At 55.3% G+C, this 57,671-nt stretch carries 51 protein-coding genes (1 of these 51 running past the window's edge); 17 read left to right on the top strand and 34 right to left on the bottom strand.

From position 1 onward, the window contains the following. Together mnmE and QZH36_RS15040 are read left to right on the top strand one after the other, a co-directional pair. On the top strand, positions 1 to 646 hold the end of the coding sequence (mnmE, locus tag QZH36_RS15045; RefSeq protein ID WP_253456788.1) for a tRNA uridine-5-carboxymethylaminomethyl(34) synthesis GTPase MnmE. 719 nt of this gene lie to the left of the window's left edge; the window shows 646 of its 1,365 coding nt (coding positions 720–1,365); its start codon lies off the left edge, out of view; its stop codon occupies positions 644 to 646. 389 nt (positions 647 to 1,035) lie between these two features. Further along, positions 1,036 to 1,614: a hypothetical protein gene (locus QZH36_RS15040; RefSeq protein WP_253456791.1), complete on the top strand. Its 579-nt coding sequence runs from the start codon at positions 1,036 to 1,038 to the stop codon at positions 1,612 to 1,614. 47 nt (positions 1,615 to 1,661) lie between these two features. Here QZH36_RS15040 and QZH36_RS15035 read toward each other — a convergent pair whose 3' ends face one another. Both QZH36_RS15035 and QZH36_RS15030 read right to left on the bottom strand, forming a co-directional pair. Next, the gene (locus QZH36_RS15035; protein WP_301730564.1) at positions 1,662 to 3,758 is read right to left on the bottom strand and encodes a peptidase domain-containing ABC transporter; all 2,097 of its coding nucleotides are present in this window, start codon (positions 3,756 to 3,758) and stop codon (positions 1,662 to 1,664) included. After that, positions 3,739 to 5,037: an HlyD family secretion protein gene (locus QZH36_RS15030; protein ID WP_301251584.1), complete on the bottom strand. Its 1,299-nt coding sequence runs from the start codon at positions 5,035 to 5,037 to the stop codon at positions 3,739 to 3,741. Before QZH36_RS15030 ends, QZH36_RS15035 begins: the two co-directional genes overlap by 20 nt. A gap of 409 nt (positions 5,038 to 5,446) precedes the next feature. On the opposite strand from QZH36_RS15030, the gene QZH36_RS15025 reads away from it, so the two are divergent. Continuing rightward, complete coding sequence (locus tag QZH36_RS15025) at positions 5,447 to 6,178, top strand: 4'-phosphopantetheinyl transferase family protein (protein WP_301251585.1); 732 nt, start codon at positions 5,447 to 5,449, stop codon at positions 6,176 to 6,178. A 36-nt stretch (positions 6,179 to 6,214) separates the two neighbouring features. On the opposite strand, the gene QZH36_RS15020 is transcribed toward QZH36_RS15025, so the two are convergent. Then, positions 6,215 to 7,528, bottom strand: a complete 1,314-nt coding sequence (locus QZH36_RS15020; RefSeq protein WP_125289191.1) for an NCS2 family permease — start codon at positions 7,526 to 7,528, stop codon at positions 6,215 to 6,217. A 207-nt stretch (positions 7,529 to 7,735) separates the two neighbouring features. Here QZH36_RS15020 and yieH point away from each other — a divergent pair, with 207 nt between their 5' ends. Beyond that, a complete protein-coding gene (gene yieH / locus QZH36_RS15015; RefSeq protein WP_253456803.1) occupies positions 7,736 to 8,398 on the top strand; it encodes a 6-phosphogluconate phosphatase in 663 nt (220 codons plus the stop codon). A gap of 34 nt (positions 8,399 to 8,432) precedes the next feature. Here the strand turns inward: yieH and QZH36_RS15010 are convergent, their stop codons facing one another. The 6 genes from QZH36_RS15010 to pstS form a co-directional block, all read right to left on the bottom strand. Next, positions 8,433 to 9,659 carry an MFS transporter gene (locus QZH36_RS15010; protein ID WP_301251615.1) on the bottom strand — a complete coding sequence of 409 codons (1,227 nt, stop codon included), beginning with the start codon at positions 9,657 to 9,659 and terminating at the stop codon, positions 8,433 to 8,435. A gap of 91 nt (positions 9,660 to 9,750) precedes the next feature. Then, positions 9,751 to 10,482: a phosphate signaling complex protein PhoU gene (gene phoU, locus QZH36_RS15005; protein ID WP_253456809.1), complete on the bottom strand. Its 732-nt coding sequence runs from the start codon at positions 10,480 to 10,482 to the stop codon at positions 9,751 to 9,753. Between the two features lie 17 nt (positions 10,483 to 10,499). Beyond that, positions 10,500 to 11,270 carry a phosphate ABC transporter ATP-binding protein PstB gene (gene pstB, locus QZH36_RS15000; protein WP_125289188.1) on the bottom strand — a complete coding sequence of 257 codons (771 nt, stop codon included), beginning with the start codon at positions 11,268 to 11,270 and terminating at the stop codon, positions 10,500 to 10,502. 42 nt (positions 11,271 to 11,312) lie between these two features. Continuing rightward, positions 11,313 to 12,200 carry a phosphate ABC transporter permease PstA gene (pstA, locus tag QZH36_RS14995; protein WP_253456812.1) on the bottom strand — a complete coding sequence of 296 codons (888 nt, stop codon included), beginning with the start codon at positions 12,198 to 12,200 and terminating at the stop codon, positions 11,313 to 11,315. Then, the gene (gene pstC, locus QZH36_RS14990) at positions 12,197 to 13,159 is read right to left on the bottom strand and encodes a phosphate ABC transporter permease PstC (protein WP_253456815.1); all 963 of its coding nucleotides are present in this window, start codon (positions 13,157 to 13,159) and stop codon (positions 12,197 to 12,199) included. Before pstC ends, pstA begins: the two co-directional genes overlap by 4 nt. Positions 13,160 to 13,228: 69 nt before the next feature. Beyond that, a complete protein-coding gene (pstS, locus tag QZH36_RS14985; protein ID WP_253456818.1) occupies positions 13,229 to 14,269 on the bottom strand; it encodes a phosphate ABC transporter substrate-binding protein PstS in 1,041 nt (346 codons plus the stop codon). Between the two features lie 438 nt (positions 14,270 to 14,707). Here pstS and QZH36_RS14980 point away from each other — a divergent pair, with 438 nt between their 5' ends. Then, positions 14,708 to 15,115, top strand: a complete 408-nt coding sequence (locus QZH36_RS14980) for a PilN family protein (RefSeq protein ID WP_301730563.1) — start codon at positions 14,708 to 14,710, stop codon at positions 15,113 to 15,115. A gap of 45 nt (positions 15,116 to 15,160) precedes the next feature. On the opposite strand, the gene glmS is transcribed toward QZH36_RS14980, so the two are convergent. From glmS to QZH36_RS14955, 5 genes are all read right to left on the bottom strand, one after another. Then, positions 15,161 to 16,993: a glutamine--fructose-6-phosphate transaminase (isomerizing) gene (glmS, locus tag QZH36_RS14975; protein WP_253456829.1), complete on the bottom strand. Its 1,833-nt coding sequence runs from the start codon at positions 16,991 to 16,993 to the stop codon at positions 15,161 to 15,163. A gap of 161 nt (positions 16,994 to 17,154) precedes the next feature. After that, entirely contained in the window at positions 17,155 to 18,525 is a 1,371-nt protein-coding gene (glmU, locus tag QZH36_RS14970; protein ID WP_253456832.1) for a bifunctional UDP-N-acetylglucosamine diphosphorylase/glucosamine-1-phosphate N-acetyltransferase GlmU, read from the bottom strand. A gap of 203 nt (positions 18,526 to 18,728) precedes the next feature. After that, positions 18,729 to 19,040, bottom strand: coding sequence for a phage holin family protein (locus QZH36_RS14965; protein ID WP_253456834.1), 312 nt, complete (start codon positions 19,038 to 19,040; stop codon positions 18,729 to 18,731). A gap of 65 nt (positions 19,041 to 19,105) precedes the next feature. Further along, positions 19,106 to 19,573: a lysozyme gene (locus tag QZH36_RS14960; RefSeq protein WP_253456837.1), complete on the bottom strand. Its 468-nt coding sequence runs from the start codon at positions 19,571 to 19,573 to the stop codon at positions 19,106 to 19,108. A gap of 58 nt (positions 19,574 to 19,631) precedes the next feature. Next, entirely contained in the window at positions 19,632 to 21,761 is a 2,130-nt protein-coding gene (locus QZH36_RS14955; protein ID WP_301730562.1) for a glycoside hydrolase family 18 protein, read from the bottom strand. Between the two features lie 580 nt (positions 21,762 to 22,341). Here QZH36_RS14955 and QZH36_RS14950 point away from each other — a divergent pair. Next, positions 22,342 to 22,788, top strand: a complete 447-nt coding sequence (locus QZH36_RS14950) for a winged helix-turn-helix domain-containing protein (protein WP_253456843.1) — start codon at positions 22,342 to 22,344, stop codon at positions 22,786 to 22,788. Between the two features lie 142 nt (positions 22,789 to 22,930). Here QZH36_RS14950 and QZH36_RS14945 read toward each other — a convergent pair whose 3' ends face one another. From QZH36_RS14945 to ravA, 16 genes are all read right to left on the bottom strand, one after another. Then, entirely contained in the window at positions 22,931 to 23,350 is a 420-nt protein-coding gene (locus QZH36_RS14945) for a F0F1 ATP synthase subunit epsilon (protein ID WP_125289177.1), read from the bottom strand. A gap of 24 nt (positions 23,351 to 23,374) precedes the next feature. After that, complete coding sequence (gene atpD, locus QZH36_RS14940; protein WP_125289176.1) at positions 23,375 to 24,757, bottom strand: F0F1 ATP synthase subunit beta; 1,383 nt, start codon at positions 24,755 to 24,757, stop codon at positions 23,375 to 23,377. Between the two features lie 32 nt (positions 24,758 to 24,789). Next, positions 24,790 to 25,659 (bottom strand): F0F1 ATP synthase subunit gamma, encoded by an 870-nt coding sequence (atpG, locus tag QZH36_RS14935; RefSeq protein WP_253456849.1) that lies wholly within the window; start codon positions 25,657 to 25,659, stop codon positions 24,790 to 24,792. Between the two features lie 54 nt (positions 25,660 to 25,713). Further along, positions 25,714 to 27,255 (bottom strand): F0F1 ATP synthase subunit alpha, encoded by a 1,542-nt coding sequence (gene atpA / locus QZH36_RS14930; RefSeq protein WP_125289174.1) that lies wholly within the window; start codon positions 27,253 to 27,255, stop codon positions 25,714 to 25,716. Between the two features lie 14 nt (positions 27,256 to 27,269). Continuing rightward, positions 27,270 to 27,803: a F0F1 ATP synthase subunit delta gene (atpH, locus tag QZH36_RS14925; RefSeq protein ID WP_125289173.1), complete on the bottom strand. Its 534-nt coding sequence runs from the start codon at positions 27,801 to 27,803 to the stop codon at positions 27,270 to 27,272. A 14-nt stretch (positions 27,804 to 27,817) separates the two neighbouring features. Continuing rightward, positions 27,818 to 28,288 (bottom strand): F0F1 ATP synthase subunit B, encoded by a 471-nt coding sequence (gene atpF / locus QZH36_RS14920; protein ID WP_253456852.1) that lies wholly within the window; start codon positions 28,286 to 28,288, stop codon positions 27,818 to 27,820. Between the two features lie 97 nt (positions 28,289 to 28,385). After that, a complete protein-coding gene (gene atpE, locus QZH36_RS14915) occupies positions 28,386 to 28,625 on the bottom strand; it encodes a F0F1 ATP synthase subunit C (protein ID WP_003849523.1) in 240 nt (79 codons plus the stop codon). Positions 28,626 to 28,675: 50 nt separating this feature from the next. Then, positions 28,676 to 29,491, bottom strand: coding sequence for a F0F1 ATP synthase subunit A (atpB, locus tag QZH36_RS14910; RefSeq protein ID WP_125289171.1), 816 nt, complete (start codon positions 29,489 to 29,491; stop codon positions 28,676 to 28,678). Positions 29,492 to 29,499: 8 nt separating this feature from the next. Further along, complete coding sequence (gene atpI / locus QZH36_RS14905) at positions 29,500 to 29,880, bottom strand: F0F1 ATP synthase subunit I (RefSeq protein WP_125289170.1); 381 nt, start codon at positions 29,878 to 29,880, stop codon at positions 29,500 to 29,502. An 828-nt stretch (positions 29,881 to 30,708) separates the two neighbouring features. Further along, positions 30,709 to 31,350, bottom strand: a complete 642-nt coding sequence (gene rsmG / locus QZH36_RS14900) for a 16S rRNA (guanine(527)-N(7))-methyltransferase RsmG (RefSeq protein WP_301251599.1) — start codon at positions 31,348 to 31,350, stop codon at positions 30,709 to 30,711. 50 nt (positions 31,351 to 31,400) lie between these two features. Then, the gene (gene mnmG / locus QZH36_RS14895) at positions 31,401 to 33,290 is read right to left on the bottom strand and encodes a tRNA uridine-5-carboxymethylaminomethyl(34) synthesis enzyme MnmG (RefSeq protein WP_253456858.1); all 1,890 of its coding nucleotides are present in this window, start codon (positions 33,288 to 33,290) and stop codon (positions 31,401 to 31,403) included. 461 nt (positions 33,291 to 33,751) lie between these two features. Further along, a complete protein-coding gene (mioC, locus tag QZH36_RS14890; RefSeq protein ID WP_253456861.1) occupies positions 33,752 to 34,195 on the bottom strand; it encodes an FMN-binding protein MioC in 444 nt (147 codons plus the stop codon). A 244-nt stretch (positions 34,196 to 34,439) separates the two neighbouring features. Beyond that, a complete protein-coding gene (gene asnC / locus QZH36_RS14885) occupies positions 34,440 to 34,901 on the bottom strand; it encodes a transcriptional regulator AsnC (RefSeq protein ID WP_125289166.1) in 462 nt (153 codons plus the stop codon). Positions 34,902 to 35,048: 147 nt separating this feature from the next. Next, positions 35,049 to 37,187 (bottom strand): 5-histidylcysteine sulfoxide synthase, encoded by a 2,139-nt coding sequence (gene ovoA, locus QZH36_RS14880; protein WP_301251601.1) that lies wholly within the window; start codon positions 37,185 to 37,187, stop codon positions 35,049 to 35,051. An 85-nt stretch (positions 37,188 to 37,272) separates the two neighbouring features. After that, complete coding sequence (gene viaA, locus QZH36_RS14875; RefSeq protein ID WP_253456867.1) at positions 37,273 to 38,736, bottom strand: ATPase RavA stimulator ViaA; 1,464 nt, start codon at positions 38,734 to 38,736, stop codon at positions 37,273 to 37,275. After that, complete coding sequence (ravA, locus tag QZH36_RS14870; protein ID WP_253461173.1) at positions 38,733 to 40,229, bottom strand: ATPase RavA; 1,497 nt, start codon at positions 40,227 to 40,229, stop codon at positions 38,733 to 38,735. Before ravA ends, viaA begins: the two co-directional genes overlap by 4 nt. Before the next feature lie 253 nt (positions 40,230 to 40,482). On the opposite strand from ravA, the gene kup reads away from it, so the two are divergent. Next, positions 40,483 to 42,351, top strand: coding sequence for a low affinity potassium transporter Kup (gene kup / locus QZH36_RS14865; RefSeq protein WP_253456870.1), 1,869 nt, complete (start codon positions 40,483 to 40,485; stop codon positions 42,349 to 42,351). A 330-nt stretch (positions 42,352 to 42,681) separates the two neighbouring features. On the opposite strand, the gene qseC is transcribed toward kup, so the two are convergent. Together qseC and qseB are read right to left on the bottom strand one after the other, a co-directional pair. Next, a complete protein-coding gene (gene qseC, locus QZH36_RS14860) occupies positions 42,682 to 44,028 on the bottom strand; it encodes a quorum sensing histidine kinase QseC (protein WP_301730561.1) in 1,347 nt (448 codons plus the stop codon). Further along, positions 44,028 to 44,687 (bottom strand): quorum sensing response regulator transcription factor QseB, encoded by a 660-nt coding sequence (gene qseB / locus QZH36_RS14855; RefSeq protein WP_301730560.1) that lies wholly within the window; start codon positions 44,685 to 44,687, stop codon positions 44,028 to 44,030. The genes qseC and qseB overlap by 1 nt, the downstream gene beginning before the upstream one ends. A 217-nt stretch (positions 44,688 to 44,904) precedes the next feature. Between qseB and QZH36_RS14850 the strand changes: the two genes are divergently transcribed. After that, a complete protein-coding gene (locus QZH36_RS14850) occupies positions 44,905 to 45,306 on the top strand; it encodes a YgiW/YdeI family stress tolerance OB fold protein (protein WP_253456880.1) in 402 nt (133 codons plus the stop codon). A gap of 225 nt (positions 45,307 to 45,531) precedes the next feature. Here the strand turns inward: QZH36_RS14850 and QZH36_RS14845 are convergent, their stop codons facing one another. Then, the gene (locus QZH36_RS14845; protein WP_301730559.1) at positions 45,532 to 46,407 is read right to left on the bottom strand and encodes a LysR family transcriptional regulator; all 876 of its coding nucleotides are present in this window, start codon (positions 46,405 to 46,407) and stop codon (positions 45,532 to 45,534) included. Between the two features lie 105 nt (positions 46,408 to 46,512). Between QZH36_RS14845 and budA the strand changes: the two genes are divergently transcribed. From budA to rbsR, 9 genes are all read left to right on the top strand, one after another. Beyond that, positions 46,513 to 47,295 carry an acetolactate decarboxylase gene (gene budA, locus QZH36_RS14840; RefSeq protein ID WP_125289159.1) on the top strand — a complete coding sequence of 261 codons (783 nt, stop codon included), beginning with the start codon at positions 46,513 to 46,515 and terminating at the stop codon, positions 47,293 to 47,295. Positions 47,296 to 47,310: 15 nt separating this feature from the next. After that, complete coding sequence (alsS, locus tag QZH36_RS14835) at positions 47,311 to 48,990, top strand: acetolactate synthase AlsS (RefSeq protein WP_253456890.1); 1,680 nt, start codon at positions 47,311 to 47,313, stop codon at positions 48,988 to 48,990. Positions 48,991 to 49,006: 16 nt separating this feature from the next. Next, positions 49,007 to 49,780 (top strand): (S)-acetoin forming diacetyl reductase, encoded by a 774-nt coding sequence (locus QZH36_RS14830; RefSeq protein WP_253456895.1) that lies wholly within the window; start codon positions 49,007 to 49,009, stop codon positions 49,778 to 49,780. Between the two features lie 202 nt (positions 49,781 to 49,982). Then, positions 49,983 to 50,402 (top strand): D-ribose pyranase, encoded by a 420-nt coding sequence (gene rbsD / locus QZH36_RS14825; protein WP_253456898.1) that lies wholly within the window; start codon positions 49,983 to 49,985, stop codon positions 50,400 to 50,402. 7 nt (positions 50,403 to 50,409) lie between these two features. Continuing rightward, positions 50,410 to 51,921, top strand: coding sequence for a ribose ABC transporter ATP-binding protein RbsA (gene rbsA / locus QZH36_RS14820; RefSeq protein ID WP_253456901.1), 1,512 nt, complete (start codon positions 50,410 to 50,412; stop codon positions 51,919 to 51,921). Further along, positions 51,918 to 52,874: a ribose ABC transporter permease gene (rbsC, locus tag QZH36_RS14815; RefSeq protein ID WP_125289154.1), complete on the top strand. Its 957-nt coding sequence runs from the start codon at positions 51,918 to 51,920 to the stop codon at positions 52,872 to 52,874. The genes rbsA and rbsC overlap by 4 nt, the downstream gene beginning before the upstream one ends. A gap of 17 nt (positions 52,875 to 52,891) precedes the next feature. Then, entirely contained in the window at positions 52,892 to 53,773 is an 882-nt protein-coding gene (rbsB, locus tag QZH36_RS14810) for a ribose ABC transporter substrate-binding protein RbsB (RefSeq protein ID WP_253456904.1), read from the top strand. A 61-nt stretch (positions 53,774 to 53,834) separates the two neighbouring features. Next, positions 53,835 to 54,764 (top strand): ribokinase, encoded by a 930-nt coding sequence (rbsK, locus tag QZH36_RS14805; protein ID WP_253456907.1) that lies wholly within the window; start codon positions 53,835 to 53,837, stop codon positions 54,762 to 54,764. A 3-nt stretch (positions 54,765 to 54,767) separates the two neighbouring features. Continuing rightward, complete coding sequence (gene rbsR, locus QZH36_RS14800; RefSeq protein WP_367652776.1) at positions 54,768 to 55,769, top strand: ribose operon transcriptional repressor RbsR; 1,002 nt, start codon at positions 54,768 to 54,770, stop codon at positions 55,767 to 55,769. On the opposite strand, the gene mdtD is transcribed toward rbsR, so the two are convergent. Then, the gene (mdtD, locus tag QZH36_RS14795; protein ID WP_301730558.1) at positions 55,766 to 57,169 is read right to left on the bottom strand and encodes a multidrug transporter subunit MdtD; all 1,404 of its coding nucleotides are present in this window, start codon (positions 57,167 to 57,169) and stop codon (positions 55,766 to 55,768) included. The two genes, rbsR and mdtD, sit on opposite strands and share 4 nt — an antisense overlap. Positions 57,170 to 57,671 lie beyond the last annotated feature (502 nt).

The following is a 57,671-nucleotide window of genomic DNA, read 5'->3' as shown; positions in this document are numbered from 1 at the left end:
AGCGGCCATCGTTACCGACATTGCTGGTACCACGCGTGACGTGCTGCGTGAGCATATCCATATCGACGGGATGCCGCTGCATATTATCGATACCGCCGGGCTGCGCGAAGCCAGTGACGAGGTGGAAAGGATCGGTATTGAGCGCGCCTGGCATGAAATTGAGCAGGCCGACCGCGTGCTGTTTATGGTTGACGGCACCACCACCGGCGCGACCGAACCGGCGGAAATCTGGCCGGACTTTATCGCCCGTCTGCCGGCCAGCCTGCCGATTACCGTAGTACGCAACAAAGCGGATGTTACAGGCGAAACGCTGGGGCTGACGCAAGTAAACGATCACTCACTTATTCGTCTCTCCGCGCGTACGGGTGAAGGTGTTGAGGTGCTGCGCGAGCATCTGAAGGAAACGATGGGCTTTGCAGGCAATACCGAAGGCGGCTTCCTGGCGCGCCGTCGCCATCTTCAGGCGCTGGAGTTAGCGGCCGTTCACTTACTTCAGGGCAAAGAGCAGCTGCTGGGCGCCAAAGCGGGCGAGCTGCTGGCGGAAGAGCTGCGCGTCGCGCAGCAGGCGTTAAGCGAGATCACCGGCGAGTTCACCTCCGACGATCTGCTGGGACGGATTTTCTCCAGTTTTTGTATTGGTAAATAATCATTTAAAATGGTGCTCCTGCTGTGGGCACCGTTTTTATTTATATTTCACTCCCACATGAACTTATATCTTTTTACTTTCACTCATTAAGATAGAATAATTTTTTACCATTACTCAGACGAATGTCGCAATTTTTTAGCGTTAAAGTAATTATTATTGCATCAGCTTCACTTATGCATTCAGACCAGACAAAGCGGTGAGATACTGCCGGGATAATTTATTAATATAAAGAAAGAAATTAATATTTTTATTGTATTTATACAATAAAAACAATGAATTACATAGAAGATTCATAAAGAAAGGAGGCTGTATTTTATAGGGAAGAATAAGTTAAAAACACCTTACAAATAAAGATAAATTTTCCATATGATATATTAAGGACAATCCTCATGAAAAAAACCTTCATTAATGGCTTGGCCGCACTATTTTTTTGCTCTGTTACTATGACGGCCTGTGCAGCTGATGACACGACGCTAAATTGTAAAAATTCGAGTACGATAACAGCGCTTAATTTAAAAACATTAGGCTTGAAATTATCGGCAGATACGCCTGTCGACACCGTAATCTATAGCGGAAAAATGGACGTAAAATTTAATTGTGCGTTAGATCAGCTTAAGCAGTATGGGCAAGACGCGGAAGTCTACTTCAAACGTAATGCTGCAGGCGAGTTGGGGTATGGGCTGACCATTTATGTTGGCTACGGCGATACCGAGCCGGGAGCAGCCCCCGTTAATATCCCTACGGGGAAAAAAGTTTCTACCTATGCCTATACCAGCGGCGGCACAGTGGGTACCTATACGGAGGTTGAACTTTCCGTTCCCTTTAAAATTGTCAGAACCGCTATGTCAACAGCGCCCTATTCGGCGTTGAGAAACTATGTTAATCCGTTTGCTGTCGGGTCTAAAATCCCCGGCACAGATTTGCAGTTTCAGGTCAATAACATCAAAAAAGCGATTACCTTAGAATAAGGGCAACATAGAAAACGCCTGTAATTACAGGCGTTTTTTGCTAAAGCTTACAGCTCAATCACCCTGTCCGCGCTGGCGATAGTCGAAGGCCGGTGCGCGATAAAGATTCGGGTGATTTTCAGCGCCGCCACGGAAGCATTGATATGCGCCTCGTTAGCCAGATCCAGATGGCTGGTCGCCTCATCCAGAAACAGGATGTTGGGCCGTCGATATAAAGCTCTGGCAATCAGCAAGCGCTGCTTCTGGCCGCCCGACAGGCTGCCGCCCAGCTCGCTAATCAGCGTCTCGTAGCCCATCGGCATCGCGCTAATTTCCTCATGAATATTGCAGTCCATGGCGCAGCGGATAATACGCTCCATATCCTTCTCGCCGTCAAAGCTGGCGATGTTCTCAGCGATGGATCCGGCAAACAGCTTGTCTTCCTGCAATACGCAGGCGATACATTCCCGATAGTTATTCAGCCCGATATTGTTGATATTCAGGCCGTTGATCAGGATTTCGCCCTCGGCAGGCGCCAGCAGGCCGGACATGACCTTCATCAGCGTGGTTTTGCCAATGCCGGAAGGCCCGACAATCGCCACGCTCTCGCCGGCCTCGACGATGATATTCAGCCCGCTGAAAATCGGTTTCGACAGTTTGTCATACTGATAGGTGACGCCGCGCGCCTCAAAGCTGGCCGGTTCGCCCGAGGCGACCAGCGCCCGGCCCGGCTGGCTTTCTTCCGCGTCGGTAAAGACGATGTCCGCTACCCTGTCGCTGTGCAGCGTCAGCATTTTCAGCTGTAGCACCATATTGATCAGGCTGGCGGCCCGGTCGGAAAACTGGCCGCGATAGGCGTTAAAGGCGACAAACATACCCAGCGTCATTTGACCATCGATCACCATTGAGGCGCCAAGCCACAGGATCACAACCTGGTCGATGGTGCTGATAAACGTGTTTACGCCGCCAAACAGCAGATCGAGTCGGGTCAGGCGAATATTAGCGTTGGTGGTGTCGATATTCAGATTCAGCCAGAACTGCGCTCGCTTGGCGGTTATGCCCAGCGCTTTTAACGTGCCGATGCCGTAAAGGCTTTCCATAAAATGCGAGCTGGCCCGCGCGCCTTTCACAATCTGCTCTTCCTGCGCCTGCCGATAGCGCTGCCAGGTCGCCAGGCGCAGCAGCATATACAGCGCCGTAAAGCCCAGCACGACCCATACCAGCCAGCCGCCGTACAGGAACATCATGATAAACACGCCAATCGACATCAGCGAGTCGATAATGCCGTTCACCAGGCTGCTGGTTAACGTGTTGCGGATCACGTCCAGCGAGCCAAAGCGGGACTGAATATCGCCAAGCTTGCGCTTCTCAAAATAGTTGAGCGGCAGATTAAGCAAATGATCGAACATGCCCGCTTTCCACTGTACGTCGATCAGCGATCCCATCACCAGCGATGTCCAGGCGCGCAGCATACTGACGAAGGCGCGGAACAGGATAAAGCCCAGTAGCCCGATACAGATCAGCGACAGCAAATCGTGGTCTTCCGCGATAATCACATGATCCATCACCAGCTGCGTTCCTACCGGCATCAGCAGGTTAACCGCTTCTATCACCAGCGAAAGGCAGAAGATTTTGGCCAGGAAGCCCGGCAGCCCGCTGACGTTTTTCATCATCGTGGTAAAGCTCAGGCTGCTGCGTTGTTTAATGCGGGAGAACTCGCTGTCTGGCCAAACTTCCAGCGCCACGCCGGAAAAGTGCTGGGACATTTCCGCCAGCCCGACAACACGCCGGCCAAAGGCCGGATCGTGCAGGATAAAGCGCGAGCCTTTAACGGCAACCAGCACCACGAAGTGGCTCATATCCCAGTGCAGCAGACAGGGCGTTTTCAGCTGTTTCAGCTCGTCCAGATCCAGCGCCAGCGGTCGCGTTTTCAGCTTCAGCTGCCTGCCGATGTCGATCAGCACGGCCAGCGTAGCGCCATGTGAAGAGATGCCAAATCGGCTGCGCAAATTAAACAGGTCAATATCCATGCCGTGATAGCGGCAGGCCATGACCAGACAGGCCAGGCCGCATTCTGCCGCTTCGGTTTGCAACACGACCGGCACTTTGCGCCGAAAGCTGAAATTCAGCCGACGCAGGAGAGTGTCAAACAGAGGATCGTTCATTTACAGGCCCGCTAATGCTTTTTTTGAGGTCATAGTAAGGCGACAGCATCCACTGCCAGAGAGGCCGTTTTTCCAGAAACAGCGTGGCCTGCGCTTTCATGCCGCTGGAGAGCGCCAGGGGCTTGCCCTGATAGCTGAAGCGGCTCTCTTCAAGCGACACGATTACCTTGTAATAGGGTTCGATGACGCCGTCGGTGCGCGGAAGCGTGTTGTACTTGCCCATTTCCTGATAGGAAGCCGGCACGTTGGAAATGGACAGGATGCGGCCCGGAAACTGGCCATATTTCTCGAAGGGGAACGCTTCATAACGCAGGTTGATGGCGTCGCCAGGATGGACATAGGGCATGCTGGTGTTGGGCAGCCACAGCATCAGGTAATAACGGTTGCTGCTGGCGGGCGTCAGCTGGGCCAGGCTGTCGCCAGGGCTGACCATTTGCCCTTCCGTCACGCTCATATTTTCAATTTTGCCGTCGCTCGGCGCGGTAATAAACAGCGTGCCGCTGGCGTCCACCTCCGCCAGCTGGCGCATCAGATCGCTGCGCTGCGCCTGATATTGCGAAATCTGGTTGTCATATTCGATCCCCCTGGTCAGCAGCTCGCTCTCCAGGCTGCTAATCTGCAAAGCTTCCTGAATAACCTGCGTATTCAGGCTCTGCCAGGCATTCTGCTGCTGATAAAAAAGATAGCGCTGATTGGCAAACTGCTCTTTGTTAATCAAACCCTTACGTAAGTAATCACCGTAACTCGTCATGCTTTTCCGCATTTCGCTCAGGCCGTTTCCGGCTTCAAAAATCAGCGTCTGCGATTTTTGATGCGCCGCCTGGTACTGCGCCAGCTGATGCTGCAAATTCTTCAGCGTGGCCGCTTTGTTTTTCTGAAGCCGGGCGATAATCGTTTCCGATAGCGCAATCTGTTGATTAATCGCAGCGATCGAACGGACGCTGACGTTGCCGGTCAAGGTAATCCGGCTGACGTCGATTTGATAAAGCCGATCGCCCTTTTTTACGCGCTGCCCGGTTTCAGCCCAGGTTTTGGTAATAAACCCCTGCTGTGGTGCAAGGATGGTGATGGCGTGCGGCAACGAGATCACCTCGCCGTTGACGTTAATTCGGCGGGTAAAGGTGCCGTAAAGAATAAACATCAGCAGCAAAATAAAGAACAGCATTGACGCCAGAGCGACGGCCCAGGCGGGATAGCCGGAGGTTAACAACGCCTTACCCAGCCATTTCGTCTTCAGATGCTGCACCGCTTCCATGCGAAATAAAGGTTTATTTTCCATAACATTCTTAGCGTTTGATTATAAAAGATTTATTAGCACTTACTGATGAAGTGAATAAAATCCGGCCTTCCGTGCCTGGCAGAGGAAAGTACACTATTTCCCGTACGACAATCAACTTCAATTTAAAATTGAAAATAACAACAATATTTAATTCTACTACACTAATTTATTGGAATTCTTCTGCACTCCCTTTAGCAATTATATATTGGCATTACAGGAAATTATTAAACTTAAATAAGACAATGAAGATATTAAAAAGCCATGTAAAAAGAATATTGACGATGAGAACCACACGCGCATTCGTTAATATTAATCCTAATTTAGAGGTAAAACGGGAAAGTTACGTGTCACGCGCTAAGAAAATTCTTACAATAATAACGCGTTTTCACCCATTTTCACGGAGCGACAGATGGCCAGCCATTTCGCACGCTGGATCCTGACGGATACCCGCGTCCCGGTACACCAACTTTCTCAACAGATAACAGAAAGCGCCAGTAACCTACCGGAAAGACGGCGGACGCGCTTTCTGGTGGCCCGTATGCTGCTGGCGGAAATGCTGCTGCGCCTTTATGGCATTTCGCCGCTGCCTGAAATCCGGCTCTCACCAAACGGACGTCCCCACTTTGCCGATCCGCAGCTGCCCGATTTCAGCATCGCCTACGCAGGCAATATCGTTGGCGTACTGCTGGCCGGAGAAGACGGCAGCGTCGGGCTGGATATGGAAATCGTCCGCGCCCACAGCCGCCAGACGCTGGAGCGATATTCACGTGAAATTTCTCCGGCCGAAAAAGCCTGGATACTGGCCCAGACCGATCCCGATGAGGCGGCCACCCAGCTCTGGACGATGCGGCAAAGCATACTAAAGCTGTCCGATAACCCGGAAAAAGATTCGCTGAGACTGCATCCCGCGTCCGGGCGCCTACGCTCGCTGTTGCAGCCGCAAACAGAAGCCTTTTCCGACGTTGAGCCGCTGATTATCTGGTCTTGCGCCCATTCATCGGGCTGTGAGCGGCTCTCGCTGTGGGAAGTGGACAACGCGCGCTGGAAAGGCCTGCAGGATATTCCAGCCACGGGACAGAAGATGGGGCCGCGCGCGCTGCGGCTGGTGAGCCTGCCGCCGGAAAAAGCAATCGCGCTTTAGCGCGGCCAAAAAAAACGGGCCAGCGGCCCGTTCAGATTAGTGCGCGTCGATAAAGACAATTTTTAACACAAACAGGATCGCCACGACGATGACGCACGGCGAAATTTCACGCCAGCGGCCCGTGCCCAGTTTCATCACGCAGTAAGAAATAAAGCCCAGCGCAATCCCTTCGGTAATAGAAAAACTGAACGGCATCATCACGGTGGTGACAAAGGCCGGAACCGCTTCGGTCAGGTCATCCCACTTGACGCGCGCCAGGCTGGAGGTCATCAGCACGCCCACGTAGATCAGCGCGCCTGCGGCAGCGTAAGCCGGCACCATGCCCGCCAGCGGCGACAGGAACATCACCAGCAGGAACAGCACGCCCGTCACCACGGCCACCAGGCCCGTGCGTCCGCCAATAGAAACGCCGGAGGAGCTTTCGATATAGGCGGTAACGGAAGAAGTACCGATGTAAGCGCCCGCTACCGAACTGATGCTGTCGACGTAAAGCGCCTGCTTCATGCGCGGAAACGTGCCTTTTTCATCGGTCAGGCCCGCTTTATCCGTTACGCCAATCAGCGTGCCAGAAGAGTCAAACAGGTTTACCAACATAAAGGAGAAGATGATCCCCGCCATGCCGACGTTCAGCGACCCTTTCAGATCGACTTCGCCCAGAATGGACGTAATGCCCGTAGGCATAGAGAACACGCCGCCATACTTCACGTCGCCCAGCGCCAGGCCGATCAGCGTAGTCACCACAATGGAAACCAGCACTGCAATATGAATATTGCGGGAAGCCAGCACGGCAATAATAAAGAAGCCCAGCGCGCCCAGCAGGACGCTGTGGGAGGTCAGATCGCCTACCGCCACCAGCGTTTCTTTATTGGGCACCACGATCCCGGCGTTTTTCAGGCCGATCATCGCGATAAACAGGCCAATACCGGCAGTAATACCCACGCGCAGGCTGACCGGGATATTGGAAATCATCCAGTAGCGAATGCGGAAAAGGGTCAGCAACAGCAGCCCTACGGCGCCCCAGAAGATGGCGCCCATGCCGGTCTGCCAGGAGACGCCCATTGCGCCGACGACCACGAAAGCAAAAAAGGCGTTCAGGCCCATTGCGGGCGCAAGCGCTACCGGCAGGTTGGCGACCAGCCCCATCAGAATACTGCCTCCGGCGGCGATCAGGCAGGTCGTCACGAATACCGCCTGGGTATTCATGCCCGCCACGCCGAGGATCTGCGGATTCACGAACACGATATAGACCATGGTCAGGAAGGTGGTAAAACCGGCAATCACTTCCGTACGCACCGTCGTGCCGTGTTCCTGTAGTTTGAAGATCCGCTGCAGTAGACCTGAGTTGTTCATATAAGATTCCAAAACGGAGAAAAGTTATCGTCGGCTATCCTAAACGATAAATTTTAATTTGCCAGACGGCGCCGGAGTTTTTTCGCAACCGATTGCGCCTTGTTAGCCCTGACTTCAGCGCCGTTAACGTAAAATTCATCTTTTCCGGTCGCGTTTTACCTTTCCACGCGTAAAGTAAAAGCACGCCCCTTCGTTAAGGATGAACCGATGTCTGTTAGCTGTATCTTTTTTGATTGCGACGGCACGCTGGTGGACAGCGAGCTGCTTTGTACCCAGGCCTATGTCAATACGTTTGCGCGCTACGGCGTCGAGCTGTCGCTGCAGGAGATGTTTGAAAAATATAAGGGCGTAAAGCTCTATGACATTATTGCCGACGTGACTGCTGAACATCATCTCAGCGCCGATGTCACGGAGCTGGAGCCGGCTTACCGTCAGGAAGTGGCGCGCCTTTTTGAGCAACAGCTACAGCCGATTGCGGGCGCGAAAGCCCTGCTGGCGCAGATTAGCGTGCCGATGTGCGTGGTATCGAACGGCACCGTGCCGAAAATGCAGCATTCGCTGGGATTAACCGGGATGCTCGACTATTTTGATGACCGGTTGTACAGCGGCTATACGATTTCACGCTGGAAGCCCGATCCCGCGCTGATGGCATACGCGGCGGAACAGATGGCGATCCCGCTGGCGCAGTGCATCCTGGTGGATGATTCCGAAGCGGGCGCCAAAGCAGGCATCGCGGCGGGTATCCCGGTGTTCTATTACTGCGCGGACGCCCACAACAGGCCGCTGGATCATCCGCTGGTGACGCCTTTTGACGATATGGCGCAGCTGCCGGAGCTGTGGCGGCAAAAAGGCTGGCAACTGACGCGCTGAGCAGGCACTCCGCGCCAGGCGGCGCGGACACCGTTTAGCCGATCGCGCCCAGCGTATCTTCGCTGCCCTGCTTTTTCGGCAGTAAAAACAGCGTGGCGAAGATATCCAGCAGGTAAATCAGCGCCAGCAGCGTAATCGCTGCCGTAAAGGAGAACTGCATCGCCAGCAGTCCGATAACCAGCGGGCCAAAACCGCCGACGCCGCGGCCCAGGTTAAATAAGACGTTTTGCGCCGTAGCTCTGACCTGCACGGGATAGGTGTCTGAGATCAGCGCGCCGTAGCCGCCGATCATGCCGTTGACGAACATCCCCATCACGGCGCCCGCAAACAGCATCATCATCGGATCGCGTAGCTGGGCGTATGCCACCACCATCACGACCGCACCAGCCTGATAAAGCAGGAAAATCTTCCAGCGGGCAAAGCGATCGGCCAGCATGCCGAACAGCCAGATACCCAACGTCATGCCCACGACCGTGACCGCCGTCCACAGCCCCGATTTGGTCAGCGAGAAGCCAAAGCGGCTGGAAAGGTAAGCCGGCATCCAAATCATCAAGCCGTAGTAGCCAAAGTTCTGTACCGAGCACAGGATAAAAATCCCCAGGCTGGCCTTAGTCGTGGCGGCATCTTTACACAGCAGCTTCAGCCTGGCGGCGAACGATAAGCCCTGATGGACATCCACATGCCGCGTAAAGCCTTCCGGCTCGCCCAGGCCGCGCCGGATAAAAAACGATGCGGCGGCAGGCAGCAGCCCGACCAGGAACATGCCGCGCCAGCCGATGTAGGTTAACAGCAGCGGGGTAATAAAAGCGGCCAGCAGCACGCCAAGCTGCCAGCCGATGCCGACCCAGGCGGAAGCACGGTTACGCTTGTTGGCGGGCCAGGCTTCGGCAATCAGCGCCATGCCGATGCCAAACTCGCCGCCCAGCCCCACGCCCGCCAGCGTGCGGTACGCCAGCAGATCCCAGTAGCCCTGCGCAAAGGCGCAAAGCCCGGTAAACACGGAAAACATCAGGATGGTAAAGGTCAGCACGCGGATCCGGCCCAGCTTGTCGCTGAGATGGCCGAACACGACGCCGCCGATCACCGCGCCAATCAACGTCCAGGTGACCAGCGAGCCTGCCTGCGAGGGATCGAGCGCCAGAGAAAGGCTGATGGCGGGCAGCATAAACCCGAGGATCAGCAGATCGAAGCCGTCCATTGCGTAGCCGCTGATCGCCGCCAGCATCGCTTTGCCTGGCGTTACGCCTTTTTTTTGTTGCATCACGGGAGTTCCTTGCCGGTGTGAAGTGCGGCAAGTATAAATTACGAGCGCCGCCAGACCAACTTAAAGCGTCAGGCCGGAAGCGCGATGGTCAAACTGGCTTGTCGTCGCTTTCGCCGGTGAGCAGCTCGTCCAGCTTGTCGCCGCCAACGTGACGGAAATCCTGACCTTTCACGAAATAGAAGATGATTTCACAGATATTCTGGCAGCGATCGCCAATACGCTCGATAGCGCGCGCGCAGAACAGCGCGGTCAGCACGCTGGGAATGGTGCGCGGATCTTCCATCATATAGGTCATCAGCTGACGCACGATGCCCTCATATTCCTGGTCGACCTTTTTATCTTCCCGATAGATTTCAATAGCCGCATTGAGATCCATGCGCGCAAAAGCATCCAGCACGTCGTGCAGCATCTGGATGGTGTGATAGCCCAGCGATTCCAGATTTACCAGCAGCGACTGGTGCTGCTGGCCAAATTTTTCCAGCGCCGTGCGGCTGATTTTTTCCGCCACGTCGCCAATGCGCTCCAGCTCGGAAATGGTTTTGATGATCGCCATCACCAGACGCAGGTCGCTGGCGGTCGGCTGGCGCTTGGCGATAATGCGCACGCACGCCTCGTCAATCGACACCTCCATCATGTTGACCTTCTGATCGCCATCGATCACCCGCTGCGCCAGCTCGGCATCCTGGTTGTGCATCGCGACGATGGCGTCCGTCAGCTGTTTTTCCACCATGCCGCCCATCGTCATCACCTGGGTGCGGATGTGCTCCAGCTCGGCGTTGAACTGCCCGGAGATATGTTTATTCAGATTGAGATTATCCATGCGTTTCTCCAGTCAACTTAACCATAGCGGCCAGTGATATAGTCTTCGGTTTGTTTTTGGTGCGGTTTGGTAAACAGCGTATCCGTATCGCTGAACTCAATCAGCTCGCCCAGATACATAAAGGCCGTATGGTCGGAACAGCGCGCGGCCTGCTGCATGTTATGCGTGACGATCACCACGGTGTAATCCTGCTTCAGCTCGGTGATCAGCTCTTCGATACGGCCAGTGGAAATAGGATCCAGCGCGGAGCACGGCTCGTCCAGCAGCAGCACCTCCGGGCGAATGGCAATGCCGCGAGCAATGCAGAGGCGCTGCTGCTGGCCGCCGGAAAGGCTGTAGCCGCTCTGCTGCAGCTTGTCTTTGGTTTCCGTCCACAGCGCTGCTTTGGTCAGCGCCCATTGTACGCGCTCATCCATTTCGGCACGGGAAAGTTTTTCGAACAGGCGCACGCCGAAAGCGATGTTATCGTAAATCGACATCGGGAACGGCGTCGGTTTCTGGAACACCATGCCGACGCGCGCGCGCAGCAGGGCGATATCCTGGCTGGCGGTCAGGATGTTTTCGCCATCCAGCAGGATCTCGCCTTCCGCGCGCTGTTCCGGATAGAGCGAAAACATCTTGTTAAACGTGCGCAGCAGCGTCGATTTACCGCAGCCCGACGGGCCGATAAAAGCGGTGACCTGGTTTTTAGCAATATCCAGATTGATATTCTTCAGCGCATGAAATTTTCCATAGTAAAAGTTCAAATCACGAACCTGGATCATATTGCCGGAAGTGTTGTCAGCCATTCTTTTTCTCGCTTATACGCGCCGCCGCAGCCGCGCGTTAGATCAGTGTTTGCTTTTGGCAAAAATCACGCGCGCCAGAATATTTAAAATCAGCACGCAGACGGTAATCAGCAGCACGCCTGCCCAGGCCAGGCTTTGCCATTCGGCAAACGGGCTCATGGCGAATTTAAAAATCGTCACCGGCAGGTTAGCCAGCGGCTGCAGCATATCGGTGCTCCAGAACTGGTTGGAGAGCGAGGTAAACAGCAGCGGCGCCGTTTCCCCGGCGATACGCGCTATCGCCAGCAGGATGCCGGTAAGAATGCCCGATATCGAAGCCTTCAGCGTAATGGCCGAAATCATTTTCCATTTCGGCGTACCCAGCGCGTATGCCGCTTCGCGCAGGCTGTCCGGCACCAGCTTCAGCATATTTTCCGTGGTGCGAATAACCACGGGGATCTGCAACAGCGCCAGCGCCACCGCGCCCGCCAGGCCCGAAAAGTGCTGCATCTGCGCTACCACCAGCGTGTAGACGAACAGGCCGACCACGATGGAGGGAGCAGAAAGCAGGATATCGTTGATAAAGCGGATCGTTTCCGCCAGCCAGCCTTTACGGCCATATTCCGCCAGATAGATACCGGCCATGATGCCCAGCGGCGTCCCCACGATGGTCGACCAGAAAATCAGCAGGCCGCTGCCCATAATGGCGTTAGCCAGACCGCCGCCTGCCGTATTGGGCGGCGGCGTGTTTTCCGTAAACAGCGCCAGCGTCATGCCGTCCACGCCGCGCGCGATAGTCGCCCAAAGGATCCAAATCAGCCAGAACAGGCCAAACGCCATCGTCAGCAGGGAAAGGGTCAACGCGATGCGGTTTTTCATCCGCCGCCACGCCTGCATTTTACGGCGGGAGGCTTCCAGCTCCGCGCGGGACTGCATGGCTATCATGCTCATGAGCGCGCTCCTTCACTTTTCGCCAGGCGGATAATCATCAGCTTTGAACAGGCCAGCACGATAAAGGTGATCACAAACAGGATCAGCCCCAGCTCCATCAACGCGGCGGTATGCACGCCCGATTCCGCTTCGGCGAATTCGTTTGCCAGCGCGGAGGTGATGCTGTTGCCCGGCATAAACAGCGAAGCGCTGTCCAGCTGGTAGGTATTACCGATAATAAAGGTCACCGCCATGGTTTCGCCCAGCGCGCGCCCCAGCCCCAGCATAATGCCGCCGATCACGCCGTTTTTGGTAAACGGCAGCACGATGCGCCAGATCACTTCCCAGGTGGTGCAGCCGATGCCGTAAGCGGACTCTTTCATCATCACCGGGGTCTGCTCGAAAACGTCACGCATCACCGAGGCGATATAAGGAATGATCATGATCGCCAGGATAATCCCGGCAGCCAGAATGCCGATGCCAAAAGCCGGGCCGGAGAACAGCGAGCCGACAATAGGCACGTTGGCCATCAGCTCGCCCAGCGGCGTCTGAAAATAAGTGGCAAACAGCGGAGCGAAGATAAACAGCCCCCACATGCCGTAAACAATGCTGGGGATGGCGGCCAGCAGCTCGATCGCCACGCCTAAAGGACGACGCAGCCAGTTTGGTGCCAGTTCGGTGAGAAACAGCGCGATGCCAAAGCTGACCGGCACGGCGATAACCAGCGCGATAGCAGAGGTCACCAGCGTGCCGTAAATCGGCACCAGCGCGCCGAACTGTTCATTAGGCGCATCCCAGGTTTTGGTCCACAGAAAGGAGAGGCCAAATTTCTGAATGCTGGGCCAGGAAGAGACGATGAGCGAGACAATAATGCCGCCGAGCAGCAGTAAGACAATCAGCGCGGCCAGCTTGACCAGCGCGCCAAAAATGAGGTCACCCTGCTTGCCGGGAGCCTTGAATGTCGGCCTGGATGTAGCCATAAAATTCCCGATAGTGAACGTTTTTGGGCGGCACAGCGGCCGCCCGAAACTTATAGCCGTTTAGTCAGCTTAGTACAGCGCTTTGCCCGAGCTGTCTTTAATATTGGTTTTCCATGCGGCGCGGATCTGCTCTACGACGGAGTCCGGCAGCGCGGCATAGTCCAGGCTGGTGGTGACCTGGGCGCCATTTTTATAGGCCCAGTCAAAGAACTTCAGCACGGCTGCGCCCTTCTCCGCGTTGGCCTGATCTTTCTGCATCAAAATAAAAGTGGTGGAGGTGATTGGCCAGGCGTTATCGCCTTTCTGGTAGGTCAGATCCTGCGCGAAGGATTTGCTCCAGTCCGCGCCTTTCGCCGCGTCGCTGAAGCTCTGTTCGCCTGGCGCAACGGCTTTGCCGTCGGCATCCAGCAGTTTGGTATAGGCCAGGTTGTTTTGTTTGGCGTAGGCGTATTCCACATAGCCAATCGAGCCAGGCAGACGCTGCACGAAAGCGGCTACGCCGTCGTTGCCTTTGCCGCCCAGGCCGGTTGGCCAGTTAACGGTGTTGCCTTTGCCAACTTTGCTGTTCCAGTCGCTGTTCACCTTCGCCAGATAGCTGGTGAATACAAAGGAGGTACCGGAACCGTCAGCGCGGCGCACCACGTTGATATTGGCATCCGGCAGCTTGACGCCAGGGTTCAGCTTAGTGATGGCCGGGTCGTTCCATTTCTTTACGTTACCGAGATAGATATCGCCAACGGTTTTGCCATCCAGCGTCAGTTCGCCGGATTTTACGCCGGGAATGTTCACCGCCAGCACCACGCCGCCAATCACGGTTGGAAACTGGAACAGGCCGTTTTTCTGCAAATCTTCTTCTTTCATCGGCGCGTCGGACGCGCCGAAGTCGACGGTCTTAGCAATAATCTGTTTTACGCCGCCGGAAGAACCGATCCCCTGGTAGTTAATCTGCGCGCCTGTTGCTTTGTTGTACTCGGCCGCCCATTTGTTATAGACCGGCGCCGGGAAAGTCCCGCCCGCGCCCGTCAGGTTGTCGGCGGCAAAAGCGGAAACCGCGCTCAGCGACAGCGTAACAGCCACCAAACGAGCCAGGTTTTTTTGCATCAGTGTCATATTCCCTCCAGGGGATAAAGTCAGTCTTTATACTGTTTTAGTATGATTAATGATTGCTGCTGGAGGCAAAATAGGACAGTTTGATGACAGTAAAATGTACACAATATGACAGTTTTGTGACGAACATCTTTTATACAGACATCCCAGAAAAGAGTGGATCGCCTTTGCAATCGCCCTGTTGTTACTTCGCTACGCCAGCAACGCGCGCGGCAGTTGCGTGACCCGGCTTCCGAATCGACGTCGTGTATCTTCCGGAAGCGCCGTTCAGTCGTTGCGCTGACTTTTCTCTGCATAAAATTCATTTTTTATCCAATATTTAGTGGCCCTGAGTGGGCTAATATCAAAGCCGAAAACGCGATGGAGGACGATTAATTTTCGCTCTCGTTTATGGAATGAAATACGTTATTAAGGGAAATTTTTATGAAATACACAGCAAAAGTGATTATTGGCAGCCTGCTGCTGGCCGCCACAGCTGGGCTGGCGCAGGCAAATGAGCAACCACCATTATTATCAGGCGATGGTTACCTGTCAGACAGAGATAACCTGGTTGCCTATTCCGATTACAGTAAAGGTTTTTCCCGCTCTTTTCAGATTGGAGACATAAAAGCTCTTATTGACGCTAACAAGACGTTGCAGGAGAAGGTAACGCAGCAGCAGGAGAGGCTTGAAAAGCTTGAGCAGCAGGAAGAAACGAAGAAACTGGATAAACAGCTCCAGGAGCTGAAAAAAAGCGTAGAGGAAAAAGACCGGGCAAACAGGGAAACGCAAGCCACCGTGCAGAGCCTTAAGGATCAAATCAGCGATCTGAAAAGGACGCTGGATGAGGTTAACAACAAAGTGAAATAGCTTTAAAAACGCGCCGATCCTCTGCAGGATCGACGCGTTAGTCGGTTACTCTACCGTGACCGATTTCGCCAGATTGCGCGGCTGGTCAACGTCGGTGCCTTTAATCAGCGCGACGTGGTAAGAGAGCAGCTGTAGCGGCACGGTGTAGAAGATTGGCGCGATAATCTCTTCCACGTGCGGCAGCGGGATAATACGCATCCCTTCGCTGTCGGCAAAACCCGCATCCCGATCGGCGAACACGTACAGCAGGCCGCCGCGCGCGCGCACCTCTTCGATGTTCGACTTCAGTTTTTCCAGCAGCTCGTTGTTTGGCGCCACCACAATCACCGGCATATCGGCATCGATCAGCGCCAGCGGCCCGTGCTTCAGCTCGCCCGCCGCATAGGCTTCGGCGTGGATATAGGAGATCTCCTTCAGCTTCAGCGCGCCTTCCATCGCTATTGGATACTGGTCGCCACGGCCCAGGAACAGCGCGTGATGCTTATCGGAGAACTCTTCCGCCAGCGCTTCAATCTGCTTGTCCTGCGACAGCATCTGTTCGATACGGCTCGGCAGCGCCTGCAAACCGTGCACGATATCGTGCTCGATCTGCGCGTCCATGCCCTTCAGCCGGCCGATTTTCGCCACCAGCATCAGCAGCACGGTCAGCTGCGTGGTGAAGGCTTTGGTCGAGGCCACGCCGATTTCCGTCCCGGCTTTGGTCATCAGCGCCAGATCGGATTCACGCACCAGCGAAGAGCCGGCCACGTTGCAGATCGCCAGCGAGCCGAGATAGCCCAGCTCTTTCGACAGGCGCAGCGCCGCCAGCGTGTCCGCCGTTTCACCGGACTGCGACAGCGTGATCATCAGGCTGTTTTTGCGCACCGCCGATTTGCGATAGCGGAATTCAGAGGCGATTTCCACGTCGCACGGCACGTTAGCCAGTGCTTCAAACCAGTAGCGGGACACCATGCCGGAGTTGTACGAGGTGCCGCAGGCCACGATCTGAATATGCTCAACCTGCGCCAGCAGCGCGTTGGCGTTTGGCCCCAGCTCGGAGAGATCCACTTCGCCATGGCTGAAACGCCCGGTCAGGGTATTTTTGATCGCCATCGGCTGTTCGTAAATCTCTTTCTGCATATAGTGACGATACAGGCCTTTGTCGCCCGCGTCGTACTGCACGTTGGATTCGATTTCGGCACGCTCCACGCGCTCGCCCAGGCGATCGAAGATAACCACGTCGCGACGGCTAACCTCTGCGATATCGCCTTCTTCCAGGTACATAAAGCGACGCGTCACCGGCAGCAGCGCCAGCTGATCGGAAGCGATAAAGTTTTCACCCACGCCACGGCCAATCACCAGCGGGCTGCCGGAACGGGCGGCCACCAGCACGGACGGATCGCGGCTGTCCATAATGACCATGCCGTAAGCGCCGCGCAGCTGCGGGATCACGCGCTGTACCACTTCACGCAGCGTGCCGCCGCTCTGCTTCTGCTCCCAGTGCACCAGGTGCGCGACCACTTCCGTATCCGTTTCGGACGCAAAGCGATAGCCCAGCTCTTTTAACCGCTCACGCAGCGGCTCGTGGTTTTCGATAATGCCGTTATGCACGATAACGATATGTTCTGAGATATGAGGATGCGCATTGGCCTCCGACGGCTCGCCGTGGGTTGCCCAGCGCGTGTGCGCGATACCGGTGCCGCCAGCCAGCGGCGTGGTTTCCGCCGCTTCCGCCAGTTTTTGCACCTTGCCTAAACGACGAAGGCGCGTGATCTGCCCTTCGGCGGTAACGACGGCCAGACCCGCGGAGTCATAGCCCCGATATTCCAGGCGGCGTAACCCTTCTAACAGGATTTCTGCGATATCACGTTGCGCTACTGCACCAACAATTCCACACATAGTAGTTTTCCTGACGTCATGGCGTTTGCCATTAACTTTGTCTTCTGCCTGTTTGTTCCGGTATGTTCCGGTTCCCCGAGCCTTGTAGAGAGTGGGGATTAGAGTTATATGGGTGCCATGCACCCCTTACTGCAATCGGGCGATCTTCGCCGCCCGTAAAATTATTTTTTCTTCGCCGGACGCTGCCAGTCGGTTTTCAGATTCTGTTCTTTACGATTGTAGGCCAAACCTGGCGCGGAGATATCTTTCATCACCGTGGTGCCTGCGGCGATGGTCGTGCCCGCCGCTACCGATACCGGCGCCACCAGCTGGGTATCGGAGCCGACAAAGACATCGTCGCCGATGATCGTCAGCGATTTGTTCACGCCATCGTAATTACAGGTAATGGTGCCCGCGCCGATATTGACGTTAGCGCCGATCGAAGCATCGCCCAGGTAGCTCAGGTGACCGGCTTTAGAGCCTTTGCCCAGCGTCGCCTTTTTCATTTCGACAAAGTTGCCGACGTGCGCGCCAGCGGCAAGCGAGCTGCCGGGACGAAGCCGGGCGAACGGGCCGACGGTGCAGTCTGCCGCCAGCTCGGCGTTTTCCAGCACGCTGTAAGGACTGATTTCGCAGTCGTCGCCAATCACGCAGTTTTTCAGCACGCAGCCGCTGCCGATTTTCACGCGGTTACCGAGCTGCACCTTACCTTCGATAATCACGTTGGTGTCTATTTCTACGTCGCGGCCATGTTTAAGCTCGCCCCGCAGGTCGAAACGCGCCGGATCTTTCAGCATCACGCCCGCCAGCAGCAGTTTTTCCGCCTGCTGTGCCTGCCAGACGCGTTCCAGCGTTGCCAGCTGTAGCCGGTTGTTAACGCCGTCGGTTTCCGAACTGTGCAAAGGCTGCGTCGTTTCCGTCACCCGGCCTTCCTGATGAGCCAGCGCGATAATATCCGTGATGTAATATTCGCCCTGAGCGTTGTCATTGGTGAGCTTGCTCAGCCAGCGCTTCAGGTCGCCGCCGTTGGCCAGCAGAATACCGGTATTGATTTCGCGGATCGCCAGCTGTTCCGGCGTGGCGTCTTTCTGCTCTACAATGCCCACGACCTGGCCCTGCTCACGGAGGATGCGACCATAGCCGGTGGGATTATCAAGGATGACCGTTAGCAGCGCGATGCCGCCCTGCGGTTTTGCCTGGCGCAGTCGCTGTAGCGTTTCGGTAGAAATCAACGGCACGTCGCCGTACAGCATCAGGATATCTTCGTCATCGGCAAACCAGGGCGCGGCCTGCTGCATAGCGTGACCGGTGCCCAGCTGCTCGGCCTGCAATACCCAGTTCAGCGAGGGATCCTGCAAGGTCGACTGTAAGCGTTCGCCGCCGTGTCCGTAAACCAGATGGACTTTATCAGCGCCCACGCCCTGCGCGGCGTCAATGACGTGTTGTACCATTGGCTTACCGGCCAAAAGATGAAGAACTTTGGGAAGATCGGAGTACATACGGGTTCCCTTGCCTGCGGCAAGGATCACCACGCTCAGCGCGCTGTTTGACATAGACATCCTGCTTGATGTTGAAATCGCTTTCCTGGCGAAAAGTAAAGCTGGATTGCGGGAAAAACACTACTTCTTTTACCCTTCAAAAATACTTTCCGCCGGGCCGAACAAGGGCACCACGCCGGGAAAAGCCGGTATGCGTCCCTCAGCCGGAGCATGATACCACCAAAATAGAGTCGTCTATGACTTTCCACCGCTGTCGATCAAACGGTTTTGCTCTTTAACCATTCAGAGATTTTTTGCTGCAGCACAACCACGACTTCGCTGCCGCTGGTGCCGGCGATAGCAGAGAAAAGAAGCGTTTGGGACGTAGTCATGTTGAAATCAATACAGAGTAAGCCAACCACAAAGCCAGTAAACATTGAAATAAATATGTGTTTCAGGAAAAAGCTCAGTTTCCCTTTATTTTCTTTTATCAGCTCGCCGTGGATAAAGTAATTAACCACTCCTCCGGCGCTGGCAACTATCATGGCATCCAAAAGATGATGTTCACTTAAAAACTTCATCAGCAACATAGTTTCATCATTATATAACACGGTAATACCTCAGAAAGATAAATAGCGATCGGCAAAGACCATGGCTATTTATGGCGAAGAAAAAGATTTTTTTCGCGTTCCCTGCGAGTAATTAACGTTTTAACCACGCCATTTCCGGCGTAAATCCACGAGCCGAACTGTTCGGCGGCGGCGGCATAGCAGCCCTGGTTTAAAAACATCAGCAGCGTGGAAGGCTGACCGCTTTTTAGCTCGATCAGGCCAGCTTTTACGCCCTGCTGCCCGGCGCCGACGCTGTGCAGAATGGAGCAGAGCGCGTCAAACTGATCCTGCGTGACGGGCACTTCAACTTTCTGCCGCAAGAGTTCGGCGCATTTGTTCAGGTCGCTGACAAGCAGCACCTCCGCCTGTTCAGGCGTAACGCTGTCGCCTTCACGGACGCTTTCCGCATGGCCATAGCCCAGCGTCCAGATGCCCGCGTCATTCTTCTCTGCGGTTAAACGAAGTTTTTCCTGAGCCTTGATAAAATCAATGCCCCTCTCTGAAATATTCATTTTTTTCACTCTGGCAGACGGGAAATAATGCTCCCGAAGGAGCATTATCTATTTCAAATTAACGAAGGTAATCCCATGGTTTACCGAACTGGCCGGTAGTTTCTTCCAGACCAGGTTCAGAGCCCTGTGACCAGAATTTACCGATAAAGTTAACGCCTTTATGCGTCACTTTACTGCCTTCCACGTAGACTGCGGTTGCACTCCACAGGGGATATTCAGCAGGCACATCCGGCACCACTGGCTCATCCGGAGTAACTTCGGATGCAGGCACGATAACCACTTTGTAAGAGGCCATATCGGTTTTGCTATTGGCCGCGGTGACGGTCAGCAGCAGCTCTACCACCTTTTCAGAGGTAACAGCCGGCAGCGCAACTTTCGTTTCGCTGGCCTGCGGAGAAACGATCTGCACGTTACCGCTGCCTGACCATTTGTAGCTGGCGGCTTTAACGGATTTATCCGCAGAGAAGACCAGCGTGCTGCCGCCCAGCGCTTTCATAGTGATAACAGCAGTTGGCGCGGTGTTATCTTCCGGGTCAACGGGATCGATTGGGTCAACCGGGTCAATTGGGTCAACTGGATCGATTGGGTCTACCGGGTCTACCGGGTCAATTGGGTCTACAGGGTCTACAGGGTCTACCGGGTTAATCGGGTTTTCACCGTTGATATTGATCCCTTTAAAGTAGAAAGGTGACATATCGATGTTCTGCTGCACAATCGGGCAGCCCATACCTTCACGACCGGCGTTAACCAGCAGGCCGTTATCGTTATCGATAGTCCAGGTGAACAGACCGCCCAGGCCTTTTTCGATCACATAACGCGCTTTTTCACGTACGGTACGTGGCGTATCGATAGAGTGGAAAACTTTAGACGTCGGGCTGTACAGATAATCTGCGCAGGCTTCGTCATCGGTATACACGTTGTAACCGTTACGGCCAGACTGGTTTTCCAGATCCAGGTAGTTGTTGATAATGTCATAGTATTCAACACAGCCGGACTCAAAAGTCCCCACGGTAGTACCGCTACCATCGTAAGAACCCTTCAGCGGAGAGAAGGATTCAATGTTGCCGCCCTTGGCGCTACGTGAATAGCCTGCATAACCGATGTTGATGGCTTCAGGATCCACACCCAGGTTCAGCAGATACTCAACCGCTTCTTCCAGACTGTAGGTGCTGTTTTTGGTTTTATACAGGTTGGCGTGATGGGCCAGGCCGTCCGCCCACGGCGTACCGAAGAAGTCATAGGTCATCAGGTTGATGCCGTACAAACCCACTTCCAGCAGGCCTTTGATATTAGAATGCTGCAACACATCCACGTTAGCGGAAGACGCGATACTGATTTTCACGTGTTTCATGCTGTTAGCATCAAGCGCCTTACGCAGGCTGGAGATCAGCGCCACGTAGTTCTCACCATCTTCCGGGCCGTGTGGGTTACCCGCGCCTGCAGCATTTGGATATTCCCAGTCGATATCGATTTCAGAAAACATCGGGAAGCGGTCGAAGAACCAGATAATGCTGGCTACCAGCGTATCAATCGCGCTCTGGCTTTTTGCCAGCTCGTGGAAGGCTTCGCTCATTGTCCAGCCGCCGAGGCTGAAAGAGAGCGCCAGGTCGTGACCCTGAGCTTTCGCATCTATCTGCAACTTACGCATCGCGCCCAGCACGCCCTGCAGGTTAGGGTGATCCTGATAGAAGCAATCGCCTTCGCCATCAGACGGATAGGTAGTGCCCGGGCCAAAACCAAATGCTTTCCAGCCGCTGAAGCCGCAGTTGATATAAGACTGACAATCGGCCCACGGATCCAGGATGGTCATTTCGTTGGTTTTCTTGCCGGTCCAGGCCGCAGCCTGATCGATTTTTTCTTTATTAGCGCCTTTATCACCGACGATACCGGTAAAACCAAAAATGATTTTATCGTAGGCGGTTGGGTCTAACTTAGTGATATCAATCCCACGGCCGCGATTGGCTTTAAGAATGTTGCCATTATTATCAACCTGACGCTGATCGTAATGCGCCCAGTCAGTGTAATAGCCAAAGATTTTAGGTTTATTGGCGGTGTTATATTTGTTGTATACACGTTTTGCTACGCGACCTGAAGTGTAACTAAATTCTGAAGTGTTCGTTACCGGGTTAAATCCATCTGCGGCATAAGACTGTTCTGTAAGAATGTCTTGTTGAATCAACTTGCTCATTGCAAATCCTTATATGATAAAAGTTAGTGTACTCAGCGCCATCGATTAAGCTGGCCGACAAACTTTTACCCGATACGGAAAAGCATACCAGTTACAAATAAAGAATAATTATCAGCTCACTCCTGCCCGCCCCGAAATAACATTAATAAGCCAGCTATCGGCCAGACTGCGTGCGTGAGTCTGGGGACAGGCAGGATAAATAACCCCGGACCGGATAAACGACCTTCGAATAACAAGACTCTGTTCTCTTTTATCAATGACGGATAAACAATAATTAGAACCTCGCTTAACATTGCGCGCAGCAAAACCGCTACAGGCCCTTTACCGGCGCGGATTGCCGCCTTCTGGCATGCACTTTCTGCAATGCCTCTGCTAATAATTACAACCCGTCTTTATCTTTTCTGCTGGTATATTCCTGCCACCAACAGAGCGAAGCAGTTAAGCAGAGCGATATCTGCTAAAAAATAAAAAGAATATTGAAGCAAACATTAATAAGGATTTGCAGAGGCTATACAAAGCCTTTTACCATCGCTGTTTTTTTTAATCTATTACTGGTTTCCCCACTTAACAGGTCACAGTCATGAACGAAGAAATTTATCTTGGTAACAATATTTATCTCTCAGAGGAGAGAAATCATCTGATCAATGGCAACATTACATTAACCATCAGCGAAAAAGAGAAACGATTGCTGAGCTATTTCCTTCGCAACCCGGAAAAAGAGCTGACAAAAAGCCATTTGATTACGGCAATCTGGGAAAGCCGGGCTGCGACTATCGATGACGCCAACCTGACTCAGCTGGTTTATAAAATACGCCGCGATTTAGCTGCGGTGAACCTCAGAAACTGTATTAAAACGATACCGGGCAAAGGCTATATCTATATTCCGGAGAAAAAGAAAGCAGTGCAGGAACCTGTGATGGCGGACGCTGGCAGCAGCAAGACGGAATGCCTTATCTGTTCAGCGCTTACTATCATCGCCACCGTTATGGCGTTGTGCACGCTTTGCTTTTTCTTCTGGCGTAGCTGAACGTTTAACGCTCAGTTTAATTACAACATTAAATATAGTGTTTTATCCGATCGGGATTTCCTGCAGCGCGCCCTGTGCCGCCCCTTCGACAATAAAAAAAGGCCAGGCAGTTTCCTGTCTGGCCTTTCTGCTTAAACCTGAATTACATCGCTTTTTTGGTCAACTCGATCACGCGCAGTTTGGCGATCGCTTTAGCCAGTTCAGCCGACGCGGCAGCAAAGTCCACATCGCCGTGAGAGCCACTCATGTGCTCCTCGGCTTTGCGTTTCGCTTCCATCGCGCGGGCCTCGTCGAGGTCGGTGCCGCGGATCGCCGTATCAGCCAGCACGGTAGCCGCGCCTGGCTGTACTTCCAACATGCCGCCGGAGAGATAGATATACTCTTCGTCGCCCTGTTCTTTAACGATGCGAACCATACCAGGTTTAATGGCGGTCAGCAGCGGGGCGTGGCCAGGATGGATCCCCAGCTCGCCTTCGCTACCTGACACCTGAATACGCTGCACAGTGCCGGAGAACATCTGCTGTTCTGCACTGACCACGTCCAGGTGAAAAGTCATAGCCATAATTAACCTCCCGGGAAACCGTTATTACAGTTTCTTCGCTTTTTCCACGGCTTCTTCGATGGAACCAACCATGTAGAAAGCCTGCTCTGGCAGATGGTCGAATTCACCGTCCATGATGCCTTTAAAGCCACGGATGGTATCTTTCAGCGACACATACTTGCCCGGAGAACCGGTGAAGACTTCTGCCACGAAGAACGGCTGAGACAGGAAGCGCTGCATCTTACGAGAGCGAGCAACAACCAGCTTGTCGTCTTCAGACAGCTCATCCATCCCGAGGATAGCGATGATGTCTTTCAGTTCCTGGTAACGCTGCAGCAGAGACTGCACGCCACGAGCCACGTCGTAGTGTTCCTGACCAACAACCAGCGGATCCAGCTGACGGCTGGTAGAATCCAGTGGATCAACCGCCGGGTAGATACCCAGAGACGCGATCTGACGGCTCAGTACCACGGTTGCGTCTAAGTGAGCAAAGGTGGTGGCTGGCGATGGGTCAGTCAAGTCATCCGCAGGCACGTAAACGGCCTGTACGGAGGTGATAGAACCGGTTTTGGTTGAGGTGATACGTTCCTGCAGAACGCCCATCTCTTCCGCCAGCGTTGGCTGGTAGCCTACCGCTGATGGCATACGACCCAGCAGCGCGGACACTTCGGTACCGGCCAGGGTGTAACGGTAGATGTTATCGATGAACAGCAGTACGTCACGACCTTCATCACGGAATTTTTCCGCCATGGTCAGGCCAGTCAGGGCAACGCGCAGGCGGTTTCCTGGTGGCTCGTTCATCTGGCCGTAGACCAGAGATACTTTGTCGATAACGTTGGAGTCGGTCATCTCGTGATAGAAGTCGTTACCCTCACGGGTACGCTCGCCCACGCCGGCAAATACGGAGAAACCTGAGTGCTCAGCCGCAATGTTACGGATCAGCTCCATCATGTTTACGGTTTTACCTACACCCGCGCCGCCGAACAGACCAACTTTACCGCCCTTCGCGAACGGACACATCAGGTCGATTACCTTGATACCGGTTTCCAGCAGCTCCTGAGAGTTGGACTGGTCTTCGTATGAAGGTGCAGAACGGTGGATCGCCCAACGCTCTTCTTCGCCGATGTCGCCTTTCATGTCGATTGGCTCGCCCAGCACGTTCATGATACGGCCAAGCGTTGCGGTACCTACCGGTACTTCGATTGGGTGCGCAAGGTCAGCGACTTCCAGACCGCGCTTCAGGCCGTCGGAAGAACCCATTGCGATGGCGCGAACCACGCCACCACCCAGCTGCTGCTGTACTTCCAGCACCAGACGGGCATCACCATTTTTAGTCTCAAGCGCGCTGTACACTTGTGGTACTGCGTCCTGAGGAAATTCGACGTCAACAACGGCGCCGATTACCTGGACAATTTTTCCAGTAGCCATCTTGAATCCTCTACCTAATTCATTAAACCTGGTTAAACCGCGGAGGCTCCACCGACAATCTCGGTAAGTTCCTGGGTGATGCTGGCCTGACGAGCTTTGTTGTATACCAACTGCAGCTCTTTGATCAGGTTTCCGCCGTTGTCGGTCGCAGCTTTCATCGCCACCATACGCGCGGCCTGCTCGCTGGCCAGGTTTTCTACAACACCCTGGTAAACCTGAGACTCGACGTAGCGACGCAGTAACGTGTCCAGCAGCGCTTTCGGATCCGGTTCATACAGATAATCCCAGGTACTCTTCTTCACTACGCCTTCTTCCGGATCTGCTGGCGGTAACGGCAGCAGCTGGATGATTTGCGGTGACTGGGACATGGTGTTGATAAATTTGTTGCTGACAACATAGAGCTTGTCGATACGACCTTCGTCGTAAGCCTGCAGCATGACTTTTACCGGGCCGATCAGATCGGACAGGGAAGGCTTGTCGCCCATGCCCGTCACCTGAGCAACCACGTTGCCGCCGACAGCGCCGAAAAATGAAACACCTTTAGAGCCGATAATCGCCAGATCGCTCTCGACGCCTTTATCCGCCCAGCCTTTCATATCAGCCAGCACTCTTTTGAACAGGTTAATGTTCAAACCACCACAAAGCCCGCGGTCGGTAGACACGACCAGGTAGCCGACGCGCTTAACGTCGCGCTCCTCCAGGTAAGGGTGCTTGTATTCCAGATTGCCTAACGCAATGTGACCAATCACTTTGCGCATGGTCTCTGCATAAGGACGGCTGGCCGCCATGCGTTCCTGCGATTTACGCATTTTGGAGGCGGCGACCATTTCCATCGCTTTGGTGATCTTTTGCGTATTTTGAACGCTTCCGATCTTACTACGTATCTCTTTTGCGCCGGCCATAAGCTTCTCCTCAAAGCCTTGCGGCCTGCCCCGGAAGGGACAAGCCGCCAGACATTACCAGGACTGGGTTTTCTTGAACGTTTCGAGCAGAGCTTTCAGCTTCGCTTCGATATCGTTGTTGTAGTTACCAGCCTGGTTGATTTCCGCCATCAGCTCGCTGTGGTCGCGATCTGCATAGGCCAGAAGCGCTGCTTCGAAGCTGCCGATTTTCGCCAGCTCAACGTCGTTCAGGAAGCCACGCTCGGCGGCAAACAGCACCAGACCCTGCTGCGCTACGGACATCGGCGCATACTGTTTCTGTTTCAGCAGCTCGGTCACTTTCTGACCGTGGCTCAGCTGTTTGCGGGTTGCTTCGTCCAGATCGGAAGCGAACTGAGAGAACGCTGCCAGTTCACGATACTGCGCCAGCGCGGTACGAATACCACCGGACAGTTTCTTGATGATCTTGGTCTGCGCAGCGCCACCCACACGGGATACGGAGATCCCTGGGTTAACTGCCGGACGAATACCGGAGTTGAACAGGTTAGTTTCCAGGAAGATCTGACCATCGGTAATCGAGATTACGTTGGTCGGAACGAACGCGGAAACGTCGCCAGCCTGAGTTTCGATGATCGGCAGCGCGGTCAGAGAACCGGTTTTACCTTTTACTGCACCGTTAGTGAAGCGCTCAACGTAGTCGGCGCTCACGCGGGAAGCACGTTCCAGCAGACGGGAGTGGAGGTAGAACACGTCGCCAGGGAAAGCTTCACGACCTGGTGGACGGCGCAGCAGCAGAGAAACCTGACGGTATGCAACGGCCTGCTTGGACAGGTCATCATATACGATCAGCGCGTCTTCACCGCGGTCACGGAAGTATTCGCCCATGGCGCAACCTGCATACGGTGCCAGGTACTGCAGCGCAGCAGACTCGGAAGCGGTAGCCACAACCACGATGGTGTTAGCCAGCGCGTTGTGTTCTTCCAGCTTACGTACCACGTTAGCGATGGTAGAAGCCTTCTGGCCGATAGCCACGTACACGCACTTGATGCCGGAATCGCGCTGGTTGATGATCGCATCGATCGCCATCGCGGTTTTACCGGTCTGACGGTCGCCGATGATCAGCTCACGCTGGCCACGGCCGATTGGGATCATCGCATCTACAGACTTATAACCAGTCTGTACAGGCTGGTCGACCGACTGACGGTCGATAACGCCTGGCGCAATCACTTCGATTGGCGAGAAGCCGTCGTTATCAATGGCGCCTTTGCCATCGATAGGTGCACCCAGGGTGTTCACCACACGACCCAGCAGGCCACGGCCTACCGGAACTTCCAGGATACGACCGGTACACTTAACCTTCATGCCTTCGGCGAGGTCAGCGTATGGGCCCATCACTACGGCACCTACGGAGTCGCGCTCCAGGTTCAGTGCGATAGCGAAGCGGTTGCCCGGCAGTGCGATCATCTCACCCTGCATAACATCGGCCAGGCCGTTTACGCGGATGATGCCGTCGCTGACGGAAACGATAGTACCTTCATTGTGAGCTTCGCTCACGACATTGAACTGAGCAATGCGCTGCTTGATCAGTTCGCTGATTTCGGTGGAATTCAGTTGCATATGCTCCAGTCCCCTTAAGACTGCAAGTCGTCTGCAAGGCGCTCAAGACGGCCGCGTACGCTGCCATCAATGACCATATCACCCGCACGGATGATTACACCTGCCATTACAGACTTATCAATTTTGCAATTCAGCTTAACTTTGCGTGACAGACGTTTTTCCATAGCGGCGCTGATTTTGGTCAGCTGTTCGTCACTCAGTGTAGTGGAAGAGATCACCTCAACGTCCGCGGTCGCATCGTATGCGGCGCGTAGCTGGATAAACTGAGCCAGTACATCGGGAAGCGCTGGTAAACGTTTGTTCTCAGCCATGACCTTAATCAGGTTCTGGCCGGCTTCATCGAGTTGATCACCACAGATAGCGATGAACCGTGCAGACAACGCTTCCGGCGCTAATGCGCCGGAAAGGAGTTCTGCCACTTGTTCATTGCTGGCTACTTCGGTAGCGAACGCCAGCATCTGCTGCCAGCGATCGACATTCTGATGCTCAACAGCAAAGTCAAAAGCTGCTTTGGCGTAGGGGCGAGCTACAGTAGTAAATTCAGACATCAGCCCCTTCCTCCTTACAGTTCAGCGACCAGTTTATCAACGATGTCGCTGTTAGCAGCTTCATCCACGGAACGTTCAATGATTTTCTCGGCGCCGGCGATAGCCAGCATCGCGACCTGCTTACGCAACTCTTCACGTGCACGTTTGCGTTCGGCGTCAATTTCAGCCTGCGCCTGGGTGACGATCTTGTTACGTTCCTGCTCAGCTTCGGCTTTCGCTTCGTCCAGGATCTGCGAACGACGTTTGTTAGCCTGTTCGATGATAACCTGAGCTTCTTCTTTCGCTTTTTTCAGCTGGTCGGACGCATCAGCCTGCGCGAGATCCAAATCTTTTTTGGCACGTTCTGCGGAAGCAAGGCCGTCAGCAACTTCTTTCTGGCGCTTTTCGATAGCAGCCATCAGCGGCGGCCATACGTACTTCATGCAGAACACTACAAACAGGATGAACGCGATGGCCTGGCCGAGGATTGTTGCGTTTAAGTTCACTGCACAATGCCTCTTGTTAAGTTAACTTTTTTCTCCGGTCTGACGACCGGCAGAAGCCGTTCATCGTCGAACTCGCGTCCAACGATGAACATCAGGGTTAGGCGACGGCGAACATCACATACAGACCCAGACCAACAGCGATCATTGGGATTGCATCCACCAGACCCATTACAACAAAGAACTGCGTACGCAGCAGAGGGATCAGATCCGGTTGACGCGCGGCGCCTTCCAGGAATTTACCTCCGAGGATGCCGATACCGATCGCAGCACCGATTGCCGCTAAGCCCATCATCACAGCGGCAGCCATGTACAGCAGATCCATATTCAGGTTTTCCATGACAGTCTCCAGTTTGTTTCAGTTAAAACGCAGTAGTGTTGATAAAAAAATCAGTGTTCTTCAGATGCCATCGACAGATAGACAATCGTCAGTACCATGAAAATGAAAGCCTGTAACGAAATGATCAGGATGTGGAAAATGGCCCATGGCACACTCAGAACCCACTGTGACCACCACGGCAACAGGCCGGCAATCAGGATAAAAATCAATTCACCCGCATACATGTTGCCGAACAGTCGCAGACCGAGAGAAACCGGTTTGGACAGCAGGCTCACGCCTTCAAGGATCAGGTTGATCGGAATGAAGACAGGATGATTGAAGGGTTGCAATGTCAGCTCTTTAGTAAAGCCCCCAATGCCTTTCATCTTGACGCTGTAGAACAGAATCAAAATAAATACGCCCAGCGCCATAGACAGCGTGATGTTCACGTCGGCTGAAGGCACAACACGCAACGCTGGCAGACCCAGAACGTGCTCGCCGATATACGGCAGCAGATCGATAGGCAGCAGGTCCATGAAGTTCATCAGGAAGACCCAGACGAAAATCGTCAGAGCCAGCGGTGCGATTACTTTGCTTTTACCGTGGTACATGTCGCGGACGTTGTTGTCGACGAAGCCAACAACCAGTTCAATCGCCGCCTGCAGTTTTCCCGGAACGCCGCTGGTGGCTGATTTCGCAACTTTGCGAAACAGCACCAGGAATACCAGTCCCAGCACCACAGAGAAAAACATGGAGTCAATATTTAATACCCAGAACGACGGTGCGTCGTGCGGATTCACTAGCTCGAAGGTACGCAGGTCCAGCTGAAGGTTATTCAGGTGGTGACCTATGTATTCCTGCGGCGTAGAGATTTCTCCTGCAGCCATGATGCCTCTTACCCTTTGTTGTTAATTACAGCCGGTGCGACGATTTGCACAATCAGCACCGATAACCAGGTCAGTCCGAGCGGCGTAAATGCCGCCCCAAACACCGCCAGCGCCACGACAAGCAGAAGAATGGTTGCCAGAACCTTCAGCACTTCACCCAGAGCGAAGCTCCAGGCCACGCGTCCTTTAACCGGGTCTCCTGCCTGATGACGCCAGGCAAAAATCATAAACAATACGTTCGGTAGCCAGGCCGCCAGTCCACCCGCAAGCGCGGACAGGCCCCAGGTCAACTCTTTCAGGGCGAACAGCGCGCCGATTATGACAAAAATCACCAGCTGAAGAAGCAGCACGGTTCGGGCAAATTTCACTCTGTAAAGGGACACTGACATGACGCTGAAACTCTCCTGCCCCGTCGGGGGTATGTCGCGTGTCGTATAAAACTGCCTTTGCCGCTTTGAGTCAAGCAGCAAAAAACGAGCAAATTATACGGCGCGCCCCTGCGATTTCAATGGATAAGTAGCGAAATGGTGAACAATTATTTAAATTTCTTTCGCGGGCGCGCTTTTTCAAAACTGTCAGGAATGGCCGACAGGCGGAAAATGCATACGATAAAGGCCAAATATCGCTCATAAAGCGTGCGGAAGATCACAATTCAGTAATATTTTATCCGCATTCCGTTAAGGAATATTCTTAATATCGCTCAGAAAAATATAATTATATCAATAACATTCAACTACTTACTATTTTTTACCGTAAAACCAGCCTGCCAGCCGGATTAAAAGTGTTAATTGACAGTCATTGCAGCCAAAATTTCAGGCTAATCCGCCAGGCAAGCAAAATAAATATCACCACATTATTTTTCACTTCGCGCTGAAAAAGGCGGATCTCGTCCCGACGAGGTAATATCCTTGATAACACTTTGTGAAATTAACGTTAAATGTAACCAGGTGTGAACGATAATTTCTGCGCGTCATTTTAACCTTACTGAAACATTCACACTTGAAAAAAAATCACCGCGTATCGCCCGAAAGGCTAAATTTTCGTCGGGCTTTTTAGCCTTTCGCGTTACCTGCGCCTTCCTCTCCCCTGCCCTGCCGGGCTGACTTAACTAAAATCGGGTTTGGTAAGCCTGTGCCGTTCAGCCGCTTTGCTGAATAATCAGGCGATAATACGGTAAAAAATTCGGCTTTTCAGCGTTATTTTCAGGCAAATCACGTTCAATCAGCGCTGCTTGCTGCCAGATTTTGCGGATTAATTACCACCAGGTGACGTTCGCCTTCCAGTTCAGGAACGAGAAGCTTCACCGTCTTGTGATGGGTAAAACCTGCCGGCAGCGCGTCGATCTCATCCTGCGGCACGACGCCTTTCAGCGCATAAAATCGCCCTTTTTCGCCAGGCAGATGATGGCACCAGCTCAGCATATCGTTCAGAGAGGCGAAGGCCCGACTGATCACGCCATCAAAAGGCGGCTCGGCAGGAAACACCTCTACCCTGCTCTGTACCGGATCGATATTTTCCAGTTTCAGTTCATGCTGTACCTGCTTAAGAAAGCGTATGCGCTTGCCCAGGCTGTCCAGCAGCGTGAAGTGCGCTTCAGGACGGACGATAGCGAGCGGTACGCCCGGCAGCCCTGGTCCCGTGCCCACATCGATAAAACGGCTTCCTTCCAGATAAGGCTCAACCACGATACTGTCCATGATATGCCGTACCAGCATCTGCTGCGGGTCACGCACCGACGTCAGGTTATAAGCCTTGTTCCATTTATGCAGCAGCTCAACATAGCCTGTCAGCTGCTCTTTTTGTCGATCGGTCAGGGAAATATTGGCGGCTTTCAGCAGCGCGGAAAGTTTATTAATCACGATTACATCCAAATCAGTTAAAGGGGCGACCGTAGCCGCCCCGCGAAGCATCAGGCGCTTTTGCGCAGCAGCCCCTGCTTTTTCAGGTAGATCAGAAGAATGGAAATAGCCGCAGGCGTGATCCCTGAAATACGCGAAGCCTGACCTATCGATCCCGGCTTGTGATCGTTCAGCTTGGCGATCGCCTCGTTAGAAAGGCCGCTGACCTGACGGTAATCCAGCTCCACCGGCAGCAGCGTGTTCTCGTTGCGCAGCTGGCGATCGATCTCTTCCTGCTGGCGGGCGATATAGCCTTCGTATTTCACCTGAATTTCAACCTGCTCGGCGGCCTGAGCGTCGCTTAAGGCGGGCGCAAAGGTGCTGAGCGTCATCAGCTGCTGATAGGTCATCTCTGGACGACGCAGCAGATCTTCGCCGTTGGCTTCTTTGGTCAGCGCGGCGCTCAGTACGCCATTCACTTCATCCACGGCTTCAGATTTAGGATGCACCCAGATGTCGCGCAGACGCTGACGCTCCTGCTCAATGCTCTCCAGCTTCTCGTTAAAGCGCGCCCAGCGGGCATCGTCTACCAGACCCAGCTCGCGGCCTTCGGCGGTCAGACGCAGATCGGCGTTGTCTTCACGCAGCATCAGACGGTATTCCGCCCTGGAGGTGAACATGCGGTACGGCTCTTTGGTGCCCAGCGTGCAGAGATCGTCAACCAGCACGCCCAGATAGGCCTGATCGCGACGCGGCGCCCAGGTCTCTTTGTCCGCAGAGAGGCGACCGGCATTCAGCCCAGCCAGCAAACCTTGCGCCGCGGCTTCTTCATAGCCTGTCGTGCCGTTGATCTGACCGGCAAAGAACAGACCTTCGATAAATTTGCTTTCCAGCGTTGGCTTCAGATCGCGCGGATCGAAGAAGTCATATTCGATGGCATAGCCCGGACGGACGATCTTCGCGTTTTCCAGGCCCTGCATAGAGCGAACAATCTGCATCTGGACATCAAACGGCAGGCTGGTGGAGATGCCGTTTGGATAAATTTCATTGCTGGTCAGCCCTTCCGGCTCCAGGAAGATCTGGTGCGCGTTGCGATCGGCAAAGCGCATCACCTTGTCTTCGATGGAAGGACAGTAGCGTGGGCCAACGCCTTCGATCACGCCAGCGTACATTGGGCTGCGATCCAGGTTGCTGCGGATGACGTCGTGCGTTTTCTCGTTGGTATAGGTGATGTAGCAAGGCACCTGCTGTGGGTGCTGCGCCACGTTGCCCATAAACGAGAAGACCGGCAGCGGCGTATCGCCATGCTGCGGAGCCAGCACGCTGAAATCAATCGTGCGCGCATCGATACGCGGTGGCGTACCGGTTTTCAGACGGCTGACGCGCAAAGGCAGTTCACGCAGGCGACGAGCCAGCGGGATCGAAGGCGGATCGCCAGCACGGCCGCCGCTGTAGTTATCCAGCCCGATGTGGATCTTACCGTCCAGGAAGGTGCCTACGGTCAGCACAACCGCTTTGGCGCGGAATTTGAGCCCCATCTGGGTCACAGCGCCAACGACGCGATCGTTTTCCACAATCAGATCATCAACCGCCTGCTGGAAGATCATCAGGTTCGGCTGGTTCTCCAGCGCGGTGCGTACGGCCTGACGATAGAGCACGCGATCCGCCTGAGCACGGGTAGCCCTGACGGCGGGTCCTTTGCTGGCGTTTAGTATCCTGAACTGGATACCGGCCTGGTCAATAGCGTGTGCCATCAGGCCGCCCAGCGCGTCCACTTCTTTAACCAGATGTCCTTTTCCGATGCCACCGATCGCCGGATTGCAGGACATTTGTCCAAGCGTATCAATGTTATGCGTTAAAAGCAGGGTTTGCTGACCCATCCGGGCTGCCGCCATAGCGGCTTCCGTGCCCGCATGACCACCACCGATCACGATGACGTCAAAAGGATCTGGATAAAACATGGTACTGAACCTCGCGGTTGTGCGATTTAAAAGAGTGGGGGATGCCCGGGGCGTGAATTCTACTCAACTTTGGCCGAAGGTGAAAGCGCAGGGCCAGACACGTATTAAAAAGAAGATCTTTTTTATTTAGAGATCTCTTTACTGGATCTTCTATTAGGATCGACGATCTCTGTGGATAAGCCTTTTTTCCTTTCCTGGATCATCAGCTTAAGCGGGATCGTTTGCTGTGAAAGATCGGTGATCCTGCGGCGTATAAGCTGGGATCAAAAAGGCATGTTATGCACAGGCTCGATCCGACCGTACGGTTGTTCTTTGGATAACCACCGGTTATTACCGCTGGATCAGCATAGTTATCCACAGTTGATCGCTATTTAAATAGGCAAATCGGGGGGAAATTTACAAAACTTCGCCTGTTTTTCAGGCGTCGATCGCACAAATTGCTGCGATCCGACGCCCGATCGTCAGCCGATCAGCGTTTTCCAGCTCTCGATCCACACCTCAGCGGGATCTTCGGGGATCTCATGTTCGAGCACGTCAATATCCAGACGGTCGCCGATGCGCTGTGCACCACATGCCGTCAACAATTTGTCCATTTTATCGATCGCACCGCAGAAAAGATCGTATTCACGGTTGCCGATACCTACGGCGCCGTAGCGCAGCTGGCTCAGATCCGGACGCTTCTCTTCTATTTCATCAAACAGCGGCTGCAGGTTATCGGGCAGATCGCCGGCTCCATGGGTAGAGGTCACTACCAGCCACGTTCCTGCTGTCGAAAGCTCGTTCAGCTCTGGCCCGTGCAGTAATTCGGTAGAAAAGCCCGCTTCTTCCAGCTTCTCGGCCAGAAGTTCGGCAACATATTCCGCACTGCCCAGGGTGCTGCCAGTGATTAAGGTTACGTCCGCCATGTGAGATCCCTGTTTGCTAAAGGCGGCTATTGTACGCTGTGATCAGTCTGGGATCTACCTGTGGGTAAGTAAGGTTAATAAATGTAGATGAGCGGGTTTAACTGCCGCTTTTGTTTTGCGGGCGAATAAGTGAAAGCACGCCGCGAGCGCCACGTGCCGGACGGACAGGAACGTTCCTGACCTGATATGAGATATTTCAACAAAAATGAGGCGCCGATCTTTTGTGGATAATATTGTGCACAGATCAGGGCTTGATCGTCCGCATGATCGGGTTTTGCAGGGAAATTAACGTCTCGGTGGACTGGATCTCGTCAATGGTCTGGATCTTGTTGATCAGCACCTGTTGCAGCGCGTCGATGGATCGGCACATCACCTTAATAAAGATGCTGTAGTGCCCGGTGGTGTACCAGGCCTCCACCACTTCATCAAGCGCGTCCAGCTTCGCCAGCGCGGCCGGATAGTCTCTGGCGCTTTTTAAAATGATGCCAATAAAGCAGCACACGTCATAGCCAAGCTGGCGAGGATCGATTTCCACCCGCGTACCTTTAATGATGCCTGCCTGCTTCATCTTCTCTACGCGGACGTGGATAGTGCCGGGGCTGACGTTGAACTGCTTGGCCAGCTCGGCATAGGCGGTACGTGCGTTGGCCAGCAGCGCATTGAGGATGCCGCGATCGAGATCGTCGGGTTGCAGATTATCGGGCATACAGGCTCCGTCATTAAGGATTTGATAATTTGTCAGGGAATAATGTGCAGGAAAGTGAAAATGCAGGCAATAAAATAGCGGATAACTTATGTTACCCGCTATAAGGAAAACACAACCGCCTGGTCATAGCCAGAGGGTTATCTGATGTTAGCGCTTGCGCCAGACGGTTAGCTGGGCGACGGAATGCTGATATTTACGCGCCGTTTCGCGGATCACAAACGGCACGTCCTGCGGCGCGGCGATCTCTTCGAAATCTGCCGCCAGCAAACGCTGCAACGCCTGGTAGGTGGTCAGCGCCTCGCCGTTTTCGCGGATGCCGCCCAGCCAGTTCTCTTTTGGCGTGTACTCTTCCAGCCAGGTGTACGGCGACGACAGCATCAATACGCCGCCGGTATTGATCATCCTCGTGACGTCCTGCAAAAAGCGCTTCGGCTGACGCAGCCTGTCGATCAGGTTAGCGGCCAGCACCAGGTCGTAACCCGCCTTTTGCGGCTTCAGGTTGCAGGCGTCGCCCTGCATAAACTGAATGCGGCTGGCCTGCTCTGCGGCGAGGCCGAAATCTTTCAGCCGCACCTGGTGATATTCCACCAGGTCGCCCTCTTCCTGGGTCACATAACGGAAATCCTCGCCGCTGGTCAGCTGGAGCGCCACGTCGATAAAGCGCGCGGAGTAATCCATGCCCACTACTTGCTCAAAATAGCGGGCCAGCTCAAAGCTGGCGCGACCGGTGGCGCAGCCGATATCCAGCGCGCGGCCTCGTTTATCGGTCATGCGACAGGCGATATCCACCAGCGCCTTCGCATAGTTTTCTGTACCGAAGTAGCCCGGCCCGTACTGGAAGTCCAGGTATTGCGACACCATGCTGTCGGTTTCATACGGATTCAGCATTTTCTTTTCCTGATGGTTGGACACGACGTAGCGAAAGCCCGCGTGCTGGAAAAAGTGGCGGCGGAACGCATAGCGGGAGGATTTAATCGCTTCGTTGCCGGTGGAAATCCAGCTGCCGCCTTTAATTAGCGCATGTTTGCCGTCGAAGGTCGGCGTCGAAAAGTCGTCATAAAGCGGATGGACTTTAAAACCTTCCAGCCCGTTTATCGGCGTGGTCGTCCACTGCCAGACGTTCCCCACCACGTCAAAGAATTCGCCTTGGGCAAAGCGATCGACCGGACAGGAAGAAGCCCACCAGGCCAGATTCAGGTTGCCCGGCGCCTGCAGCCAGCGATCGCCTTCAACCTGCTCACGCAGCAGCAGCCATTCGGCCTCGCTGGGGAGCTGAACGGAACGGCCGGTTTTATCGGCTTTCCAGCGGCAAAAGGCGGCCGCCTCCAGCTGGTTGACTTCGACCGGCCAGTCCCACGGCATCGCGACTTCTTCAGTCATCAAACGCAGCCGTAACTGGTCAGGTTCCTCAGGCGATCCCACCCAGAAAGTCGGCATGGTTGCCTGCGCGAAATTGCGCCAGCCCAGACCTTCCTCATCCCACCAGCGATCGTCCCGATAGCCGCCCGCCGTGATAAATGCAAAAAACTCCGCGTTGCTTGCCAGCATCTGGCTGGCTTCAAAAGGCTTCACCTCGGTGGACAGCGTGCCGTATTCATTATCCCAGCCGTAGGTATCGTCGGTTTTCCCCTGCGTGACGCGTGCGCCGGCAACGGCTATCAGTCTGTTCTGCGGCACGGCGTGGCGATCGTGACGGGCGTCGGGACAGGCTGGCCAGTACGGCTGCGGTTTAACCCAGGCGAGCGGCAGCTGGCGGATCAGCACGCTGGAGGTTTCCAGATGGATCCGTTCATGCTCGATCCCCATCAGGATCACCCAGGCCGGGCTGTCCCAGCCGATCGGCAGCGTCAACGGCATCTCTTTAATGACGCTTTCGACAAGATGACGCACCTTGCCACGATAGTCGCGCAGCTCGGCAAGCGTCGGCCACGCGTAGTGGGTTGCGTCCAGATCGTCCCAGCTCATCTCATCCACGCCGATAGCCATCATCGCTTCGATATGGTCGTCCACGCGGTTGTCGAGCAGGCCGGCCGCTACCAGCTTATTAATATAGAAAGTCGCGGTATGGCCGAAATAGAACACCAGCGGATGGCGCAGCGAAATCGCCTTAGTGTAATAAGCCTGCTCATCGGCAAGGCAGTCGAACAGGCTCTCGTAGAGCGCCCACGTTTGTTGGAAATAGCCAAGAAGCTCCTGTCGTTTTTGTTCTGCGTCGCTGCCGCTAAGCAACAACGTGTGAGTTGGGGCAGGTAACTCTGGGGAAAAAGCCTGGTGATGTTGTGCCACGTAATACTCCTGAGAACCGTAGGCGGGATAAAGCGTAGCTATGACTATAGCAGGAGAGGATTGTCGGGCAGCGGCAAAGGGAAAATCAGCGCTGCCAGCGGCGCAGCAGACGGCTCTTCAGGCCGGTATCAAAACGCCAGATATGGTCGAAAATGCGCATAATACCCGGTTTTCCATGATCGGACAGCGCAACGGCGTGAAAGCGCTGCTGCTGGAGGAGCTGGTGCTTTTTGACGGTTTTAACCAGATCTTCCGGCAGCCGCTGGGCGATAAAATCGGAAATAATGACGGCGTCGGCATCGTTCCACTCCGGTGTGGCGAGCCTGCCCAGCACCGACTGCAAACAGGCTGCCAGATCGGTGCCGCCGCGAAAGCGCTGGCTGAGAAAGCGGATCGCCTGAGCAATGCCGTCGTCTGCGGTCAGCTCGTAGCCCACCACTTCATGCGCGAACAGCATTATGTAGCAGCGACGGTTATCGGCCAGCGCCACCTTCAACAGGGCCAGGCAAAAGGCCTTGGCGCAGCGTTCGTTAAAGCCGCCCATCGAGCCGGAAGTATCCACGCAGACGATAAAAGGCCCGCGCGGCTGTTCTTCATGCTGCTGGTGGCTGACCGGGCGCTGCGAAACCCTGTCATGCCAGGCTTCGCCCTGCAGCCGATAGGTCAGCAGCCGTTTCTCCACCAGCCTGCGATAGAACTCCAGTTCCAGCTCGCTGATGCCCAGCGCCGCCAGCTCCGGCGGCAGCAGGCGCAGCACGTCGTCGCTTTGGTGAATGCCGTTGACCTCTTCCGGCACGCTGGCAGGTTCCCTGACCAGCTGGTGGAACGCCTCCAGCGGCGCCTGCTCGCTCAGTACCGCTTTGGCTTCGCGGCTGCGGCCCAGCTGTTCCGCCAGTTTTTGCAGCATCGGCTGCTGCGCCAGGAAATCGCCGTAATCGACCATCAGCTGATAATCGCCGCGCTGTAGCGGGCTTTTACTCAAATCCCACAGGCGGCTGGCGGCGGCATCGCTGTTATCCGACAGCACCGGCGCCAGCTGGCCGCTCATCGCCAGCCTTTGCTGTAGCTCCGCCAGCAGCTTTTCCCGCTCGCTGTCGAGCAGCTGCTGATTCAGCGACAGGGTTTGCAGCGTCAGGCTCAGCCGCCAGCGCTGTAAAAACAGCGTATGCTGCGGCTCGCTCATGCTCTGGCCCGCGACGCTATGCGCCACCAGCTCGCGGGCTTTGTCTTTAAACGGCGACTGATGCGAATCCAGGTAAAGCAGGATAGACGGAATTTTCAGGCAAAATGCCTGATGGGCGAGCGGCTGGCACTGTTGGAAAAGCGTAAATTCACCGGCAAGCGCTTCCGGCACCGCTGTTTGTTTCAGCTGCGCCAGGAGCTCCGATTTCCAGCGCGGCAAATCGTGCAGCAGCGCCTTTTTCATGCCGGGAAATTTTTCAAAAAAAAGGGCGAGCTGCGGGCTGGCCAACAGCGTCACCACCAGCTCTTCAATCAGGTCGCCTTCGCTGACCGCCAGAAAGGCGCTGAGCGTATCCAGCGATATCAACGACGCACCTGTTTCAGCTGCTCAGCGACCTGTTGCAGGCTCTCTTCGATCTTCGCCAGCCAGTCGTCGCTGATAAACAGGCAGCGATGATGCTGACTGAACAACGTACGTTGGGCATGCAGCTGTGCCTCTACCTCATCAAGCGCCTCGACAATCTCCTGCGGCAGCCCGTGTTCCAGCGGCTGGCCCGGCAGCATCAGCCGCGAAGTCTGGAGGCTGACATCGCGCACTGTCAGGCAGTCGGCGCCGTCGATATGCAGATCCAGCGTCTGGGCAAAACCAATACCGTTAAGCTTGCCGCGCACTTCGCCGCCTTTTTGCAGCCAGTGGTACAGCGGTTCGCGGCCAATCACGATATGGCTGACCTGCATGTCGTGCAGCATCAGCGGCTTTTGCAGCATCAGCGTCAGCGTGTCGGCGGACAGCGCCTCGGGCAGCTCATAATGGGGTTTACGGCTGAATATGCCGCCGTGCTTCTCCAGCCTTATCGCCTGCTCTACGCTTTTTTCCTGCTGCAGGCTCAGCCGGCGTGAGGCGATTTGCTGCAGTTTGATCAGCATCGGCTGCTGCTGCCAGGCCTGCTGGGTAATCAGGTTGTCTATCTCGCGATCCAGCAGCGCCATTGAGGCAACGTCGTGCCACAGACAATCTTTCAGCAAAATCAGATCTACCGGCGCGATCGCTTTACGACCGCTGTAAAAAGCGCAGGCCTGTAAAAGATGGATCGCTTTTTTCCAGCGGCGATCGGAAATATAAGGCGCTTCCGGCTGGTTCTCCAGCTGCTGGCGCAGCATAAAAATCAGCTCAAACACCTCTTCCGGCAGCGCAACCTGCGCAATGCCTTTTTGCCATTCGCTATACTCTTCATCAGTAATGCAGAGCGACTCCGCGACGGGATTGCTGTTCTCATCCTGCTGATGGGTCAACATGCTGCGAAAGTTCTGCTTTTCATGCACGTTATCAAGCCACAGCCGGATCAGCATCCGGTCATACAGCGCTTCCAGCCCGCTGTCGGCTTCGGGCAGTTCGTTGGAGGCGGTCACCAGCAGCCGCATCGGGATGGCTTCTTCACAATCGCCGTTGCGAAAGCGGCGCTCGTTGATGGCGGTCAGCAGCGTATTGAGGATAGCCGGCCCGGCTTTCCAGATTTCATCCAGAAAGACGATTTCGGCATCGGGCAGGTAGCCTTTGATCAGGCGCTGATAGCGGCCTTCATCTTTCAGCGCCTGAATGGAAAGCGGCCCGAAAACTTCTTCCGGGGTGGAGAAGCGGGTCATCAGATATTCAAAGGCGCGGGCATGCTGAAAGGCATACTTCAGCCGACGGGCTATCAGGCTTTTGGCAATACCTGGCGGGCCAAGCAAAAAAACGCTTTCGCCGCTTAATGCCGCCAGCAGGCAAAGGCGAATAGCGTGATGGCGTTCGTAAAGTCCCTTTTCTAACGCGTTGCTGAGGCGTGCGATTCTTTCCGCCAGGAGGTGAGGCTGGGACATCATCAAACAGTATCCTTTTCTACGTTCTTGCCAGCGGGCGACTGGCGAGCGCAAACACTACTGGCTATGATGCTTGAAAGAGTTGATATACGTCAGCTTTTTTCTTGTCAAAGGGTGACACAGGCCATTGAAGTCGCTTTCCATACTCCAATTAAGGATAGGCATTCAGAATGATTCGTGCATACTGTGCGTTTTTTGATGGCTTGATAAGCTGGGCGCGTTTCAGCAATCAGCTCCAACAAAAGATCTTCCTATGAGTTCTGATAAAAAGCAGTCCCTTGGCGCCGTGACCTTAGCGGCAATAGGCGTCGTCTATGGCGATATCGGCACCAGCCCTCTCTATACGCTGCGGGAGTGTCTCTCCGGCCAGTTCGGTTTCGGCGTTGAGCGCGATGCGGTATTCGGCTTCCTCTCGCTGATTTTCTGGCTATTAGTGCTGGTGGTCTCGTTAAAATATATCAGCTACGTGATGCGCGCTGACAACGCCGGCGAAGGGGGGATTCTGACCCTGATGTCCCTGGCGGGCCGTCATACCGGTGCCAGAGCCACGGCGGTTTTGGTCATTATGGGGCTGATTGGCGGCAGTTTCTTCTATGGCGAAGTGGTGATCACGCCGGCCGTTTCGGTACTTTCCGCTATTGAAGGGCTGGAAATCGCCGCGCCTAACCTTGATGCCTGGATTGTGCCGCTGGCGATAGCGGTGCTGACGCTGCTGTTTATGATCCAGAAACACGGCACGGGTATTGTCGGTAAACTGTTCGCGCCGGTCATGCTGGCATGGTTCATCATTCTGGCCATACTGGGCGCTCGGGGCATTATGGCTAATCCCGACGTGCTGCACGCGCTGAACCCCTATTGGGCAATGCACTTCTTTTTTGAATATAAAACCGTCTCGTTTTTTGCGCTGGGCGCCGTGGTGCTGGCTATTACCGGCGTGGAAGCGCTGTATGCGGATATGGGCCATTTCGGCAAGCTGCCGATCCGTCTGGCCTGGTTCCTGGCGGTGCTGCCGTCGCTGGTGCTGAACTACTTCGGCCAGGGCGCGCTGCTGCTGAAAAATCCCGAAGCGATCAAGAACCCGTTCTTTCTGCTGGCGCCGGACTGGGCGCTGATCCCTATGCTGATCCTGGCGACGCTGGCGACGGTTATCGCTTCTCAGGCGGTGATTTCCGGCGTTTTCTCACTGACTCGCCAGGCGGTTCGTCTGGGCTATTTACCGCCTATGCGCATCGTGCATACTTCTGAAGAGGAATCCGGTCAAATCTACATTCCGGTCATTAACTGGATACTCTTTTTCTCCGTGGTGATCGTGATTGTCGGCTTTAAACACTCCAGCAACCTGGCAGCCGCCTACGGTATCGCCGTAACCGGTACGATGGTGCTGACCTCCATCCTTTGCACCACCGTGGCGATAAAAAACTGGCACTGGAACCGCTATCTGGTGCTGTTTATCCTGCTTTGCATGTTGTGCATCGACGTTTCGCTCTTTTCGGCCAACCTGGTGAAAGTGTTCTCCGGCGGCTGGCTGCCGTTAAGCCTGGCGCTGGTGATGTTTGTGATTATGACCACCTGGAAAAGCGAGCGTTTCCGTCTGCTGCGCCGGATGCATGAACACGGCAACTCGCTGGAAGCGATGATTGTTTCGCTGGAGAAGTCGCCACCGGTACGCGTGCCGGGCACCGCCGTCTATATGTCGCGCGCGCTGAACGTTATTCCTTTTGCCATGCTGCATAATCTCAAGCACAACAAAGTGTTACATGAACGTGTTGTGCTGCTGACGCTGCGGACGGAAGATGCGCCTTACGTCCATAACGTGCGTCGCGTGTCTATTGAACAGCTTTCCCCCACTTTCTGGCGCGTGGTGGCGAGCTACGGCTGGCGGGAAACGCCTAATATGGAAGAGATTTTCCACCGCTGCGGGCTGGAAGGCCTGAACTGCCGGATGATGGAAACCTCGTTCTTTATGTCGCATGAATCGCTGATTATCGGCAAGCGGCCATGGTATTTGCGTCTGCGCGGCAAGCTGTTTATGGCGCTACAGCGCAACGCCCTGCGCGCGCCTGACCAGTTTGAGATCCCGCCAAACCGGGTTATTGAACTGGGCACCCAGGTCGAAATCTGACAAGCCGGGCTACTGTACTGGGCACCCAGGTCGAAATCTGACAAGCCGGGTTATTGCACCGGGTACCCAAGCCGAAACCTGACCCTGCAAGGCCGACAATCGTCGGCCTTTTGTTTTGCTTACCGCCAGGCATATCCTCATCCCGACTCCTGAAAGAAACGTCGGATTTCTAAACCGGCGGCTTACTGAGCTGCATGTTCCGGCGCGGCTTAGCGGGTTCTGTCGGCATCTAACCGGGCCAGGGTGTCACCACATACCAGCATGTCATTTTGCCACTACATACCAGCATGTCACTTTGCCACTACGTCACTACGTCACTACGTCACTACGTCACCACGTCAGCATAACTGCAAAGCCGCCGCCGTCACGATTGGCGCAACGCATCTGCATCCCATGCAGGCGGGCAATACGGTTAACGATAGACAGCCCAAGGCCGCTGCCCGATTTTTCCTGCCCCGGCGGCCGATAAAACCGCTGCCCCAGGCGGCACAGATCATCTTTGCTGACGCCTGGCCCGTTATCCGTGACGGCCAGGCCGTTTTCATTAATGCTCAGCTGCACCAGGTTTCCTGACTGGCCGTAACGCAGGGCGTTTTCTACCAGGTTACGCATCATTAGCGACAGCAGCAAAGCGTTACCGTTACGGATAATGGGCGAAGGCGGTGCTTCCAGCGCTATCTCCATTCCGGCGGCCTGCGCCTGTGAGTAATGGTCGATCACGGCCTGCTGGAGCAGCTGACGCAGATCCAGGCTTTCCGTTGCCAGATCGGCTTTGCTGTCCAGCCTTGAGAGCGTAAGCAGCTGATCCACCAGGCGAGTCGCGCGATCGATACCAAGATCCAGGTTTTGCAGCGCGTGGCGGCGCACCGTTTCGTCATCGTGAGCCAGCTGCGCGACCTCCGCCTGAACCTTGAGCGCGGCCAGCGGGCTTCTTAACTCATGCGCGGCATCGGAAGTAAAACGCCGTTCGCGCAGCAGCATTTCGCTGACGCGTGAGAACAGCGCGTTCAGCTCCGTCAGCAAGGGCTTCACCTCGTTCGGCACCCGCTTTTCCACCAGCGGCGTGCCGTCATCAGGCGTGCGCAGACGCAGCTGGCGGGCAATTCTTTTTAACGGCGCCAGCTCGTGCGTAACCAGCCACAGCAGCAGCAGCAGCATAATCGGCAGCGCGATCAGCCAGGGGATCAGGTTGGTCTGGACGATATCGCGGGTCATGTCGTCGCGGTATTCCCACTCCTGACCTACCACCACCACATATTGTTTGTCCGGCGTGGGTAGCCAGACCATACGCCATAAATCGTCATCCCCCCGGAGCTTGCCATCGGTAAAACCGTCGCGCCTGTGACTAAAGAGAAAATCCTTGCCGTTGTCGCCATCGTTCATCACCATGCGGCCATCCGCAGTGAAAACGGCAAATGCCAGCGCGTCATCCTCCTGTTCGCCGCGATGATGCTTCAGCAGCTTTTTAGTTTTTGGCAGCGTTAACGGTTCGTGGCTCAGCTGCTCGGGATTCATGGTCGCCAGCCGTTTGGCAAACAGCATCTGCTGGGTATCAAACAGCTGATTGATGTTGTGCCGCGTCTGCCACCACGAGCCGATGCTGGCAGCACCCCAGCAGATAAGCGTCAGCAGCAGAAAACCCAACATCAGGCGCAGGCGCAGGCTTAGTCGATGCATTACGCATCTCCCAGCGTATAGCCGACGCCATGAACGGTACGGATAAACGTGCTGCCCAGCTTTTTGCGCAGGTAGTGGATATGAACTTCAACGGCATTGCTGGAGACGTCGTCATCCCAGCCATACAATTTTTCCTCCAGCTGCGCGCGGGTCAATACGCGACCAGGGTTAAGCAAGAACAGCTCCAGCAGGGCCAGTTCGCGCGGCTTCAGGGGGAGCGGCTCGTCGTTCAGGGTGGCCGTATGCGAACCGGAGGCCATCGCAACCGCGCCGTGGCGGAGCACGGGCTGTAGCTGACCGTGACGTCGTCGAATTAATGCCTGTAGCCGGGCGGCGACTTCGCTGAGGGCGAAAGGTTTGCAAAGGTAGTCGTCGGCGCCCTGCTGCAGCCCGGCAAGCCGCTGCTCCAGGGCATCCCGCGCGGTCAGGATCAGTACCGGCTCGTCCCGACCCTGCTGCCGCCAGCCGCGCAGAATATCCAGGCCGTCAATGCCGGGCAGGCTTAAATCCAGCACTACCGCATCGTAAGAGGTAGCGGAAAGCGCCGCCTGCCCCGTTTTGCCCTCGGTAAACCAGTCGACGCTGAAACCCAGCTTGCTCAGACCTGCTTTAATCCCGTCGCCAATCAGGCGATCGTCTTCAATGACCAAAATTTTCATGGCGACTTCCTCTGTGATTAACGGCTTTATACGAAAGGGAACGGGCGCTGTACAGGCAAAAATCGGGAAAAAAGGCTATTTTTCGGTACGGCTCGCAAACCGCGTATTTGATGATGTCTCTTAAGATCCTGTTAAGAAAAGTTTGTTTAACTGAGCCCTGAACACGACGAATCGCGCAGCGAAAGCTGCCTCACTCCATGGAATAAAGGTGACTATGATGAAAAAAACTGCTGCTTTATTTGCCCTTGCCGCTCTGGTTTCCGGCCCGGTATTCGCTGCTCAGAACGGCGGCTTCAGCGACCCAAGTGCGCCGACCGCGCCGACCGCCAACGTGCAGAAAGGCGGTTTCAGCGGGGATGAAACCGTGGTCACGGTCAAACAGGCGCAGGATATGAAGGACGACGCCTGGGTGACGATGCGCGGCAACATTGAAAAGCGCGTCAGCGATGATGACTATATCTTTCGTGACGCGACCGGCACGATGAAAGTGGATATCGATCATAAGCGTTGGGAAGGCCAGAACATCACGCCAAAAGACAAAGTCGAAATCCAGGGCGAACTGGATAAGGACTTTAATTCCGTCGAGCTTGACGTGAAGAAAATCCGCAAGCTGAACTGATTCAGCCTCGATCGGCTGGCCGAAGGTGAGGCCAGCAGCCCGACTGCGCTACCGACGGGTAAGCGACCTTCGGCGGCGTCTGGATCCGGGGCGGCCGCGTTCTTAGCAGCTTGCCCCGGTTGCGGCTAACGGCTTCCGTAACCGCTACGCTGACCCCGTAATGGCTAAGTTAGCCCTGAGGCGGCCAGTCTGGCCCCACAATGGCTGAGCAGGTCTCGCTATGGCCTAGGTCGACATCATGGACAGGTGCATAACGGCAGGCGAGCGGTCGAAACGGCGCCAGGCCAGCGCAATATCAGTATTTAACGCCGCATCGTCAACAGGGCGAAACACCACGCCGGGATGCGCGATGCAGCATAGCGATTCCGGCACGATAGCGAAGCCGAAACCCGCGGCCACCATGCCGATGGACGAAGAAATCTGCGGTGACTGCTGCCCGGTATGCGGCTGAAAGCCGGCGCGCAGGCAGGCGCTGATCACCAGTTCATACAGGCTTGGCGCAACCTCGCGCGGAAACATAATCAGCGTGTCATCAGCCAGCTGCGACAGGGAAATTTTCGACTGCGCGCCCAGCGCATGGCTGGCAGGCAGCGCCACCAGCATCTTTTCGCTGGCTATTACCTTCAGGTTAAACGCTTTGCTGCTCTCACAGGGCAGGCGAACGAAAGCGGCATCCAGCAAGCCCTCCTGCAAGTCGTGCATTAGCGACGCCATATTTTGCTCACGTGTCAGTATCGTCATTGACGGATAGCGAGCCTGAAAATCCTTCATCAACGCAAAAATCGCCGAATGAAAGGCGACCGAGCTGGCGACACCCAGCGAAAGCTTGCCGGTCACGCCGCGGGCTATCCCTTTGGCTTTCTCCAGCGCATGCCCGGTCAGCTCCAGGATCTGGCAGGCATCCTGATAAAAAGCTTCCCCCGCTTCCGTCAGCTCCACGCCGCGTGACAGCCTCCTCAGCAGCGGCGTACCTATTTCCCGTTCCAGACGCAGAATTTGCTGGCTGAGCGGCGGCTGCGAGATCCCCAGCATTTCTGCGGCACGCGTAAAGTGGCGCGTTTGCGCGACCGCGACAAAATAACGCAGATGGCGGAGTTCCATATCTAATTCGTCTCAAAGTGATGGGCTTTCTATATTGGAATTCATAACTGAATCGAGTCAACATTCAATTAGTAATCCTGAACTGTTTTAGCATAGAGGCAAGTTATGAAACATTCTGTAACCGACTGTTTATGTGAGCAACAGCTGGTTTCAACCGTCAGCGGGCTCCGTCAGCAAAGACCAGAAAGCGTCATCTATCAAACCTCTCTGATGAGTGCGTTGCTCAGCGGCGTGTACGAAGGCAACGTTACCGTAGCCGACCTGCTGAAGAAGGGCGATTTTGGTTTAGGCACCTTTAACCAGCTCGATGGTGAGCTGATCGCTTTCGACAGCGAGGTTTATCAGCTGCGTTCCGACGGCAGCGCACGGGAAGCCGATCCGCAGCAGAAAACGCCTTTTGCCGTGATGACCTTTTTCCAGCCTCAGTACCGCCATCGTTTCTCTGCACCGGCCAGCCGTCAGGCTATTCACGATCTGATCGACAGCCAGGTGACTTCGGACAATCAGTTTTGTGCGCTGCGGATCAACGGCCGTTTTTCTGCGGCCTCCACGCGTACCGTACCTTGCCAGCATCGACCCTATCGTTCTATGCCGGAAGTACTTGGCCAGCAGCCTACCTTCCGGTTCAGCCAGCGCGACGGCGTGCTGATTGGTTTCCGTACCCCGCAGTATATGCAGGGCATCAACGTAGCGGGCTATCACGAACATTTCATTACCGACGATCGCCAGGGCGGCGGCCATCTGCTGGATTACCAGCTGGAAGAGGGCGAGCTGACCTTTGGCGAGATCAGCAAGCTGGTCATCGATCTGCCGGGCGACAGTGATTTTCTGCAGGCCAATCTGAATCCGGAAAATCTGGATTCCGCCATTCGCTCCGTTGAAAGCTAATCCTGAGGAATTAAGATGAAAAACCCAACCGAAACCGCTCTCTGGCAGCACGGCGCCGATTTGGTCGTGGCACAGCTGGAGGCGCAGGGCGTAAAACAGGTCTTCGGCATTCCTGGCGCGAAGATCGACAAAATGTTTGATTCGCTGGTGGACTCGACTATCCAGACCATTCCGGTGCGTCATGAAGCCAACGCTGCCTTTATGGCTGCCGCCGTGGGCCGCCTGACCGGCAACGCGGGCGTGGCGCTGGTGACTTCCGGACCGGGCTGCTCGAATCTGATCACGGGCATGGCGACCGCTACCAGCGAAGGCGATCCGGTGGTGGCGCTGGGTGGACAGGTGAAGCGGGCTGACAGCGCCAAACAGGTGCATCAGAGTATGGATACCGTGTCGATGTTTCGTCCGGTCACCAAATATGCCGTCGAGGTCACCGACTCCAACGCGCTGGCGGAAGTGGTCTCCAACGCCTTCCGTCATGCCGAGCACGGTCGCGGCGGCGGCGCCTTTGTCAGCCTGCCGCAGGATATCGTTGACCAGCCCGCTCGCGGTCAGCTGCTGACCAGTAAAGGCCAGCTGCTGCTGGGGCCTGCGCCGGATGCGGCCATTGCCGCCGTTGCCGCGCAAATTGCCAAAGCAAAAAACCCGGTACTGCTGCTGGGCCTGATGGCCAGCCAGCCGGCAAACAGCGATGCGATCCATCGCCTGCTGGAGCGCAGCCGCATTCCGGTTACCAGCACTTATCAGGCCGCCGGCGCGGTCAGACAGGAACACTTCTCACGTTTTGCGGGCCGCGTTGGGCTGTTTAACAACCAGGCGGGCGACCGTCTGCTGCGCGAGGCCGACCTGATTATCACTATCGGCTACAGTCCGGTTGAGTACGAACCGGCCATGTGGAACAGCGGCGGCGCCACGCTGGTACATATCGACGTGCTGCCCTCCGATGCCGATAACTGCTATCTGCCTGATGCGGAACTGATTGGCGATATTGCCGCCACCGTCGACAAGCTGGCCGAGCGCATTGATACGCCTTTACAGCTCAGCGCAGAAGCGGCAGCCATTCTGGACGATCGGCAACAGCAGCGTCAGCTGTTATCAATGCAGGGCAAAAATCTCAACCAGTTCGCGCTGCATCCGCTGCGGATCGTGCGCGCCATGCAGGACATCATTAACAACGACGTCACGCTGACCGTGGATATGGGCAGCTTCCATATCTGGATCGCTCGCTATCTCTATAGCTTCCGCGCCCGCCAGATCATGATCTCCAATGGGCAGCAGACCATGGGCGTGGCGCTGCCATGGGCTATCGGTGCCTGGCTGGTGGATCCGAGTCGTAAAGTGATCTCGGTTTCCGGCGACGGCGGCTTCTTGCAGTCCAGCATGGAGCTGGAAACGGCGGTCAGGCTGAAAGCCAATATCCTGCACATCATCTGGGTCGATGAGGCCTACAACATGGTGGCGATGCAGGAAGAGAAGAAATATCAGCGCGTTTCCGGCGTGAAATTCGGGCCGGTTGATTTTAAAGCCTATGCGCAGGCGTTCGGCGCGGCGGGCTTTGCGGTGGAAAGCGCGGCTGAGCTGGAGCCGACGCTGCGTAAAGCAATGGATGTCAACGGGCCTGCGGTGGTCGCCGTACCGGTGGATTACGCCGATAACCCAATGCTGATGGGTCAGCTGCATCTGAGCCAGATTCTTTAGTATTCAAGGAGATAATATGAAAACGAAAGTAGCCTTAGTCACGGGTAGCGGCCAGGGGATCGGCAAAGCCATAGCGCTGCGTCTGGCAAAAGACGGTTTTGCCGTGGCGGTCGCGGACTATAACAGCCAGACCGCGCGTCAGGTGGCCGACGAAATCGCCAGCGCAGGCGGTAAAGCGATTGCGGTAACGGTAGATGTCTCAAAGCGTGACCAGGTCATCGCTGCGGTGGAACAGGCTCGTAAAGAGCTGGGCGGGTTTGACGTCATCGTCAACAACGCCGGGATTGCGCCAACTACGCCAATTGAAGAGATCACGGCGGAAATGGTGGATAAAGTTTACGATATCAACGTAAAAGGCGTGATTTGGGGAATGCAGGCGGCAATTCAGGCGTTTAAAGCTGAAGGCCACGGCGGCAAAATCATTAATGCCTGTTCGCAGGCGGGCCATGTCGGCAACCCGGAGCTGGCGATCTACAGTTCCAGCAAGTTCGCCGTACGCGGCCTGACGCAAACCGCCGCCCGCGATCTGGCTCCGTTGGGCATTACCGTCAACGCTTACTGCCCGGGCATTGTTAAAACGCCGATGTGGGACGAGATAGATCGTCAGGTGTCAGAAGCGGCAGGTAAACCGCTGGGCTACGGTACGGCAGAGTTTGCCAAACGCATTACGCTGGGCCGCCTGTCTGAACCAGAAGATGTCTCCGCCTGCGTTTCTTTCCTCGCCGGGCCTGACTCCGACTACATGACCGGTCAGTCGCTACTGATCGATGGTGGAATGGTATTTAACTAATCCCTGCCGACCGCCTTACGAGGCGGTCTTTTTTCATACCGTTCTGATGACCGATCGCTCCTCCTTTCCTGTTGCACATCCTGCGCAAAGCTTGTTAACGAAACGTTTCGATGGCGATCACAGTTCCGTATCATGACGATTGTTTTCCGCCGCCGTTTTTTTACACTCCCGATCAGCGAAACGTTTCGCTCTGGAGTGAAAGATGAAAAAAGGCGCCTTACTGAATTCTGCAATCTCTTCCCTGGTTTCCCGCCTGGGCCACACCGACAGCGTCACTATCGGCGATGCGGGCCTGCCCATCCCTTCAGGGCCGGAGCGCATCGACCTGGCGCTGACCAAGGGCATTCCCGGCTTTATGCAGGTAGTCGAAACCGTAACGAAAGAGATGCAGGTCGAGAGCGCCATCATCGCGGAAGAGATCAAATCTCATAATCCACGGCTCCACGACGAACTTTCCGCACTGCTCGATTTACTGCAACAACGCCAGGGAAACACTATCGCCGTTCAGTACGTTTCTCATCAACAGTTCAAACAGTTAACACAGCGCAGCCATGCGGTTATTCGCAGCGGGGAGTGTTCGCCCTACGCGAACATTATCCTTGGCGCTGGCGTGACCTTCTGAGGCCGTCATGCAACCTTTACTGCAACTACAGGGCATTGAAAAAGCCTTTCCCGGCGTCAAAGCGCTGTCCGGCGCTTCGCTGGCGGTTTACCCCGGCCGCGTGATGGCGCTGGTGGGCGAAAACGGCGCCGGAAAATCTACCATGATGAAAGTGATGACCGGTATCTATGCCCGCGACGCCGGCTCCATTAAATGGCTGGGCGAAGAGGTTAACTTCAGCGGGCCGAAAGCGTCGCAGGAAGCGGGTATTGGCATCATTCATCAGGAGCTGAATCTGATCCCGCAGCTTAGCGTGGCGGAGAACATCTTTTTAGGCCGCGAATTCGTTAACGCTTTCGGCGGCATCCGCTGGAAAAAGCTTTATGCGGAAGCGGACAAGCTGTTACAGCGGCTGAACCTGCGTTTCAACAGCCATAAACTGGTCGGCGACCTGTCGATCGGCGACCAGCAAATGGTCGAAATCGCCAAGGTGCTGAGCTTTGAGTCAAAAGTCATCGTGATGGATGAACCCACCGATGCGCTGACCGATACCGAAACGGCCTCGCTGTTTCGCGTTATCCGGGAGCTGAAAGCGCAGGGCTGCGGCATCGTTTATATCTCGCACCGCATGAAAGAGATTTTTGAAATCTGCGATGACGTCACCGTGTTTCGCGACGGGCAGTTTATCGCCGAAAGAGCAGTCGATACGCTGCACGAAGAAGCGCTGATTGAAATGATGGTGGGCCGCAGGCTGGAAGAGCAGTATCCGCGCCTGAACAAAGCACCGGGTGACGTGCGCTTAACCGTGAAAAACCTTAGCGGGCCGGGCGTAAACGACGTCAGCTTTTCACTGCGTCAGGGCGAGATCCTGGGCGTAGCGGGACTGATGGGCGCGGGCCGTACCGAACTCATGAAGGTGCTGTACGGCGCTTTTCCACGCAGCGGCGGCAGCGTCACGCTCGACGGTAAAACGGTAACGACGCGCACGCCGGAAGAGGGCTTGCGTAACGGCATCGTTTATATCTCTGAAGATCGCAAACGCGATGGGCTGGTGCTCGGCATGTCGGTAAAAGAAAACATGTCTTTAACCGCGCTCGACTACTTCAGCCACGGCGGCGGGCGGTTAAAACATGCCGAAGAGCAGCTGGCGGTCAGCGATTTTATCAAGCTGTTCAACGTAAAAACGCCCTCAATGATGCAGCCGATCGGGCTTTTATCCGGCGGCAACCAGCAGAAAGTCGCTATTGCGCGCGGGCTGATGACGCGGCCTAAGGTGCTGATTCTGGATGAGCCGACGCGCGGCGTGGACGTGGGCGCCAAGAAAGAGATCTACCAGTTAATCAATCAGTTTAAACAAGAGGGGCTGAGCATCATTCTTGTTTCCTCAGAAATGCCGGAAGTGCTGGGCATGAGCGATCGCGTGCTGGTCATGCACGAAGGCCGCCTGAGCGGCGATTTCCCCATTGAACAGGCCACGCAGGAACGCCTGATGGCGGCGGCGGTCGGCAAGCAACATAGCGCGGAGTTGGTCACACCATGAGTACTCAAACCCTACAGGCCAGCCGCGGCAAAGCCTGGCTGCTGGAACAAAAATCGCTGATTGCGCTGGTGGTGCTGATTGCCGTCGTCGCCAGTCAGAGCCCCAATTTCTTTACCCTGAACAATATGTTCAACATTCTGCAGCAGACTTCCGTCAACGCCATTATGGCCGTCGGCATGACGCTGGTGATCCTGACTTCAGGTATCGATCTGTCCGTAGGGTCGCTGCTGGCGCTGACCGGCGCAGTGGGTGCTTCGCTGGTTGGTATAGAGGTTAACGCGCTGGTCGCGGTGGCGGCCTCGCTGGCGCTGGGGGCGCTGATTGGCGCGATAACCGGCACCATAGTGGCAAAGGGCAAAGTGCAGGCGTTTATCGCCACGCTGGTCATGATGCTGCTGCTGCGCGGCGCGACCATGGTTTATACCAACGGCAGCCCGGTGAATACCGGCTTCAGCGATAATGCCGATCTGTTTGGCTGGTTTGGTATCGGACGGCCGCTGGGTATTCCCACGCCGGTCTGGCTGATGGCGCTGACCTTCCTGCTGGCGTGGTACATGCTGCACCATACTCGCCTGGGCCGTTATATCTATGCGCTTGGCGGCAATGAAGCGGCTACTCGCCTTTCCGGCATCAGCGTCAGCCGCGTCAAAATCACGGTCTATGCGCTGAGCGGCATGTTGGCGGCGCTGGCGGGCACCATTGAGGTGGCGCGACTCTCTTCCGCTCAGCCTACGGCGGGCACCGGCTACGAGCTGGACGCCATCGCGGCGGTGGTGCTGGGCGGCACCAGTCTGGCAGGCGGCAAAGGACGCATCATGGGCACGCTGGTCGGCGCGCTGATCCTGGGCTTCCTTAATAACGGCCTGAATCTGCTTGGCGTTTCTTCCTATTACCAGATGATCGTTAAAGCAGTCGTGATCCTGCTGGCGGTGCTGGTGGATAACAAAAAATAACCCTACAGGAATCGAAAATGAAAATGACTAAAATGACGGCGCTGGCCGTGCTGCTCGGCGCAACGCTCAGCGCCAACGCGATGGCGAAAGAGACGCTCGCGCTGGTAGTTTCCACGCTGAACAACCCGTTTTTCGTTTCGTTAAAAGAGGGTGCCCAGAAAGAAGCGGACAAGCTGGGCTACAACCTGGTGGTGCTGGATTCGCAGAACAATCCGGCAAAAGAGCTGGCCAACGTGCAGGATCTTGCGGTGCGCGGCACAAAATTGCTGCTGATTAACCCGACCGATTCCGATGCGGTAGGCAACGCGGTAAAAATGGCGAATCAGGCCAATATCCCGGTGATCACGCTGGATCGCGTGGCTGCTCAGGGCAAAGTCGTCAGCCACGTCGCGTCCGACAACCGCCTGGGCGGCAAAATGGCGGGCGACTATATTGCGAAACGCATCGGCGACCAGGCTAAAATCATTGAGCTGGCCGGGATTGCCGGGACGTCCGCCGCTCGCGAACGTGGCGAAGGCTTCAAAACGGCAGCCGATGCGCATAAATTTGTTATCCTTGCCAGCCAGCCCGCAGATTTTGACCGCACCAAGGGCCTGAACGTGATGCAGAACCTGCTGACGGCCCATCCGGATGTGCAGGCGGTGTTTGCGCAGAACGATGAAATGGCATTAGGTGCGATGCGCGCATTGCAAACGGCGGGCAAATCTGATGTGGTAGTAGTCGGCTTCGACGGCACTGCGGACGGCGTAAAAGCCGTGCAGGGCGGCAAACTCGCTGCCACCGTGGCGCAGCAGCCGGAGCAAATCGGCGTTATCGGCGTGCAAACCGCTGATAAAGTGCTGAAGGGCCAGCAGGTTCAGGCTATCAATCCCGTTGACCTGAAGCTGGTCACTAAATAAATCAAAGAAAAGCATGGCACGCGCCACCTCTTGCAGGTGGCGCCTTTTTCTGGACGCTCCCATGAATAAAACCGGCAGGCTGGCCGTGCTCGGCAGCATCAACGCAGACCATATTCTTAATCTGACCTCCTTCCCCCGTCCCGGTGAAACGGTGATCGGTAAGCAATACCAGATCGCTTTCGGCGGCAAGGGCGCCAATCAGGCCGTCGCGGCCGGACGCAGCGGTGCGGATATCGCTTTTATCGCCTGCGTGGGCGACGACGATATCGGCCAGCGTATCCGTCAGCAGCTGGCGGAAGACCATATCGATATTGCGCCGGTGGAGGTCATCGCTGGCGAATCTACCGGCGTGGCGCTGATCTTCGTTAATGATGAGGGCGAAAACAGCATTGCTATCCATGCTGGCGCGAACGCCGCGCTGTCGCCCGCTCTGGTCGAAAAACAGCGGAAGATCGTTGAAAACGCGGATGCCCTGCTGATGCAGCTGGAATCTCCGCTTGAAAGCGTGCTGGCCGCCGCAAAAATCGCCCGTCAGCATCAGACCAAAGTCATCCTCAATCCTGCGCCGGCCATGCCGCTCCCGGACGAGCTGCTGGCGCTGGTGGATATGATTACGCCGAACGAAACCGAAGCGGAAATCCTCACCGGCGTGGCCGTTGCCTCCGATGAAGACGCGGCGCGCGCGGCATCGGTGCTGCACGATAAAGGCATCCACAGCGTGTTGATTACGTTGGGCAGCCGTGGCGTATGGCTAAGCGAAGCGGGTAAAGGCGAGCGCATCTCAGGATTCAAGGTGCAGGCCGTCGATACTATCGCCGCAGGCGATACCTTTAACGGCGCGCTGATGACCGCGCTGCTGGAAGGCAAGCCGTTACCGCAGGCCGTGCGTTTTGCCCATGCGGCGGCGGCAATTGCCGTCACGCGATCCGGCGCGCAGCCTTCGGTGCCTTGGCGTGAAGAGACCGATCGCTTTTTACAGCAGCAGGAGTAGCCCGTGCCCACAATGAAAGATGTCGCTCGTCTGGCGGGCGTATCGACGTCTACGGTTTCCCATGTCATCAACAAAAACCGCTTCGTCAGCGAGGCGGTGAAGGAAAAGGTTACTGCGGCGATTACTGCGCTGAACTACGCCCCTTCTGCGCTGGCGCGCAGCCTTAAACTCAATCAGACGCACACGATAGGGATGCTGCTTACCGCCAGCAGCAACCCCTTCTATTCGGAAGTGGTGCGCGGCGTGGAAAGAAGCTGTTATGAACGCGGCTACAGCCTGGTGCTGTGCAACACCGAAGGCGACGAGGACAGAATGAACCGCAGTCTGGAAACGCTGCTGCAAAAGCGCGTCGACGGTTTACTGATCATGTGCACCGAAAGTCATCTTCCCTCTCCCGAGATCCTTAATCGCTATCCTTCTATTCCTATCGTGATGATGGACTGGTCGCCCTTTGAAGGCGGCAGCGACATTATTCAGGACAACTCGCTGCTGGGCGGCGAACTGGCGACCCGTTTTCTGATTTCGCGCGGCTATACCCGCATTGCCTGTATCGCCGGGCCGCAGGACAAGACGCCGGCGCGTTTGCGGCTTAACGGCTTTTATCAGGCTATGCAGCAGGCGGAGCTGGCCGTGCCTGAGGTGTATGTGGTCAGCGGCGACTTTGAATTTCAGGGCGGCTATCACGCTATGAATCAGCTGCTGGCATTGAGCCCTCGACCGCAGGCGGTATTCACCAGTAACGATGCGATGGCCGTTGGCGTTTACCATTCTCTTTATCAGGCGGGACTGTCGGTGCCTGAAGATATGGCGGTGATCGGCTATGACGATATCGAGCTTGCCCGTTATATGACGCCGCCGTTAACCACCATTCACCAGCCCAAAGACGAACTGGGCGAACTGGCTATTGATACGTTGATCCACCGTTTTGCCGATCCCGACGCCAGCCAGCAGCTGCTGGTGCTGACGCCGGAACTGATCGAACGCGGTTCGGTGGCGGAACGCTAGGCGCGTTTTTTCCGCTTTTCCCGGTCGGCAATCAGATGCCGGCCGTCGCCTGGCTTCAGCAGCATAAAGACCAGGCCGGAAAGCACCGTTACCACGCCCATCGTCAGGAAAGTGACGTGGAAGTGATCGACAGTGGTGCCGTCAAAATTGCTATAAAAACGCAGTACCGCCGCGCTGACCGCCACGCCAAAGCTGATAGCCAATTGTTGGGTGACGGCCAGCATACTGTTGCCGCTGCTGGCGTTGCTGTCGTTAAGGTCTGCCAGCGTAATGGTATTCATCGCGGTAAACTGGGTAGACATTGCCATTCCCAGCACAAATAACGGCAGCAGCAGGAGCGCCAGACTGGCCGCAGGCGACTGTAGCGCGAAGCTGGCTATCAGCACGCCAATAATGACGCTGATCCCCGTCAGCGTTTTGCGATAGCCGAACCAGCGCAGCACCTGCGTTACCGTTGATTTCGCCAGGATTGAACCTAGAGCGGTAGGCGCCATCATGCAGCCAGCCAGAATGGCGGTATAACCAAAGCCAACCTGGAGCATCAGCGGCATCAGGAAGGGAATACAGCCTGTACCGAGGCGCGAAGCGATATTGCCTAAGATGCCGACCGAGAAGGTGCGCGTCTTAAACATGGGGAGCGGGATCAGCGGCGTCGGATGACGGCGTGCATGAGCTATATAAAGAAGAAGCAGAAGAATGCCGCCGCTGGTTACCGCCAGCGCTATGCTGCTGGCGACTATTTTTTCGCCGAACAGCTCGATGCCGCTGGAGAGCATCACCAGGCCAATCCCAAAGAGCACAAAGCCGGTAAAATCAAAGCGGCGTTTCGGCGTGGTGAAGTCCGGCATATATTTGCGGGCATAGAAGATACCGAGAACGCCTACCGGAATATTAATCAGGAAGATCCAGTGCCAGCTCGCCCAGGTGACCAGTACGCCGCCAAGCAGCGGGCCCAGCACCGGACCGACCAGGCCTGGCATCGTCACAAAGTTCAGTACGGGCAACAGCTCGCTACGCGGATAGGCTCTTAACAGCGCCAGCCTGGCCACGGGCATCATCATCGCGCCGCCAATCCCCTGCACTATCCTGAACAGAACCAGCATAGTTAAAGAGCCGGAAAGCGCACAGGCCAGCGAACCCAACGTAAATAAAGAAACGGCAGCGATAAAAACTTTCCGGGTGCCAAAGCGATCCGCCAGCCAGCCGCTGACCGGGATCAGCATAGCGACGGTCAGGGTATAGCTGATAACAGCAGATTGCATGGCGAGGGGCGAACGGTTAAGGCTTAAGGCGATGGCGGGAAGTGCAGTATTCAATATCGTGGCATCAAGCGCCTGCATAAAGAAAGCCATGGCGGCAATCCACGGAAGTCCGGCCATACTGCGCGCGGATTTTATCATTGGGCATCCTTCTCAGTCGTTATTACCGACAGGAAAATCCTGCGAAGTAAAAAGAATAGCATCGGCAGGCCGGTGATTGTGATGGATATAAAAGAGAATTCGGGGCAATTTGCGGGTTAAATAACCTTAAAAAGTACGTTTATTGTTCCTTTGTTGAAAAAAGAAACGGTCGGAAGTTTTTTTTACAGAAACGCTTGTCAGCCGTCAGAAACTCCCTATAATGCGCCTCCACTGACACGGAACAACGGCCTGACGGTCACCGGGTCAGAAGGTTCAGGAAGCTGAATCGCCGGAGAAAACTTCTGAAAAAGAGGTTGACTCTGAAGGAGGAAAGCGTAATATACGCCACCTCGCGGCAGGAAGCGAAAGCACTGGCCGCAACGCTCTTTAACAATTTATCAGACAATCTGTGTGGGCACTCGCAGGATTGATATCAAGCGTCTCCGGACGCAAAAAAATATCAAGTCTTAAGAGTGAACACATAATGAAATTCATTATGACG

Origin of the sequence: Erwinia wuhanensis (genome assembly GCF_030484085.1) — a bacterium.
Taxonomy (GTDB): Bacteria; Pseudomonadota; Gammaproteobacteria; order Enterobacterales; family Enterobacteriaceae; genus Erwinia; species Erwinia aeris.
The sequence above is the reverse complement of the archived record's forward strand: the minus strand, read 5'-3'. Positions and strand labels throughout refer to the sequence as shown.

Excerpts from the sequence above, each read along its gene's own strand:
- QZH36_RS15040 (WP_253456791.1), top strand. The coding sequence starts at position 1,036 with ATGAAAAAAACCTTCATTAATGGCTTGGCCGCACTATTTTTTTGCTCT.
- QZH36_RS15035 (WP_301730564.1), bottom strand. The coding sequence starts at position 3,758 with ATGAACGATCCTCTGTTTGACACTCTCCTGCGTCGGCTGAATTTCAGC.
- QZH36_RS15030 (WP_301251584.1), bottom strand. The coding sequence starts at position 5,037 with ATGGAAAATAAACCTTTATTTCGCATGGAAGCGGTGCAGCATCTGAAG.
- QZH36_RS15025 (WP_301251585.1), top strand. The coding sequence starts at position 5,447 with ATGGCCAGCCATTTCGCACGCTGGATCCTGACGGATACCCGCGTCCCG.
- QZH36_RS15020 (WP_125289191.1), bottom strand. The coding sequence starts at position 7,528 with ATGAACAACTCAGGTCTACTGCAGCGGATCTTCAAACTACAGGAACAC.
- yieH (WP_253456803.1), top strand. The coding sequence starts at position 7,736 with ATGTCTGTTAGCTGTATCTTTTTTGATTGCGACGGCACGCTGGTGGAC.
- QZH36_RS15010 (WP_301251615.1), bottom strand. The coding sequence starts at position 9,659 with ATGCAACAAAAAAAAGGCGTAACGCCAGGCAAAGCGATGCTGGCGGCG.
- phoU (WP_253456809.1), bottom strand. The coding sequence starts at position 10,482 with ATGGATAATCTCAATCTGAATAAACATATCTCCGGGCAGTTCAACGCC.
- pstB (WP_125289188.1), bottom strand. The coding sequence starts at position 11,270 with ATGGCTGACAACACTTCCGGCAATATGATCCAGGTTCGTGATTTGAAC.
- pstA (WP_253456812.1), bottom strand. The coding sequence starts at position 12,200 with ATGAGCATGATAGCCATGCAGTCCCGCGCGGAGCTGGAAGCCTCCCGC.
- pstC (WP_253456815.1), bottom strand. The coding sequence starts at position 13,159 with ATGGCTACATCCAGGCCGACATTCAAGGCTCCCGGCAAGCAGGGTGAC.
- pstS (WP_253456818.1), bottom strand. The coding sequence starts at position 14,269 with ATGACACTGATGCAAAAAAACCTGGCTCGTTTGGTGGCTGTTACGCTG.
- glmS (WP_253456829.1), bottom strand. The coding sequence starts at position 16,993 with ATGTGTGGAATTGTTGGTGCAGTAGCGCAACGTGATATCGCAGAAATC.
- glmU (WP_253456832.1), bottom strand. The coding sequence starts at position 18,525 with ATGTCAAACAGCGCGCTGAGCGTGGTGATCCTTGCCGCAGGCAAGGGA.
- QZH36_RS14965 (WP_253456834.1), bottom strand. The coding sequence starts at position 19,040 with ATGTTGCTGATGAAGTTTTTAAGTGAACATCATCTTTTGGATGCCATG.
- QZH36_RS14960 (WP_253456837.1), bottom strand. The coding sequence starts at position 19,573 with ATGAATATTTCAGAGAGGGGCATTGATTTTATCAAGGCTCAGGAAAAA.
- QZH36_RS14955 (WP_301730562.1), bottom strand. The coding sequence starts at position 21,761 with ATGAGCAAGTTGATTCAACAAGACATTCTTACAGAACAGTCTTATGCC.
- QZH36_RS14950 (WP_253456843.1), top strand. The coding sequence starts at position 22,342 with ATGAACGAAGAAATTTATCTTGGTAACAATATTTATCTCTCAGAGGAG.
- QZH36_RS14945 (WP_125289177.1), bottom strand. The coding sequence starts at position 23,350 with ATGGCTATGACTTTTCACCTGGACGTGGTCAGTGCAGAACAGCAGATG.
- atpD (WP_125289176.1), bottom strand. The coding sequence starts at position 24,757 with ATGGCTACTGGAAAAATTGTCCAGGTAATCGGCGCCGTTGTTGACGTC.
- atpG (WP_253456849.1), bottom strand. The coding sequence starts at position 25,659 with ATGGCCGGCGCAAAAGAGATACGTAGTAAGATCGGAAGCGTTCAAAAT.
- atpA (WP_125289174.1), bottom strand. The coding sequence starts at position 27,255 with ATGCAACTGAATTCCACCGAAATCAGCGAACTGATCAAGCAGCGCATT.
- atpH (WP_125289173.1), bottom strand. The coding sequence starts at position 27,803 with ATGTCTGAATTTACTACTGTAGCTCGCCCCTACGCCAAAGCAGCTTTT.
- atpE (WP_003849523.1), bottom strand. The coding sequence starts at position 28,625 with ATGGAAAACCTGAATATGGATCTGCTGTACATGGCTGCCGCTGTGATG.
- atpB (WP_125289171.1), bottom strand. The coding sequence starts at position 29,491 with ATGGCTGCAGGAGAAATCTCTACGCCGCAGGAATACATAGGTCACCAC.
- atpI (WP_125289170.1), bottom strand. The coding sequence starts at position 29,880 with ATGTCAGTGTCCCTTTACAGAGTGAAATTTGCCCGAACCGTGCTGCTT.
- mnmG (WP_253456858.1), bottom strand. The coding sequence starts at position 33,290 with ATGTTTTATCCAGATCCTTTTGACGTCATCGTGATCGGTGGTGGTCAT.
- mioC (WP_253456861.1), bottom strand. The coding sequence starts at position 34,195 with ATGGCGGACGTAACCTTAATCACTGGCAGCACCCTGGGCAGTGCGGAA.
- asnC (WP_125289166.1), bottom strand. The coding sequence starts at position 34,901 with ATGCCCGATAATCTGCAACCCGACGATCTCGATCGCGGCATCCTCAAT.
- ravA (WP_253461173.1), bottom strand. The coding sequence starts at position 40,229 with ATGTCCCAGCCTCACCTCCTGGCGGAAAGAATCGCACGCCTCAGCAAC.
- kup (WP_253456870.1), top strand. The coding sequence starts at position 40,483 with ATGAGTTCTGATAAAAAGCAGTCCCTTGGCGCCGTGACCTTAGCGGCA.
- qseC (WP_301730561.1), bottom strand. The coding sequence starts at position 44,028 with ATGCATCGACTAAGCCTGCGCCTGCGCCTGATGTTGGGTTTTCTGCTG.
- qseB (WP_301730560.1), bottom strand. The coding sequence starts at position 44,687 with ATGAAAATTTTGGTCATTGAAGACGATCGCCTGATTGGCGACGGGATT.
- QZH36_RS14850 (WP_253456880.1), top strand. The coding sequence starts at position 44,905 with ATGAAAAAAACTGCTGCTTTATTTGCCCTTGCCGCTCTGGTTTCCGGC.
- QZH36_RS14845 (WP_301730559.1), bottom strand. The coding sequence starts at position 46,407 with ATGGAACTCCGCCATCTGCGTTATTTTGTCGCGGTCGCGCAAACGCGC.
- budA (WP_125289159.1), top strand. The coding sequence starts at position 46,513 with ATGAAACATTCTGTAACCGACTGTTTATGTGAGCAACAGCTGGTTTCA.
- alsS (WP_253456890.1), top strand. The coding sequence starts at position 47,311 with ATGAAAAACCCAACCGAAACCGCTCTCTGGCAGCACGGCGCCGATTTG.
- QZH36_RS14830 (WP_253456895.1), top strand. The coding sequence starts at position 49,007 with ATGAAAACGAAAGTAGCCTTAGTCACGGGTAGCGGCCAGGGGATCGGC.
- rbsD (WP_253456898.1), top strand. The coding sequence starts at position 49,983 with ATGAAAAAAGGCGCCTTACTGAATTCTGCAATCTCTTCCCTGGTTTCC.
- rbsA (WP_253456901.1), top strand. The coding sequence starts at position 50,410 with ATGCAACCTTTACTGCAACTACAGGGCATTGAAAAAGCCTTTCCCGGC.
- rbsC (WP_125289154.1), top strand. The coding sequence starts at position 51,918 with ATGAGTACTCAAACCCTACAGGCCAGCCGCGGCAAAGCCTGGCTGCTG.
- rbsB (WP_253456904.1), top strand. The coding sequence starts at position 52,892 with ATGAAAATGACTAAAATGACGGCGCTGGCCGTGCTGCTCGGCGCAACG.
- rbsK (WP_253456907.1), top strand. The coding sequence starts at position 53,835 with ATGAATAAAACCGGCAGGCTGGCCGTGCTCGGCAGCATCAACGCAGAC.
- mdtD (WP_301730558.1), bottom strand. The coding sequence starts at position 57,169 with ATGATAAAATCCGCGCGCAGTATGGCCGGACTTCCGTGGATTGCCGCC.